The organism is Zafaria cholistanensis (genome assembly GCF_008580665.1).
In the GTDB taxonomy this organism is placed as follows: Bacteria; Actinomycetota; Actinomycetes; order Actinomycetales; family Micrococcaceae; genus Zafaria; species Zafaria cholistanensis.
Window position 1 is genome coordinate 112989 of sequence record NZ_BKDJ01000002.1, and the last position, 57671, is coordinate 170659.

Here is a 57671-nt window from a genome sequence, read left to right on the forward strand (position 1 = left end):
GCTCGCGTCCGGACCAGCGGATGCGCACCCCCCACTCCCCCAGCTGGCGGCGCTGGCGGCGCAGCACGTTGCGGGAAAAGCCCATGAGGAAGCGCACCTCCTCGGGGCTTCGCTTCCAGTTTTCGGTGGAGAATGCGTATACGGTCACGAACTCGATCCCCAGCTCGATCGCGCCCGCCACGACGTCCACCAGCGCGGCCTCTCCGGCCCGGTGCCCCTCGGTGCGCGGCAGGCCGCGTTCGTTCGCCCAACGCCCGTTGCCGTCCATGACGATCGCGACGTGCCGCGGCACCAGCGCCTTGGGGATCGGCGGGGGCACCGCCCCGCTGGGGTGGGGTTCGGGGGCTTGGGGAGCACGGCCGGACGGTCCGCGCTTACTGCTCAGGGAATTCACGCTCTCTCCACATGTTTGAGTGACTTGACCACCCGTTCCAGATGCCACTGCAGGTATCCTGCCACGATGCCGGCCGCTTCCCGGCGGGCCCCGGGGGGGCTGCCGTTGGCGCGGGACCAGTCCCCGCTCAGCAGGGCCGCGAGCAGCCCGACGGTTTCCGGGGCCGGGGACTGCGAGCCGGCCGGGCGGCAGTCGTGGCAGACCACCCCGCCCAGCGGGATATTGACCGCGGTGTGCGGGCCCGGCGCCCCGCAGCGCACGCAGTCCGTGAAACTGGGCGCCCATCCGGCGGTCGCCAGGGCCCGCAGCAGGTACGAGTCCAGCAGCAGGCCGGGGTCGGTGTCCCCGCGGGCCAGCGCGGCCACCGCCCCGTGCAGGAGCCGGAACTGCGCCGCCCCGGACTCGCCGTCGGTCTCCGTGAGCCGCTCGGCGGTTTCCGCCATCGCATGCGCGGAGGTGTAGCGGGCGTAGTCGGCGGCCAGGGCCTGCCCGTAGGGCGCCCGCAGCTGCGCCTGGGTGACGACCTCCAGGGTCCGCCCGCGCACCAGCTGCACGTCCACGAACATGAAGGGCTCCAGCGTCGCGCCCAGCTTGGAACTGGTCCGCCGCACACCTTTGGCCACGGCGCGCACCTGACCGTGCTCCGGGGTCAGCAGGACCACGATCCGGTCCGCCTCCCCCAGTTTGTGCGTGCGCAGCACCAGGGCCGGGGTCCGGTAGGACTTGGCTGCGAAAAGGGAGGGGGACACGGGTTCCATTGTCCCAGAGAACCGCCGTGCCCGCGGCACGCCCTCCGGGGCCGGTACGACGCCGGAGCGGGCGGTGGGGGCGGAACGGGTTGTGGGGACGGACCGGGTTGTGGGGGCGGACAGCGGACAGGGCCGGGGCGCCGCCCCGGCCCTGTCCGTTGCGGACTGCTCCTAGCGGGCGTCGCGGATGGCGCGGTTGACCGCGGAGATGACGGCCTTGAGGGAGGCGACGCCGGTGTTCGTGTCGATGCCCACGCCCCAGAGCACCCGTTCGCCCACGGCGCATTCGACATAGGCGGCGGCCTGGGCGTTGCCGCCTTCGCTCAGCGCGTGCTCGGTGAAGTCCAGCACGCGGACGTCGACGCCGTCCTCTTCCAGGATCTTCAGCAGCGCGTTGATGGGCCCGTTGCCGCCGGCGGTGCGCCGCTGGGGCTGGCCCCCCACCAGCAGGGTGGCGGAGAGCTTGAAGGTGCCGTCCTCGGCGGTTTCCGCCGTGACGGACCCGAGCTCATAGTGGCCCCACTTGATGCCCTCCTCCGCCTTGACCGGGAGGTACTCGTCCTGGAACACCCGCCACAGCTCGCTGCCGGTGATTTCGCCGCCGGCCGCGTCGGTGTGGCGCTGGATGACGCCGGAGAATTCGATCTGCGCGCGGCGGGGCAGGTCCAGCTGGTGTTCGTTCTTGAGCAGGTAGGCCACACCGCCCTTGCCGGACTGCGAGTTCACGCGGATCACGGCCTCGTAGGTGCGGCCGATGTCCTTCGGGTCGATGGGCAGGTAGGGCACCGCCCAGACGATCTCGTCGACACTCTTGCCGGCTGCCGCGGCGTCCTTCTCCATGGCCTCGAAGCCCTTCTTGATGGCGTCCTGGTGGGAGCCGGAGAAGGCGGTGAAGACCAGGTCGCCGCCGTAGGGCGAACGCTCCGGGACCGGCAGCTGGTTGCAGTACTCGACGGTGCGGCGGATCTCGTCCATGTCGGAGAAGTCCAGCATGGGGTCGATGCCCTGGCCGAACAGGTTCATGCCCAGGGTGACCAGGTCGACGTTGCCGGTCCGCTCCCCGTTGCCGAACAGGCAGCCCTCGATGCGGTCCGCGCCGGCCAGGTAGCCCAGCTCGGCGGCGGCCACGCCGGTGCCCCGGTCGTTGTGGGGGTGCAGCGAGAGGATGATGGAGTCGCGGTTGGCCAGGTTGCGGTGCATCCACTCGATCGAGTCGGCGTAGACGTTGGGGGTGGCCATCTCGACGGTCGCCGGCAGGTTCAGGATCATCTTCTTCTCCGGCGAGGCCTCCAGCACCTCGGCGACGGCGTCGGAGATCCGTTTGGCGAACTCCAGCTCAGTGCCGGTGAAGGACTCCGGGGAGTACTCGTAGGTGATCTTGGTGCCGACCAGCTGCTCCTCGTACTTCTTGCACAGCCGGGCGCCGGTGAGGGCGATGTCGACGATGCCGTCCTGGTCCTGGTTGAATACGACGCGCCGCTGCAGGACCGAGGTGGAGTTGTACAGGTGGACGATCGCCTGCTTGCACCCCTCGAGGGCCTCATAGGTGCGTTCGATCAGGTGTTCCCGGGACTGGGTGAGGACCTGGATGGTGACGTCGTCCGGAATGCGGTCCTGCTCGATCAGCTGGCGGACAAAGTCGAAGTCGGTCTGCGAGGCCGAGGGGAAGCCGACCTCGATCTCCTTGAAGCCCATCTTCACGAGCAGGTCGAACATCTTGTGCTTGCGTTCGGGGCTCATCGGGTCGATCAGCGCCTGGTTGCCGTCGCGCAGGTCCACCGCGCACCAGCGGGGGGCCTGGGTGATGTACTTGTCCGGCCAGGTGCGGTCCGGCAGGGACACGGTGATCTGGTCCTGGAACGGGACGTACTTATGGATGGGCATTCCGGAGGGCTTTTGCATGTTCTGCATGGTTCAGGTGGCCTTTTCAGTGGGGATGAAATGGGTGGCCGGCAACATCGGAACTCCGCCGCGAGGGGTCGGCCCAGGACCGCTGGTCCTATCTGGCCTCGCAGCGGCGGCTAAGTAGCAGCATTCCCGAACTCACGCCCTTACAGTAGCACCCGCCCACTTCGTGCCGGGCATTGTTGCGCCGGCGGCAGGCGGCAGGCAGCAGGCGGGCGGGTGCGCCCGCCCGCCCGCGCCGGTCAGAAGCCCAGGCGTCCCAGCTGCTTGGGGTCGCGCTGCCAGTCCTTGGCGATCTTCACGTGCAGGTCCAGGTAGACGCGGGTGCCCAAGAGTGCCTCGATGCCCTTGCGGGCGCGGGTGCCGACCTCGCGCAGGCGGGCGCCGCCACGGCCGATGATGATGGCCTTCTGCGAGGAGCGCTCGACGTAGAGGTTCACGCGCACGTCCAGCAGCGGATTGTCCTCGGGGCGCCCTTCGCGCGGAACGATCTCCTCCACCACCACAGCGAGCGAATGGGGAAGCTCGTCCCGCACGCCCTCGAGGGCGGCCTCGCGGATCAGCTCGGCGACCATGACGGCCTCCGGCTCGTCAGTCAGTTCCCCGTCCGGGTAGAGCGGCGGGGAGACCGGCATCTGCTGGACCAGGATGTCGGCGACGGCCTGGACCTGGAAGTCCTTGGTGGCGGAGACCGGCACGACGGCGGCCCAGCCCCCCGCCCCGAGCGTTTCGGTGCCCAGGGCCTCCACGGCGACCAGCTGCCTGGCGAGGTCGGAGCGGTCGACGAGGTCGGCCTTGGTGACGATCGCGACGATGGGCTTGCGCTGCAGCTGCGCCAGCTGGGTGGCGATGAAGCGGTCGCCGGGGCCGATCTTCTCGTTGGCGGGGATGCAGAAGCCGATCGCGTCGACCTCGGAAAGGGTTTCCGCGACGAGGTCGTTCAGGCGCTGCCCCAGCAGGGTGCGCGGCCGGTGCAGGCCGGGGGTGTCCACGAGCACCAGCTGGGCGTCGTCGCGGTGCACGATGCCGCGGATGGTGTGCCGGGTGGTTTGGGGCTTGGCCGAGGTGATGGCCACTTTCTGCCCCACCAGCGCATTGGTCAGCGTGGACTTTCCCGCGTTGGGGCGGCCCACGAAGGACGTGAAGCCGGCACGGTAGCCTTCCGGCCACTGCGTCGGGAGCAGGCCCGGCACCTGGATGGGGGTGCCCTCCTGCCTGCGGTCCCCCCGGCCTTGATCCTTGGGGCCCGTGTTCCTGGAAGCCATCGGCTACTCCTCGTTCCGGTCGCCGCGCAGCGCGGCGTCCTTTTCCTTGCGGCCCTGCGGGCCGTCGTCGTCTGTGTCTTTGGGGGCCGGCTCGTCCTCGAGCCAAGCCAGCAGGGTGCCGAGGCGGTTGCGCCGGCCCTGGAGCCGTTCGGCCTGCAGGCGGATGCCGTGCACCGAGACTTCGGAGCCGACGATCGGCACGCGGCCCAGCGTCTTGGCCAGCAGTCCTCCGGCCGTGTCGACCTCGTCCTCCTCGATCTCCCGGCCGAACAGCTCGCCCAGGTCGTCGATGCCCAGCCGGGCGCTGATCCGGTACACGCCGCCGCCGAGGTCCTCGGTCTCCGGGCGGGACCGGTCGTACTCGTCGTCGATCTCCCCCACGATCTCTTCGATGAGGTCCTCCAGGGTGACCAGGCCCGCCGTGCCGCCGTATTCGTCTATCACGATGGCCACGTGGGTGGATTCGCGCTGGAGTTCGCGCAGCAGGTCCCCGACCAGCTTCGATTCGGGGACGTACCTCACCTCCCGGCTGACCGACTCCACGGTGCGGTGCTCGTCCGGGTGCGCATGGAGCCGGGCCGCGACGTCTTTGAGGTAGACGATGCCCGTGACCTGGTCGGCACTGTCGCGGATCACCGGAATGCGCGAACAGCCCGAGCGCAGGAACAGGCTCATCGCCGACTCCAGCGGGGTGCCCTGCTCCACGGTGACCATGTCGGTGCGCGGAACCATGACCGAGCGCACCCGGGTGTCGCTGAGGGCGAACACGGAGTGGATCAGGTCCGCCTCCGCGTCCTCGAGCACGTCGGCCTCGTTGGCCCGGTCCACCAGATCGCGCAGCTGCTCCTCGGTGAAGAACGCGTCCTCGGCGTCGGGGGCATTGGGGGCGACGGCTGTGCCGATGGCGACCAGCCAGCCCGGGACAGGCCCCAGGATGAGGCGCAGCAGCCGCACCAGCGGCGCGGTGAAGGCCACGACGCCGGCGGCATGGTTGCGGCCGTAGCGTCGGGGGGACACGCCCACCAGTACGAAGCCGATCGCGGCCATGGTGGCGGTGGCCAGCAGGCCGGCCACCCAGATGCTGCCGAACAGGTCGTGGTAGAGGATCGCGATCGCGACGGCGGAGGCGGTTTCGAACCAGATCCTCCAAAACCGCACGGCGTGCGTGTGCGCCGTCGGCTCGGCCAGGATCCGGCGCAGCCGGGGCCGGGGGCGTTCGGCCAGCATCTGTTCGGCGTCGTGGCGCGGGAGGTGGAGGAAGGCCGCCTCGGCGGCGGTCAGCAGTGCGGCGCAGAGGATGAAAAGGACGGCAAGCAAAGCCAGGACGCCCGGGATCACTGCATCGTCTCCCGCGGGGCCGGGCGGCCGAGGAAGGCCTCCAACAGACTGCGCTGCAGGCCGAACATCTCTTCCTTCTCGGCCGGGTCCTCATGGTCGTAGCCGAGCAGGTGCAGCATCCCGTGGGTGGCCAGCAGCAGGATCTCGTCCGCGGTGGAGTGCCCGCCGGCGCGGGCCTGCTGGGCGGCGACCTGCGGGCAGATCACGATGTCGCCGAGCATCCCGGCCGGGGTGGGGCTGCCCGGGCTGCCCGGGCGCAGTTCATCCATCGGGAAGGACATGACGTCGGTGGGCCCGGGCAGGTCCATCCATTCCAGGTGCAGGCGCTCCATCGCGTCCTCGTCCACGAGGATTACCGAGACCTCGGCCTCGGGGTGGACGTAGAGGCTGTCCAGGATGTGGCGGCCCAGCGCGGCGACGGCCTCGAGGTCGGCCTCCATGGAGGATTCGTTGTTGACTTCCACGGACACGGGCTAGTCCTCCTGGGCTCGGGCGGCCGGGGATGCGGCCTTGCCGCGCCGGGCCGGACGCGGACGGGGGGTGCGGGCACGGGCCTGCCAGGCCTCGTAGGCGTTGACGATGTCCCCGACCAACCGGTGGCGGACCACGTCGGTGGAGTCGAGCCGGCAGAAGGCGATGTCATCCACGCCCTGCAGGATCTCGGTAACCACCTTCAGCCCCGACTTGGTGGCCCCGGGCAGGTCCACCTGGGTGACGTCGCCGGTGACGACGATCCGGGAACCGAAGCCCAGCCGGGTGAGGAACATCTTCATCTGCTCCGGGGTGGTGTTTTGGGCCTCGTCGAGGATGATGAACGCGTCGTTGAGCGTGCGCCCGCGCATGTAGGCCAGCGGGGCAACCTCGATGGTGCCGGCGGCGATCAGGCGCGGGATCGATTCGGGATCGACCATGTCGTGCAGCGCGTCGTAGAGCGGGCGCAGGTAGGGGTCGATCTTGTCGGTGAGCGTCCCGGGCAGGAAACCGAGCTTCTCGCCGGCCTCCACCGCGGGGCGGGTCAGGATGATCCGGTTGACCTCCTTGGCCTGCAGGGCCTGGACGGCCTTGGCCATGGCCAGGTAGGTCTTGCCGGTGCCGGCGGGGCCGATACCGAAGATGACCGTGTGGGCGTCGATCGCATCCACGTAGGCCTTCTGGTTCACCGTCTTGGGCCGGATGCTGCGCCCGCGCCCGGTGAGGATGTTCAGGCCGAAGACGTCCTGGGGGCGCGATTCGCGGCTCCCGTCCAACATCCGCACCAGTTGCTCGACCACCTGCGGGGAGACGCGCGTGCCGCGGGCGGCCAGGGCGCGGGCCTCCTGCACCAGGCGCTGGGCCTTGGCGACCTCGGCCGGGTCGCCGCCGAAGCTGAGTTCGTTGCCGCGGACATGGAGTTGGGCCGCGGGGTAGACGCCCTGGATGATGCGCAGGACCTCGTCATGGGCGCCGAGCGTGGCGACCATCTCCTCCGTGCTGTCGAAGTGGATGCGGGTCCGGGCCTGTTCGGCCTGTTCGGCCTGCTCGGGCGCGGGGACGCGCGCCGCGTCCCCCGGGTTGCTGACGTCCTCGGTCATGCTGCTGGCGGACCTCCCCGTTGGTTCGCGCCGGCGGATCCGGCCGCGGGCTCTCCCGGGCCTTTCCGGCGCCCTTCCATCGTACTTGACCTTGTCGGCGCGTCCCCGGGCCGGCCCCTGCATAAGGGATGGAGCACGCCGGGCGCACGCACCGTGCATCCTGTTAGGGTGCGCTGTGAAGTTCCCTGCGTGGTGCCCTGTGAGGTGTTGGGACCAAAGGACACGGGCCAGTCACGGACGGAGGCTTTGGTATCGCTTGTGCAACGTTCCGGGCGGCAGGCCCTCGGGTGCCGCGCCTCCCCGGCGGGCTGTGCCAAGCTGGGTTAAGCGCCGCTTGGCTGTCCGTGTTTTCGCAGGAAGGAATGACCCTTGACCCGCCACACCCGCCTCAGGACCCGCGCCCGTATCGCCGCGCTGGGACTGGCGGCGTGCCTGGCGATGGTTTCGGCCTGCGCGGAGGGGCCCGGCGGGGCGTCCAGCACCATGCCGGTGCCCACCGAGGCCCTGCAGAAGGTGCCCGCGGCCGCCAGCGGCACGGCCCTTGAGCCGGTTGCCTCCCGCAGCCTCTCCCCCGTCTACTGGCTGGGAGAACGCGACTCCACCGTCTACCTCTACCGCGAGTACGTGCGGGCGGAGGACCAGGGCGATCCGGTAACCACCAGCATCAAGCACATGCTGGAGCAGTCACCGGAGGACCCCGACTTCTTCAACGTGTGGAGCCCCGCCAGCCGCATTGGCACCTCGATCTCGGCCGACAACGTGATCACGGTGGACCTCTCAGCCGACGCGTTCGCGCGCCGGCTGGACGCGGGGCTCGCCCAGCGCGCCATCCAGCAGCTGGTCTTCACCGCGACGTCGGCGGCGGCCAACGCCGGCCTGCTGGGGGGAGCCGCCGCGGAGGTGGTCCTGCTGGTGGACGGGCGTGCCGGCCACGAAGCCTTCGGCCACGTTCCCCTGGATCGTCCCCTGTCCCGGGACGCGACCTTTGGCGCCCCGATCTGGATCGTGGACCCGGTGCAGGGCGGGGTCGCCACGGGCAACCCCGTGCGCATCCACGGCTACGCCGCGGACTTTCCCGCCGGAACCCGCTGGGAGGTGCGGCAAACCGACGGCGGGAAGGCCGATCCGGTGGTCGCCTCCGGCACCGTCCGGACCGGGGAGGCGGACCTGGCCGCCAACGAGTTCGAGATTTCCCTGACGCTCCCCCGGGGCAGCTACCGGCTCGCGGTCTGGGGTGCGCCCCCCACCGGCACCGGGCGACTGGCCGAGGACACCAAGGACTTCACCGTCCAGGGGAACTAGTACTACAGTCGCGTTTATTTCCGCTCTTGGCGTGTCCGGTAGTGGTGTTTTCGGGCGTTGTGCTGGTGTTTTCGGCGCCAGCGTGAGCGGTCCAGGACGTGCTCGGGGTTGGGGATGTGGGCCCAGGCGAGGCGGGTGATCAGGTGCCGGATCTCGGGCAGGGAGAGTGCTACGAGGCCTGGCCGCCCGGGTCCGGTGCCCCCTTTTTGGCCTTGACGGCGGTCAGGAAGGCGTGGGCGATCATGGACAAGGTGATGTGCCGGTACCAGCCGGTGTATTGGCGGACCTGGTAGTGGTCCAGGCCGGTCTGGCCCTTGGCGGTCTGGAAGGTCTCCTCGATGGCCCACCGGATCCCGGCGATCCGGGCCATCTCGGCCAGCGCGACGCGCTTGGGGGTGTGGCAGATGAAGTACGCGGCCTCGGAAGGGTCGGCCAGGGACCGTCGGGCCAGCAGCCAGTGCTCGGCACGCCCGTCCTCGGCCCCGTTGATGCGCACCCTCGCCCAGGCGTAGTCGCGCACGCCCTTGGACCCGGACCCGGCCGAACGGGTCCGCCACGCGGTCGGGACCAGGTCCGCCACCGCCTGATCGGCGCGCTTTTCGGTGCCGAGCCAGGACCCGTCCTTGACCACGACGCGCTGGGAGACCGGGACCGCGAGCACGTAGAAGAGCCCGCGTTCCTCCAAGGTCCGGCGCAGCCGGTGGTACTGGCCGTAGACCGCGTCCCCGGCCACCCACCAGGCGGGTACCCCGGCGTCCACGGCGCGCTCGATCATCTGAATCGCCAGGTCGCCCTTGGTCTTGAACCCGCGCCCTTCCGGGATGCCGGCCGCCGCGCAGCGGTCCGGGTCCTCCGTCCATTCCTTGGGCAGGTAGAGCTCGCGGTCCAGGAACGTGCGGCCCTGATTGGTGGCGTAGGTCAGGAACACCCCGATCTGGCAGTTCTCCACCCGGCCCGCGGTGCCCGAGTACTGGCGGGCCACCCCGGCCGAGCGCTTCCCCTTCTTCAGGAACCCGGTCTCGTCCACGATCAGCACCCCCTCCGGGTCACCGAGCCGATCCACGACGTAACCGCGCAGGTCATCCCGCAGCCCGTCCGGGTCCCAGTCCGTGCTCGAGAGCAAACGCTGCATCCGATCCGGCACCCGATGCCCGGCCCGCTCCGAAAGGGTCCAGGAATTCTTCCGCTCCGCTTCCGAGAGCAGCCCCCGCACGTACTCCACCGCGTTCGCCCGCGGCTCCGAGCGGGCGAATCTGCCCCCGATCAGCTCCCCGACCTCGACAAGGCCCTCGGCCCACTCCCGCACTTCCGCCACGCAAACATCATCGCCCACCCGTAAGGATTAACACGATGACGGCGGGTGGACCCGGCAACACGCCGGGCCCACCCTAAGCAAACGCGACTGTAGTACTAGGCCGCAGCAGCCCCTCCGGTTTTCGGCCGTTCAGTCCAGCAGGCCCGCCAGGTGGCGCACCAGCACCAGCGCGGCGGGACCGGCCGTGGAGGCCCGCAGGACGTGGGAACCCAGGCGTGCCGGTACCGCGCCGGCAGCGGCGAGCCTTTCCACCTCCGTGTCAGAAATTCCGCCCTCCGGACCAACAATCAGCAGGATCTCCCCGGGAAGCGCCTCCGCGGGGGCCGGCGCCTCGGGGGCCTCGTAGCGGGCCCGTGCGGCCATCCACTCCGCCACCACCGCGCCCAGCGGCCGCTGCGCCTGCTCGTGCAGCACAATGGCGAGCCGTTCCGCGGCGGCGCTGCCTCCGCCCGTTGCGCAGCGCGCGGCGAGCTGCGCCGTCGTCAGTACGGGTTCCACGGCGGGCAGGCGCGAGCGGCGCGACTGCTTGAGCGCGGCGCGCACCGTCGATTCCCACTTGGCCTGTCCCTTGGCGGCGCGGTCGCCCTGCCAGCGCACCACGCAGCGCTCCGCCTGCCACGGCACCACCCGGTCGATGCCCAGTTCAACGGCGGACTCGACCGCCAGCAGGTCGCGGTCGCCTTTGGCGAGGGCCTGGACAAGGACCGTGGAGACCGCGGGTGCCGGGTCGGTGTGCAGCTCGTCGACGCGGGCGTCCAGCCCCGCCTTGGCGGTTGCGGTGACGGTGCACACGGCGCGGCGGCCGCGTCCGTCCACGAGGTCGATGGCCTCCCCGGCCCTGACCCGCTTGACCGCTACGGCATGGTGCCCCTCGGGGCCGTCGAGGGTAAGCGTGTCCCCGGCCCGAACCCCGTCGAGGGCTCCGGGCCCGGCCAGGAACGACTGGTTGCTCATCAGCCGCGCAGCTTGTCGCGCAGGCGGGAGAACACCCCGCGGTGCTCAAAGCGGCCCTCGGCCACGTGGTCGCCGCGCAGCTCGGCCAGCCGCTCCAGCAGCTCGCGCTGCTCGGCGTCCAGCCGGGTCGGGGTCTCCACCTCGATGGTGACGATCAGGTCGCCGCGGCCGGTGCCGCGCAGGCGCGGGACTCCCAGCTGGGCAAGGCGGACGCTTTCGCCGGACTGGGTACCCGGCTCCACGGTGACGGTCTGGCTGCCGTCGAAGGTGTCCAGGGAGATGTCGGTACCCAGTGCGGCGGCGGTCATGGGAACTTTCAGCGTGGCATGCAGGTCGTTGCCGTCGCGCTCGAAGACCGGGTGCCGGCGCACCTCGATCTCGACGTAGAGGTCCCCGGCCGGGCCCCCGCCGGGGCCGGCCTCGCCCTGGCCGGCCAGGTGGATGCGGGTGCCGGTGCCGACGCCGGCGGGCACCTTGAGCTGCTTGCTGACGCGCTGGCGCACGCGGCCCTGGCCCATGCACTCGTTGCAGGGGCTTGGCAGGGTGGTTCCGTAGCCGCGGCAGGCGCTGCAGGTCTCCACGGACATCATCTGGCCCAGGAAGGAGCGCACCGGGCGCTGCACCTGTCCACGCCCGTGGCAGATGGTGCATTCCACGGGGTGGGTGCCGGGCCGGCAGCAGCTGCCGTTGCAGGTGGGGCAGGTGACGGCGGTTTCCATCTCCAGCGGGTACACCACGCCCCGGACGGCGTCCTGCAGGTCGATGGTCGCGGTGATGAGCGCGTCGCGGCCCCGGCTGGTCCGGGACATGGGGCCCTGCTGGCCTCCGCCGGCGCCGAAGAACTGCTCGAAGATGTCGCTGAAGCCGAAGCCGGCCCCGGCTCCGCCCGCGCCAAATCCGCCGGTGCCGTTCTCGTTGCCCGTCGCGTCGTAGTTGCGCCGTTTCTCGGTGTCGGAGAGGACCTCATAGGCCCGCGTCACCAGCTTGAACTGCTCGGCCGCCTCCTCGCCGGGGTTCACGTCCGGGTGCAGCTTGCGGGCCAGCTTGCGGTAGGCCTTCTTGATTTCCTCGGTGCTCGCGTCCTGCGCGACGCCCAGGACGTCGTAGTGGGTGCTCACAGTCTTCGCTGTGTCCTTTCGTGAGGGTGAATTCTTGGCGCGGGGCCGGGTCAGCCGGCGAGGATCCGCGACAGGTACCGGGCGACGGCACGCACGGCCGCGATGCTGTTGGGGTAGTCCATGCGGGTCGGGCCCAGCACTCCGACCTTGGCGGTGGATCCGGGGACGTAGCCGGTGGCCACCACCGAGGTCTCCGCCAGGCTGCCGTGGGCGTGCTCGCTGCCGATGCTCACCGAGATCCCGTGCGCGTCCTGCTCCATCTCGGAGAACAGGCGCAGCAGCACCACCTGCTCCTCGAGGGCCTCCAGCACCGGGGTGATGGTGTGGGAGAAGTCTCCGGTGGCGCGGGCCAGGTTCGCGGTGCCGGCCATGATGATGCGCTCGGCGCCGCTGTTGCGGGCCAGCGCGCCGACCGCGGCGGCCAGCTGGGCGCCCGCCGGCGCGAGCCGGGGCGGCAGCTGGTCCGCGGCGCCCTGGCACAGGTCGCGGACGTCCTCCATGCGCCGGCCGGACAGGGCGGCCAGGAAGGCGGACTTAAGGTCGTGCAGGTCCTCGTCGGTGGTTTCCGGGGCCAGCGGAACGACCCGCTGCTCCACCTTGCCGGTGGTGGAAATGAGCACCACGAGCACCTGTCCGGCGCCGAGTCCGACGAGTTCGATGTGGCGGACCTTGGCGTCGCTGAACCGGGGCACCTGGATGACGGCGACCTGGTGGGTCAGCTGGGCGAGCAGGCGCACCGTGCGGTCCAGGACCACGTCCATGTCGTCCGAGCCCTCCAGCAGCGACTGGATGGCGCGGCGTTCGGCCGGCGAAAGCGGCTTGACGTCCTCGATGCGGTCCACGAAGCGGCGGTAGCCCTTCTCGGTGGGAATGCGCCCGGCCGAGGTGTGCGGGGCGACGATCAGCCCCTCCTCCTCGAGCGAGGCCATGTCGTTGCGGATGGTCGCCGCCGAGACCCCGAGGCGGTGGCGCTCCACGAGCGCCTTGGAGCCCACGGGCTCGCGCGAGTGTACGTAGTCCTCGACGATGGCCCTTAAGACCTCAAGCCGCCGCGGTTCGGACATGGTCCCACCCTCCGTGCTCTCTTTCGCCGAGGCCTTAGCACTCGACACGTTCAAGTGCTAAGTCTAATACCTTCCGCGCGTTGTTAGCATGGGGGCCGCGCGCACGCCGGTGGCGGGCGGGACGGCGGGCGGAGTGCCCCCGGCCAGGGATCGGAAGGCAAGGGCGGGACATGGGCACGTACGACTGGGGGGCGCAGGAGATCGGGGCACCCAAGCGGCGCGAGCTGCGCAAGGTTCCCGCCGCCGTCGGACTGCTGCTCGAGGACGTCCAGACCGGATGGGTGGGCGAAGTGGTCCGGGTGGAGAAGGCCGGCGGGATGCGCGTGGTCGCCCTGGAGGACCGCCACGGCAGGACCAAATCGTTCCGGACCGGCTTCGGCTTCCTGCTGGAAGGCGAGCCGGTCGAACTCGTGGACCCCGCCGTCGCCCAGGCGTCAGCCCCGCCCGCGCAGGCCGCCCCGGCCCGCAGCGCCTCCGGTTCGGTGGTGGTGCGGAACCTCAAGGCGCGCACCGCCCGGGCCAGCCGCATCTGGGTGGAGGGCAAGCACGACGCGGAACTGGTGGAGAAGGTCTGGGGCCACGACCTGCGCGTGGAGGGCATCGTCGTCGAGCCCCTGCATGGCGTCGACGACCTCGCCGCCGCCGTCCGCGACTTTTCCCCCGGCCCGGGCCGCCGGCTCGGCATCCTGGTGGACCACCTGGTCGCCGGGTCGAAGGAGGAGCGCATCGCCGCCGCCGCGATGGCCGTGCCCGGGGCCCGCGGCAACGTCCTGGTGGTGGGGCACCCCTACGTGGACGTGTGGCAGGCGATCCGCCCCTCCGTGCTCGGGATCCCGGCCTGGCCGGTGGTCCCGCGCGGCACGGACTGGAAGACCGGCATCCTGCGCGGGCTGGGATGGCCGTCGCAGACCCCGGCCGACGTGGCGCTGGGGTGGAAGCGGCTGCTGGGGAACGTGCGCACCTACGCGGACCTGGAGGCGTCGCTGCTGGGCCGCGTGGAGGAAGTCATCGATTTCCTGACGGCAGAGGAGAGCCGCCGGGACGGCAGCTAGCGCCTGCCAGGCTCCCCCAGGCTCCCCCAGGCTCCCGGCTCCCGCCGGCTCGCTGCGCTCGCCGCGGGTCCCTCGCCCGGTAGCGTCTACCCGGCTCCCGCCGGCTTGCTGCGCTCGCCGCGGGTCCCTCGCCCGGTAGCGTCTACCCGGCTCCCGCCGGCTTGCTGCGCTCGCCGCGGGTCCCTCGCCCGGTAGACTTGGCGGACAAGCAGGAAAACTAGTGGAGGATGCAAGCGTGACCAACGGGCACCCAGACAAGACCCGCGACGGGGCGGAGGCTGCCGGCCGGTTCGAGGGTTCCTCGCCGGCGCCGCTGCCGCTGACCCCCTCCGAGGACCGCCAGTGGGCCATGATTTCCCACTTCGGCTGCATCCTGGGCTTCCTCCCCGCGGCCATCATCTACTACGTCTACCGCGACCGCGGCCCGTTCACCGCGCAGGAGTCCAAGGAGGCGCTGAATTTCGCCCTCCCGCTGACGGTGCTGGCAATGCTGGCCAACCTGCTGGCACTGATCCCCTTCATCGGAGGATTCTTCGCGATCCTGGCCGTGGGAATCTGGCTGTACCTGACCGTCAGCGGCGTGGTGGCCGGCATCGAGACCAACAAGGGACGCCCCTACCGGTACCTGCTGAACTTCCGCATGGTCAAGTAGGCACTTCCGCCTGGCAAGGTAGGCGCAGTCAAGTAGGCACAGTCAAGCAGGCGGCCCCTCCGGAGGCCTAGAAGTCCAGCAGCCGGCGCACCACGGCGTCGGCGAGCAGGCGGCCCTGCAGGGTCAGCACCACCCGGCCGGCGAAGGCGGCCGCCGGTTCCACCAGTCCGTCGGCGATGAGCCCGGCGATGGCCCTGCGCCCTTCCGGGCGAAGGCGCGCCGCGGGAAGGCCCTCGACGATGCGGGTGAGCAGCATCGCCTCCTCCAGGTAGCGCGCTTCGGCGTCGGGCGTTTCGCGGCCCGCCGCCGGGGAGGCTCCGGAGTCGACGCGCTGCTGGTAGGCGGCCGGGTGCTTGACGTTCCACCAGCGCACTCCGCCCACGTGTGAATGCGCGCCCGGTCCGGCGCCCCACCAGTCGCCGCCGGACCAGTAGGCCAGGTTGTGGCGGCAGCGGGTTGCCTCGTCCCGGCTCCAGTTGGAGACCTCGTACCAGCCGAAGCCGGCAGCGGTGAGCAGCTCCTCCGCGAGGAGGTACTTGTCCGCATGGTCATCATCGTCGATGTCCGGGACCTCCCCCCGGCGGATGCGCGCGGCCAGCCGGGTTCCTTCCTCGATGATCAGCGCGTAGGCGCTGATGTGGTCCGGTCCGTAGGACAGCGCCTCCTCCAGGCTGCGCCGCCAGTCCTCCAGCGACTCCCCGGGAGTGCCGTAGATCAGGTCCACGCTCACCTCCAGGCCCGCCTCGCGGGCCCAGCTGACGGCCTGCCCCACGCGCTCGGGGCGGTGCGTCCGGTCCAGGACCTTGAGCACGTGCGGGACAGCCGACTGCATGCCGAAGGAGACGCGGGTGAACCCGGCCTCGGCCAGGGTGCGCAGCGATTCGGGCGTCACGGAATCCGGGTTGGCCTCGGTGGTGACCTCGGCGCCGGGCTCCAGGCCCCACGCGTCCCGGACGGCCCCCAGCACGGCCGCAAGGTCCGCGGCCGGCAGCAGAGTGGGCGTTCCGCCCCCGAAGAACACCGTCCCCGCGCGGCGCGCCGGAAGCCCCGAGGCCTCCAGCACGGCCGCGCCGAACCCGATTTCGCGGCAGACCGCCGCGGCGTAGGTGTCCTGGCTGGATCCGTGCCCGAGCTCCTGCGCGGTGTAGGTGTTGAAGTCGCAGTACCCGCAGCGCACCGCGCAGAACGGGATGTGGACATAGACGGAGAACGGCCGCTCCCCCGCACCGTCAAGCACGGTGGGGGGGAGCGTCCCGTCCGCCGGGGCGGGATCGCCCAGGGGCAGCGCGCCGGCCATGGTTCCTACTTCTTCTTGTCCTTGGAATCGTCGGATGACAGCGCGGCGATGAACGCCTCCTGGGGGACCTCGACGCGGCCCACCATCTTCATGCGCTTCTTGCCTTCCTTCTGCTTCTCCAGGAGCTTGCGCTTGCGGGAGATGTCGCCGCCATAGCACTTGGCCAGCACGTCCTTGCGGATGGCGCGGATGCTTTCGCGGGCGATGATGCGCGAGCCGATCGCGGCCTGGATGGGCACCTCGAACTGCTGGCGCGGGATAAGTTCGCGCAGCTTTTGGGTCATCATGACGCCGTAGGAGTACGCCTTGTCCTTGTGGGTGATGGCGCTGAACGCGTCCACCTGCTCGCCCTGGAGCAGGATGTCCACCTTCACCAGGTCGGAGACCTGCTCGCCGTCGGCCTTCCAGTCCAGCGAGGCGTAGCCGCGGGTCTTGGACTTGAGGACATCGAAGAAGTCAAAGACGATTTCCGCCAGCGGAAGCCAGTAGCGCAGCTCCACCCGGTCCTCGGAGAGGTAGTCCATGCCGCGCATGTGCCCCCGCCGGGACTGGCACAGCTCCATGATGGCGCCAACGAACTCGTTCGGGGCCAGGATCGTGGCGGCCACCATGGGCTCGTGGACCTCGAGGATCTTTCCGCCCGGGAACTCGCTGGGGTTGGTGACCGTGATCATCTTCTTGTCCTCGGTCTTGACCTCGTACACCACGTTCGGCGCGGTGGAGATCAGGTCCAGGTTGAACTCGCGCTCCAGGCGCTCGCGGACGATCTCCAGGTGCAGCAGCCCCAGGAAGCCCACGCGGAAGCCGAAGCCCAGCGCCACGGAGGTTTCCGGCTCGTAGACCAGGGCCGCGTCGTTCAGCTGCAGCTTGTCCAGCGCATCGCGCAGCGCCGGGTAGTCGGAGCCGTCGATCGGGTACAGGCCGGAGAACACCATGGGCTTGGGGTCCTGGTAGCCGCCCAGCGACTCCGCCGCGGGCTTGGCCAGGTTGGTGACGGTGTCGCCGACCTTGGACTGGCGCACGTCCTTCACGCCGGTGATCAGGTAGCCCACCTCGCCCACGCCCAGGCCCTGGGTCGGGGTCGGCTCCGGGGAGCTGACCCCGATCTCCAGCAGTTCGTGGCTGGCCTTGGTGGACATCATCTGGATGCGCTCGCGCGGGGACAGCTTGCCATCGACCACGCGGACGTAGGTGACCACGCCGCGGTAGGTGTCGTAGACGGAGTCGAAGATCATCGCGCGGGCCGGCGCGTCCGCGTTGCCCACCGGAGCGGGAAGGTCGCGCACAATCTTGTCCAGCAGCGCCTCGACGCCCTCGCCGGTCTTGCCGGAGACCCGCAGCACGTCCGCCGGGTCCCCGCCGATCAGGTTGGCCAGCTCCAGGGCGTACTTCTCCGGCTGGGCGGCCGGCAGGTCGATCTTGTTCAGCACGGGAATGATGGTGAGGTCGTTCTCCATCGCCAGGTACAGGTTGGCCAGCGTCTGGGCCTCGATGCCCTGGGCCGCATCGACCAGCAGGACCGCGCCCTCGCAGGCGGCCAGCGAACGGGAGACCTCGTAGGTGAAGTCGACGTGGCCCGGGGTGTCGATCATGTTCAGGGCGTAGGCGGTGCCCTCGACCTCCCACGGCATGCGCACGGCCTGGCTCTTGATGGTGATGCCGCGCTCGCGCTCGATGTCCATGCGGTCCAGGTACTGGGCCTTCATGTCCCGGGCGGCAACGACGCCGGTCTTTTGCAGCATCCGGTCGGCCAGGGTCGACTTTCCGTGGTCGATGTGGGCGATGATGCAGAAGTTCCTGATGATCGCCGGATCGGTGGCGGCGGGCACCGGTGCGGTGCGGGCCATGGGTGACACGTGGGTGACCTCACTCTTGCTGACGGACGGGGTAGGGACGAACGGCACAGACGAACGCGGATGAACCGCAAGCACTCATTGTCCCATGCCGGGGCGGGCCCCGTCTGCCGCGACCCGCTCGCTGGGGTTTCTCCGGGGAAGTAGCGGTAGCCTGTTGCGCATGAAATCCGGAGGCCCCCTCGTCCGCACGCTCCTCGATGCGCTCGCGCGCCTGTTTGGCGCCGGTCCGGCCCGGGGACCCGGGACAACGCAGGGAAGGGGCGCAGCTGCGGGAAGCGGCACGGCGCCCGCCGGCGGACCGCGCCCGGCCTCTGCCGCCGCCCGCGGTAAGGGCCGCGGCAACTCCCCCGCCGGCGACGGCAGGCCCGGTGGCGGCAGGCCCGGCCCGGTGCCCTCCCCCCGGCGGCCCGCCCGCGCCGCCGGCGCGAAGCCCGGGCCGCAGCCCGGCTCCGGGGCCGGGCTGGGTGGGTCCGCCAGCTGGGAGCAGGGAGGGTACCCGGGTGACTTCACCGGGAAGGTCCGTGCCCGCTACGCGCCGACCCCGGACGGGCGGCCCGATCCGGGCGAGGTCGTGTGGGCGTGGGTGCCCTACGAGGAGGACCATGGGCAGGGCAAGGACCGGCCGGTGCTGCTGGTCGGGCATGACGGGGACTACCTGCTGGCGCTGATGCTCACCTCCAGGGACCGCAACAACGGGACCCGCCGCGACGGGGACTACCTGGACGTGGGCTCCGGCCCGTGGGACCGGCAGGGCCGGCCGAGCGAGGTCAAGCTGGACCGTGTGGTGCGGCTGCTGCCCGGAGCCGTGCGCCGCGAAGGGGCGGTGCTGGACCGGGAACGGTTCGAGGCGGTCGCCCGGCGCCTCTAAGCCAGCGCCTCTAAGCCAGCGCCTCCAGGCCGGTGCGGCACCGGGCAGCGGACCCGGCGCGCCGGCTGCGCAAAGTCGCCTTCCCTCGGGACGACCTGCTAGTATCTAATGCTGTGTGCCCGCGCAGGTCGAACGGGCACCTTCTTCTAGGGTCGCCATAGGTATCCCCACGCCGCTCAGTCGATGGCCCGGAAGTAACCCTCTAGACCCATTCCGCGAAAAGCAAGAGAGTTTAACTAGTGGCTAACATCAAGTCCCAGAAGAAGCGCATTCTCACCAACGAGAAGGCCCGCCAGCGCAACGCTGCCATCAAGTCCGAGCTGAAGACGGTCATCCGCTCCGTCAACTCCGCTGTCGCCGCCGCCGACAAGGATGCCGCGGCCGCCGCGCTGTCCACCGCCGGCAAGAAGCTGGACAAGGCCGTCAGCAAGGGCGTCATCCACAAGAACCAGGCCGCCAACCGCAAGTCCGCGATCTCCAAGAAGGTCAGCGCGCTCTAAGCGTTGGATGCACGGCGAGGGCCGCTCCGGGGTTTCCCCGGGGCGGCCCTCGCTTTTGTGTCCGGCCTTGGTGTGCGGAGCGGCGTCAGCGACGGGCCGCGAGGGCTATTCCCGTCACGGCGCGCTCGACTGCGTATTCGGGGTCGCGGGAGGCACCCTTGACCATGGCGTCGGCCTCGGCGACCAGGCGCAGGCACTTCACCAGCTCGTCCTGGGTCCAGTACTGGGCCTGCTCCTGCGCCTGCTGGACCTGCCAGGGGGCCATGCCCAGTTCCTTCGCCAGCTGGCCGGAAGATTTGCGCTGGCCCGCAACCTTCGCCACCTGGCGAAGCTTCATGGCCAGGGCGGCAACGATCGGCACCGGGTCGGTGCCGGTGGCCAGTGCATGGCGCAGGGTGCTCAGCGCGGTTTCGGCACGGCCGGAAAGCGCGGCGTCGGCGACCTTGAACCCGGTGGCTTCCACACGTCCGCCGTAGTAGCGGTCGACGGTGTCCTGGTCGATCTCCCCGCTGGTGTCCGTGGCCAGCTGGGAGCACGCGGCGGCGAGCTCGGCGAGGTCGGATCCGACGGCGGCGACCAGCGCCCGGGCAGCCTCGGGAAGGATTTTGCGGCGGGAGGCGCGGAACTCCTGTGCGACGAAGTCGAGCTTTTCGGAATCCTTCTTCAGGGGCTGGCAGTCCACCAGGGTGGCTCCGGCCTCGCGCAGCCGCTCCAGCAGTTTCTTGCCGCGGTTGCCGCCGGAGTGGTGCAGCAGCACCACGACGTCCCCGGCCGGGGCGGCGGCGTACGCCAGGGCGTCCTCGAGGAAGTCCTCGTTCATGGCAGCCAGGGAGCGTACCTCAATGACCTTCGCCTCCCCGAACAGCGAGGGGCTGGCCGCCATCAGCAGTTCGCCGCGCTGGTAGGTGGCGGCGTCGAAGCGGGTGACCTCCACCGCGTCCTCGCGCTCCTTGACCTTGCCGCGAACGAGTTCGAACACGCGGCCGGCGACATACTCCTCGGGGCCCTGCAGAAGCACCAGCGGGGCCGGCTCGACGCTCCGCCAGCCAGTGGGGGAACCGGGCCTGCCCGCCGACGCCTTGCCCGTGCCGGACCTGCCTGCCGCCGTCCTGCCTGCCGCCATTGTCCTCCGCCTTTCACCAACATTGCTGCTCCTGAATCCTACCGCCACGTACCGGCACCGGGCCGAAGCGCCGCCGCTACCCTCCCGCGCCCTCCAGGCGGGCGGACACGAGGGTGCTCCCTTCCCGCCTGAGCAGCACGGCCCCTGCGGTGTCCGTGCGGAAGACCGCAGTCCCCGCAGCCTGGAGTGCGGCCAGGATTTCGGGGGCCGGGTGGCCGTAGCTGTTCCCGGCGCCAACGCCGACCAGGGCGGCCCGCGGGCCCGCGGCGCCGATGACCGCGGTGCCCCCGTTGCGGGCCCCGTGGTGGCTGACCTTGAGGATGTCCGCACGCAGGTCCACGCCGGTGCGCAGCAGCACATCCATTGCCTCCTCCTCGATGTCCCCGGTGGCCAGCAGTGTCAGGGTGCGTCCCGACGCCGTCCCGCCGGCGCCGATCCGGTACTTCACCACCAGCGAGGCGTCGTTCTCCGTCGCGGCCGGGGCGCCCGCCAGCGGCCACAGCACCTCCCACTCCACCGGCCCGGCGGATCCGCGCTCTCCCGCGAAGGCCCTGCGCGCCGGGGCTGTTGCGGGCAACCGCCCCGAAAGTCCCGCTGCTCCTGCGCCAGGCCGCTGCCCCGGCTCTCTGTCCTGCGCCCGGGCCGCCGTGGAGTAGAGCACCTCACGCACCTCACGCCCGGAGAAGACCCCCTCCAGTCCGCCAATGTGGTCGGCATGCAGGTGCGTAAGCACCAGGACGTCGACCACCTCCACGCCCAGGACGTCCAGGCAGGTCCGCACGGGTGCGGGGTCCGGGCCCGTGTCGATGACGACCGCGCGTTCCGGGCCGGTGCGCAGGGCCAGGGCATCTCCCTGCCCCACGTCGCAGAGGGCGATTTCCCAGGGCGGGGGATTGCGCCCCACCAGGGCGGTGGCCGGCAGCAGGATGCCTGCGGGGACGGCCACGGCGAAAGCTGCCAGCAGCGCTCCGGCGCGCCGTGCCGGCACCCCACCTGGGAGCCGGACCATCCACGCGGCGGCGACCAGCGCCGCGGCCACCAGGAGCGCTGCCACAGTACCGGCCGGACCCGGGACCCAGGACAGGTGTGCATGCGGCAGCGTGGCGAACCAGCGGCCCACCCCGCCCACCAGCGCCGCCGGCACTCCCGCCACCCACACCAGCGCCGCAACCAGGACTGAGGCACCGGGAAGGAAGGCGAGTCCCAGCGCGGCCGTCCCGGCGATGGTGGCCGGGGGCACCAGGGGCGCGACCGCCAGGTTCGCCGGCACGGCGTAGGCGGCCACGTCCGTAGTGAAGGTCAGCAGCACCGGCAGGCAAAACGCCTGGGCGGCCACCGTGATGGCCGTGCCGTTGGCCAGCCAGCCGGGGAGAACGCGATGCAGCACCACCGCCAGCGGGCGCCCCAGCAGGGCGATTCCTGCGGTCGCGGCGACGGAGAGCCGGAAGGCCGCCTCGCCCGCATACCAGGGATCCCACGCCAGCAGTCCCACCACGCAGGCGCATAAGGCGGCGAAGGCCTGCCGGCCGCGTCCGGCGTACACGGCGACGGCTGATACCGTCCCCATCGCCGCCGCCCGCACGACGCTCGGTTCCGGGCGTACCACCGCCACAAATCCGGCCAGCGCCGCCAGGCACAGCAGCAGCGTGGCGGTCCGGCCCAGCCGGCAGGCGCGGCCGGCCCCCAGAACGGTTCCCAGCACCAGCGCGCAGTTGGCCCCGCTTACCGCCGTCAGATGGGACAACCCGGCCGTGGCCATCGCGTCCCCCAGTCCGGCGTCCTGCCCGCGGCGGTCCCCCATGACCATGCCGGGCAGCAGCGCCGGCCCGTCCCCCGGCAGCGCCCGGGCCGCCTCCACGAAGTCCTCCCGTGCCCGGTCCACGGCTCCCGCCGCGGCGGGCACCACGGTCGGGGGGCTGCGCAAACCCACCCACGCCACCTCCCGGCGCCCGGGGGCCATCGGGGAGAGTCGACCCAGCGCCTCCAGCGTGTCCCCCTCCCCCACTGCATCCGCGCCCCAGGAGGCCGGCCAGGAGACCGCGACCCTGGAGGATGTGGACATCCAGGCCCCGGAGACGGCCACGGCCTGGAGGCGTGCCTCGGCGACCCATTCCCCGCCGCGGCTTTCCGCTGCCATGGCGCCGGAGGCTGGGGGGGCGGGGCGGGCCCGGGGTGCCATGGTCAGGACCACCCTGACCCGGGCCGTTTCGCGTGCCTCCACCAAGGCGGCCAACCGCGGTTCCGCCCCTGCGGCGCCCTGGCCGCCGGCCCCCTGCACGGCAGCGGCCGCAGCCACCACCGTCGCCCCGGCCGCCGCCAGCGCAACGGGCGCCCATCCGCGGTGGAACCAGGCCGCCAGGCCCCTGCCGCTGCGCAGGTTCCAGGCCATCAGTGCCAGCAGGAAGGACCCGGCCACGGCCACCAGCGCCGCCTGTGCGGGGGCAATGCGCACCACCGCCGCTGCGGAGCACCACGCCCCGGCCGCGGCCCACACCCCGCGCAGGTCCACGATGCCCGGCTCCGCCTCCACCCGGACCGGTTCCTGTTTCCGCCCCCTGCCGGGAACCTGCCTCATAAGAAGGACACCCTGCCCTCCAGCCGGGACAAAACGGCCGGCCCGATCCCACTGACCGCGTCCAGTTCGGCGAGGGATCCGAATGGCCCGTTGTCCTGCCGGAAGGCGATGATCCGCTCCGCCAGCGCCGGTCCGATTCCCGGCAGCCGCTGGAGTTCCCCGGAGGTGGCCGTGTTGAGGTTGACGGTGCCCGCCGCCTCCTGCCCTCCTGGCGGGGCGGTTCCTGCGCCGCTGCCGCCGCCAGGGCTGCTGCCGCCAGGCGGGACGGGTTCGCCCCGCTCCGGGATGTACAACTGCTGCCCGTCCGTGAGGGGCGCGGCCAGGTTCACCGCCCCGGCGTTCGCCTTGCCGGTCAGCCCGCCGGCGGCATCGGCCGCCTCGTGGGCGCGGGTTCCGGAGGGAAGCCTGTAGACCCCAGGCCGCTTGACCGCCCCGGCCACGTGGACGACCACGTCCACCGCCGATGTGCCGCCCTGCGGGTCCGGTCCATTCGGCGCTTGGCCGCCGTCCGGCCCGGCGATTCCGCCGTGGCCCAAAGTTCCGTCCTGGCGGGGGCTCCCGTGCTGCAGGGCCTGCCCGCCCGGGACGGCCCCTTCCGTGGGTGGGACTTCCCCTCCCGGCTGTGCCGGGCCATCCTGGGCGGCACGGGCTTGTCCCTGGACGGCGCCTTCGAGCTCGATCCGTCCCAGTTCTTCCCCCGCCCGGGCCGGGGGATGGAAAAGGAGGCTGGCGCTGATCCAGGCCAGCGCGGCGAACAGGACGCACAGAGTAGCGGCCCTGCCGGCGCCCAGGCGGACCCTGCTGCGGGGGGCGTCCAGAGCGGCGGCGCGGGTGCGAAGCTCCCATCGGTGGCGGACCATCCACCCACCGTAGGGTCGGGCGCGGGCCCGGCAGGGACGGTCGCAGCGGGAGGTGGAAAGGCTCCCCGTGCCCGGATCCTGTGGAGGGCCAATGGAGGGGTCGGGCGGGCAAGGGCCCGGAAGGAGAGGCGTCCGGGAGGATGCGTCCGGCCTGGCTCCCAGTCCTGGCGCCTAGTCCTGCCGCTCGGCCGGTGCCCCGCCCTGTGTCTTGCCCTGTGCCTTGCCCTGTGCCCCACCCTGTGCCTTGCCCGGCAGTGCCTCCGGCGCCGGGGTGCGCCCCGAAGAGGCGTCCATCCGGTCGGCACCCAGCGGGTTGGGGTGCAGCGGGGCGATGGCCACCGCCAGGATACCGGCCCCGGTATGGGCGGCCAGCACGGCCGGCAGCGCCTCGCACAGCACGGGGGTCGCCGAGGCCCCGGACAACTCGTGGACCAGTTCCCGGGCCTGGTCCTCGTTGCCGAAGTACTGCACCGCGATCCTCGCCCCGCCCGGGGCCGCGGCGGCAGCCTGCCGGCCCAGGACCACCAGCCGCGCCAGGGCCCGGGGCAGGGTCCGGACCTTTTCGGCGACCGAGATCTGCCCGCCCGCCACGGTCAGCAGGGGCTTCACGGCCAGCCAGGTGCCCAAAACGCTCGCCGTGGCCCCGATCCGGCCGCCCTTGCGCAACTGCTCCAGGCTGGGAACGGCGAAGAAAATGGTGTTTCCCCGGGCCCGGCCCGCGACCGCGGCAACCTCTTCCCCGGTGGCACCGGCCGCGGCGGCCGCAACCGCGTCCATCACGGCAAAACCCTGGGCAAGACCCACCGTGGAGGTGTCCACCACGCGCACCGGGACCGGACTTTCCGCGGCGGCCAGCCGGGCCGCTTCAACCGTCCCGGACAGCGCGGCGGAAAGGTGGATGGAGACGATCTCGCGCGCACCGGCCGCCGCCAGCTCCCGGTAGGAGCGCAGGAACAGCCCCGGGGCCGGACGGGACGTCTGCACGCGCCGGCCCAGGGCCAGGGCCAGGGCCAGCTCGGTCTCGACGTCGTCCAGGCCCTCAGTGTAGATCTGCCCGTCGATCATCACCGGCATGGCCACCACCCGCAGCGCCTCCGAGTGCTCCGCGCACCACTCGTGCGGGACCGCGGCAGCGGAGTCGGTAACCACCGCCACGCGGGGGGCCGGCGTGCGCTCGCCCCGGCGCGGCACCCTGGCCCCGGACTCGCGGAGGCGTCCCGCCAGGCGCTCCAGCCAGCCCGGCGGGCGGATCGCCTTGCCGGGCTGGCTGGGACCTTCGGGAAGCTCCACGGGCTTTTCCGCCTAGGCCGGGACGATGTTCACGAGCTTGGGCGCGCGCACAATCACCGTGCGCAGCCCCCGGCCGTCCAGGGCCCGCTGAACAGGCTCGGAGGCCAGCGCCAGCTCGCGCAGCGCCTCCTCGGTGATGTCCACCGGCACGTCGAGGCGGTCACGGACCTTGCCCTGGACCTGCACGACGGCGACGACCGTGTCCTGGACCAGCAGGGCCGGATCGACCGCGGGCCACCCGGCGTTGGCGACCGCGGGCTCGTGGCCGAGCAGGGACCACATGTCCTCGGCCGTATACGGGGCAAACAGGCTCAGGATCACCGCGGTGGCCTCCACGGCCTCGCGCACCGCCGGGTCGGCCGCGCCGGGGCCCGAGTCGATCGCCTTGCGGGTGGCGTTCACCAGTTCCATCAGCCTGGCGACCACCACGTTGAACTTGCCGGAATCCAGCAGCTCGGCACAATCGGCCACGGTGCGGTGGGTGACGGCACGCAGGGCCCTGTCCCCGGAGGCCGGATCGGCACCGGCCCCGCTGGAGACGTCCCCGGCCAGGCGCCAGGCGCGGGCCAGGAACTTGCCCGAACCCGACGGGGAAACATCCGCCCAGTCGACGTCGTCCTCCGGTGGCGAGGCGAAGACCATGGTCAGGCGCACGGCGTCGACGCCAAACTTGTCCAGCTGCTCGCCCAGGTCCACACCGTTGCCCAGCGACTTGCTCATCGCCTTGCCCCCGTTGAGCACCTGGCCCTGGTTCAGCAGCGCGCTGAACGGCTCGGTGAACGGCACCAGGCCCAGGTCGTGGACCACCTTGGTGAAGAACCGGGAGTACAGCAGGTGCAGGATGGCGTGCTCGACGCCGCCGACGTACTGGCCCACCGGCATCCACCGGGCCGCGGCCTCCGGATCGAACGGCCCCTCGGTGTACTGCGGGGACACGAAGCGCAGGAAGTACCAGGAGGAGTCCACGAAGGTGTCCATGGTGTCGGTGTCGCGCCGGGCCGGGCCTCCGCACCGCGGGCAGGGCACGTTGACCCATTCCTCGGCCGCAGCCAGCGGGGAGGTGCCCTTCGGGGCCAGCTGCTCGCCGCGCAGGTTATCCGGCAGGCGCACCGGCAGGTGCTCGTCCGGGACCGGAACCTCGCCGCATTCGGCACAGTGGATGATCGGGATCGGGGTGCCCCAGAAGCGCTGGCGGGAGAGCAGCCAGTCGCGCAGGCGGAAGTTCACCGTGCGCTCGCCGGTGCCGGCGGCCTCGACCATCTCAATGGCGCGGGCGATGCCCTCGGCCTTGCTCAGCCCATCCAACTCGCCCGAATTGACCAGGATTCCCTCCCCGGTGGTGGCAAGGCCGGTGACGGCGGGATCCTCCTCCCCGGTGTCCAGCACGGCACGCACCGGCAGGCCGAACTTCGTGGCGAAGTCCAGGTCGCGCTGGTCATGGGCGGGCACGGCCATGATGGCCCCGGTCCCGTAGTCGGCCAGCACGTAGTCCGCGGCCCAGACCGGCAGCTTCTCGCCGTTGAGCGGGTTGACCGCGTAGCGGCCCGTGAAGACTCCGGTCTTCTCCCGTTCGGTGGACTGGCGCTCGATCTCCGACAGCGCCTTCACCTGCTCCTGGTAGGCCTCCAGCTCGGCGCGGTGGGCCTCCGTGACCAGGTCGGAGGCCAGGTCCGCGTCGGCGGCGACCACGAAGAACGTGGCCCCGTGCAGGGTGTCCGGGCGGGTGGTGAACACCGTGACCTTGTGTTCCGGGCGCTCCCCGGCGGCCTCGATGACGAAGTCCACGTGGGCACCCTCGGAACGGCCAATCCAGTTCCGCTGCATGGCCAGCACGCGCTCGGGCCAGTGGCCCTTCAGCTGCTCCATGTCCTGAAGCAGGCGGTCCGCGTACTCGGTGATCTTGAAGTACCACTGGTTCAGCGACTTTTTGGTCACCGGGGTGCCGCAGCGTTCGCAGGCACCGTTGACGACCTGCTCGTTGGCCAGCACGGTCTGGTCCTTGGGGCACCAGTTCACCGGGTGGTCCTTGCGGTAGGCCAGGCCCTTTTCGTAGAAGCGGGTGAACAGCCACTGGGTCCAGCGGTAGTACTCCGGGTCGGAGGTGTGCAGCCGGCGGGACCAGTCCGCGCTGATCGCATAGCGCTTGAAGGACGCGGCCTGGGTGTCGATGTTCGCGTAGGTCCACTCGGCCGGGTGCGCGTTGCGCTTGATCGCGGCGTTCTCCGCGGGCAGCCCGAAGGAGTCCCAGCCGATCGGGTGCATCACGTCATAGCCACGCTGGCGCCAGTAGCGGGCCACCACGTCGCCCATGGCGAACGCCTCCGCGTGGCCCATGTGCAGGTCTCCGGAGGGGTACGGGAACATATCCAGCACGTAGCGGCGCTCGGCCGAGCCGTCGTCCTTCGGCGTGAAGACGCCAAGTTCCTCCCAGACGGGTCCCCACTTCGCCTCCAGGTCCTGGAAGCGGTACGTCGATCCGCCGGTTTCGGTGCCGGTTGGCTGGGTGCTCACTGTGTGCTTCGCCTTCTCCTTGTGCGGCCGTCCCGATCGGGGCGGCCGTTCCGTGTCCTGCCTGCCGTGCCCCGGGGACCTGTCCTGCCCGGAACATGCAAAAGCCCCTTGGCATGCAAGGGGCGGCCACGCGTTTCGAACGCGCGGCTAGCGTAGAAGCAGGGTCGTCTCCATGCGGCCAGTCTACAACAGCGCCCGCGCTCGCCGGGGAAGGCCCGGATACCCGGGGGCGGGTGACAGGGGGCGGGTATACGGGGCGGCGCCGCTACGCGTCGTCGAGCCAGCCGAAGGTGCGCCGCACGGCCGAATCCCACCGGCGCAGCAGCGCCGCGCGGCGGCCCGCGTCCAGGTCGGGAACGAACCGGCGCTCCTCGTGCCAGGTTCGTCCCAGCTCCTCCAGGGAGGACCAGTGCCCCACGGCGAGGCCGGCGGCGAAGGCCGCACCCAGCGCGGTGGTCTCCGTGACGGCCGGGCGCACGACGTCGATGCCGAGCAGGTCGGCCTGGAACTGCATCAGCGCATCGTTCACCGCCATGCCGCCGTCCACGCGCAGCTCGGTCAGCGGGCGGGAACAGTCCGCGGCGGCCGCGGCGACGACCTCGGCGACCTGGAAGGCGGTGGCCTCCAGCGCGGCCCGGGCCAGGTGCGCCCGGGTGGCGTAGCGGGTCAGCCCGAAGACGGCGCCGCGGGCCTCCGGGCGCCAGTGCGGAGCGAACAGTCCGGAGAAGGCGGGCACGAAGTACACCCCGGCATTGTCCTCCACCGACGCGGCCAGCTGCTCCACCTCGGCGGAGGTGGAGATGATGCCCAGGTTGTCCCGCAGCCACTGCACCAGCGACCCGGCCTCCGCAATCGATCCCTCCAGGGCGTACACCGGGTCCTGCCCGGCCAGCCGGTAGGCCACGGTGGTGAGCAGCCCGTTGGCGGAGAACACCGGTTCGGTTCCGGTGACCATGTCCATGAAGCAGCCCGTGCCGTAGGTGTTCTTGGCCGCACCGGGGGCGAACACGGTCTGCCCGAAGGTGGCCGCCTGCTGGTCGCCCAGGATCCCGGCCACCGGAACCCCGGCCAGCACCTCCCCCACCAGCGGCTCCGAGGCGGCGACCGTGCCGTAGACCTCCGCGGAGGCCGCGATGCGCGGCAGCATGGCCGCGGGGATGCCGAACGCCTCCAGCAGGGCCGGGGACCATTCCAGGGTGCGCAGGTCCATCAGCAGCGTGCGCGAGGCATTGGTGGCGTCGGTGGCGTGCACGCCCCCGGCCGGCCCGCCGGTGAGGTTCCACAGCATCCAGGAATCCGTGGTGCCAAAGGCCAGGTGGCCGGCCTCCGCGTCGGCCCGGGCGCCGGGCACGTGGTCCAGGATCCAGGCGATCTTGGTGGCGGAAAAGTAGGTCGCCAGCGGCAGCCCCGTCACTGCCTGGAAGCGGCCGGTGCCGCCGTCGGCCGCCAGCGCATCCACGGCCGCCCGGGTGCGGGTGTCCTGCCATACGATCGCCCGGTGCACGGGTTCGCCGGTGCGGCGGTCCCACACCACGGTGGTTTCGCGCTGGTTGGTGAGCCCGACGGCCGCGATGTCCGCGCCGCCCAGCCCCGCCGCGGCGAGGGCCTCGGCCACGACCAGGCGCACGTTGTCGCGGATTTCGACGACGTCGTGCTCCACCCAGCCCGGGTGCGGGAAATACTGGCGGTGCTCGCGCTGGGCCGTCGCCACGATCAGCCCGGAACCGTCGACGACGACGGCCCGGGAGGAGGTGGTCCCCTGGTCGATGGCGAGTACGTAGCGGCGCATCCCCCGAAGCTATCGGCCCCCCACCGGGCCGTCAACGCGGCCCCCCAATGCCCCTGTCCCGGTTCCCGCAGCCCGCCTCGGCCGCCGCGGGAGCCCCGCCCGCTAGGGTGGATGCATGAGCTTTGACCTGCCGCTGGCCGGCACCCGCCCCGCCACCGTCTCCGACCACGCGGTCGAGGGCGCGCGGGTGCGCTGCTGGACCTACCCGGCCGCGGGACGGCCGAAGTCCACGATCCTGATGGTCCACGGCTTCCGCGGGGACCGGCACGGCCTGGCCCGGATCGTGGATGCCCTGCCCGGGCACACCCTTGTGGTCCCGGACCTGCCCGGGTTCGGGGAGTCGTCCCCCTTCCCCGCGCTGCCCCACTCGACCGCCTCCTACGGACTGGTGCTCGGTGCGCTGCGCCGGGACCTGGACCTGCCCGGGGACACGGTGCTGCTGGGGCATTCCTTTGGCTCCATCGTGGCCTCCCACTACCTGGCCGCCCACCCCGGGGACTTCGCCCGGCTGGTGCTGGTGAACCCGATCAGCGAGCCCGCGCTGGAAGGACCCAAGGCGGTCCTGTCCAAGCTCGCCGCCGGTTACTACGCACTGGCCCGGGCCCTGCCCGAACGCCCCGGGCTGGCCGTGCTGCGCAGCAGGCTGGTGGCGGACGCGATGAGCGCGGTCATGTCCAAGACCAGGGATCCCGGCGTGCGTGCCTACGTCTTCGACCAGCACCGGCGCTACTTTGGCGGCTTCAGCAACCGCCGCATGCTCGCGGAGGCCTTCAACGCTTCGATCGGCGGCCACGTGGGCCAGGTCGCCCCGGCAATCGGCGCGCCGACGCTGCTGATCGCCGGGGAGCTGGACGAGATTGGTTCGGTGGCCTCGCAGGAATCCCTGGCGGCCCTGTTCCCGGATGCGACGCTGCGGGTCATCCCCGGCGTGGGGCACCTGGTCCACTATGAAACTCCCGCCGAGGCCGCGGCCCTGGTCGAGGATTTCCTGGCCTAGCCGGCCGTCCTTCGCCGGGCCGGGGCCGGTGGTCGGGAGCCAACGGTCGGCGGTCGGGCCTACAGGACGTCGTCGGGGTCGATCCGGACGTGGACCACCGGTTCGCGGGCCGCGCTGGAGACCGCCTTGCGCCGCCGCAGCTCGGCGGTGACGGAGGCCCCGTCCGCGTAGCCGAAGAACAGCAGCCAACGGTGCCCGTCCTCCTCAAGTACCGGCCCGTTCACGCGCACCCCCTCGGGCAGGGCGAGGCCCCCGACGAACCGGTCCGCGGCTTCAGCGGGTCCGGTAACGACGGCGGTGCGCACCGCGGGGGGAAGTCCGAGCTCGCGCCGCAGGGCCAGTTCCCGCTCCGCATACGCGGCCGGGTCCCACCGCACCAGGGCGCGCAGCGGGTCCGAGTCCTGCGCGGCGGCCACCACGGTGCCGCCCTCGCGCGAGGGCCGGGCCAGCGCCGCCGCCGACATCCACCGGTGCAGCACCTCCTCCCCCGTGCGCAGGCCATCGCGGGCCAGCATGCGGTCTCCGTCCAGCAGCAGCACGGCCGCGTATCCGCCCTCGGCCACCGGTTCGGCGCCGGGAGTAGCCACCACCAGGGCCGGGCGGGCGGGAACGCTGTCCCGGGGGCTGGCCCCGGTGGCGCTGACCACCGGAACCTGGGGGAAGGCCCGGCCGAGCTCCTCGGCGGTGCGGTCCGCCCCAATGGTGCTGGCACGCAACCGGGTGCCGCCGCAGGCCGGGCACGACCAACCCGGGGCGTGCCCGCCACACCACCGGCAGTCAGGGGCGGAGTGCGCGTCGCGGTATCCCAGCGGGCCGGTGCACCGGAGGCAGCGGGCAGGTTCGCCGCAGCGCTGGCAGCGCAGTGCCGGGACGAACCCGGTGCGCGCGACCTGGACCAGCACCGGGCCCCGCTCCAGGGCGTCCCGGGCGGCCTGCCACGCCACCCGCGGCAGCCGGGCCGCGTGCAGCAGCGGGTCGCGCTCCTGCTCGAAGGAGTCGGAACTGGCCACCACCCGCGGAGCAGCCGCGCGCAGCACGGACCGCGGCGGAGCCAGTTCGGAGGCCCACCCGGCCAGGACCAGCCGCTGGGCCTCGGCGCTGCGGCCATGGGCGAGCAGCAGCAGCCCGGCACCGGCCTGGCTGGCCCGCAGCAGCAGGGCCTCGCGGGCATGGTGGTAGGGGGCACGCGGTTCGGCGTGGCTGGAATCGTGGTCCTCCCAGACCACGAACAGGCCCGGGTCGTGCACGGGCGCGAACGCCGCGTTGCGGGTGCCCACGGCCAGGCGCACGGTGCCGCGGGAGACACGCAGGAAACTGCGGTAGCGCGGGGTGGCGCCGTCGTCGGCGGACAGCCGGGCGTAGCTGCCCTCGCCGAAGGCATCGTCCAGGACCGTGCACAGGCGGCTGAGGTCCCGGGCATCGGGAACCACCACGACGGCGCCGCGCCCCGAGCGCAGGCACGCCCCTACCGCCTCTGCCACCAGGGCGGGCCAGCCGCCGGGCTGGTTGGGCAGCACGGTGGCCACCGCCCGTGGGGATGCCCCGGCGGCGAGGGCCGCGGCAAAGGCTGCGCCGCCGTCGTATTCCGGCAGCAGCAGCGGCCCGGGGCCGGGCACCACCGGCACCGGGTCTCCGGGCGGTTCCCGCTCGACCCGGGCCATGCGCGGGGGAACGGCGCTGCGCAGGACATCGGAGACGGTGCCGGCGTAGCGGGCGGCCACCGCCTCGCACAGGGACAGCACGTCCGGACGCAGGACGCGTTCGGCCGAAACGATGGTGCGCAGCGGCTGCAGGCGCACCCCGGGCTCGGACCCGCTGCGGCGCTCCACGATGAAGCCGGGCAGTTCCTGCCCGCCGAACCTGACCTTGACCCGCACCCCGGGCAGGGCGGTGGCCGCCAGTTCCCGCGGGACGAGGTAGTCGAAGGGCCGGTCCAGGTGCGGGACCGGAGTCTCCAGCACGACGCGGGCCACCGGATCCACCTCCGCGGCATCAGCCGGGAACCCGGTGGACCCGGCCCCGCCCGCACCGGGCAGCTCCAGGCCGGGCAGCTCCAGGCCGGGCAGCTTTAGGTCTGGCAAGTCCGGCTCGGGCGGTTCCAGGCCGGGCAGGACAGGGCCCGACAGGACAGGGCCGGACAGGACAGGGCCGGGCTGTCCGTCCTGCCCCGGGATCAGGGCCTGCCGGTTGGAGTCCACTGCGTCCTCTCCCCTGCACCTGCCATGAAAACCGCGCCTGTCGTGGAAACCGCCCCCTGCCTCAAGCCCTCCCTAAGCCTTGCCCCAACAGCGTTTCTCCGGGAACCGGTTCTCGGGGGAAGCCGGCCCCGGGAAGCGGGCCCGAGGGAAACGGGCCCGAGGGAAGCGGGCCTCAGAAGTTGACGAAGCTGCGCAGCGCCTCGACGCGGTTGGTCAGCTCCCAGGTGAACTCGGGCTCCTCGCGGCCAAAGTGCCCGTGCGCGGCGGTGCGCTGGTAGATGGGGCGCTTGAGGTTCAGGTCCTCGATGATGCCCAGCGGGCGCAGGTCGAAGACCTCCTCGATGGCCCGGGAGATCAGCCGCGGGTCCACCGTCTCGGTGCCGAAGGTCTCCACGTACAGGCCCACGGGACGGGCCACGCCAATCGCGTAGGCGACCTGCACCTCGGCGCGGCGGGCCAGGCCCGCGGCGACGACGTTCTTGGCGACCCAGCGCATCGCGTACGCCGCGGAGCGGTCCACCTTCGAGGGATCCTTGCCGGAGAAGGCGCCGCCTCCGTGCCGGGCGAATCCGCCGTAGGTGTCGACGATGATCTTGCGGCCGGTCAGCCCGGCGTCGCCGACGGGACCGCCGATGACGAACGGGCCGGAGGGGTTGAGGATCACCCGGGTGGCGGAGGTGTCCAGGTCCGTGGTGGCCAGCACCGGCTTGACGACCTCCTCCCAGAGGGCGTCCTTCAGGTCGGCCAGGGAGAGCCCCTCGGCGTGCTGGGAGGACACCACGACGGTGTTCACGGACACCGGCTTGTCACCGTCGTATCCCACGGTCACCTGGGTCTTGCCGTCGGGGCGCAGCAGCGGCTCGATGCCGGTCTTGCGGGCTTCGGTCAGGCGCTCGGACAGGCGGTGGGCCAGGTGGATCGGCGTGGGCATGAACACGTCGGTCTCGTCGGAGGCGTAGCCGAACATCAGGCCCTGGTCGCCGGCGCCCTGCAGGTCGCGCGCGTCGGTTTGGATGCCCTCGCGGGCCTCCAGGGAGTTGAAGACGCCGTCGGCGATGTCCTGGGACTGCTGGCCGATGGAGATCGACACGCCGCAGCGGGCGCCGTCGAAGCCGTTGGCGGAGGAGTCGTAGCCGATGCCCAGGATGGTGTCGCGGACAATTTGCGGGATTTCGACGTACGCGTCGGTGGTGACTTCGCCGGCCACGTGCACCAGGCCGGTAGTGGTGAGGGTCTCCACCGCCACGCGCGAGTCGGGGTCCTTAGCCAACAGGGCGTCGAGGATGGCGTCGCTGATCTGGTCGCAGATCTTGTCCGGGTGGCCCTCGGTCACCGATTCGGAGGTGAACAGGCGCAGGGAAGAGTTCTCAGAAGTCACCGGGACAGTTTACCGGCTCAGCGCCTCGGCGATCACCGCGACGACACCCGAGGCAACCTCGTCCTTGGTGCCGGAAAACGTGCGCGGGGCCGAGCCGTCCGCGGCCAGCACGGTCACGTCGTTGCTGTCGGCGCCGAAGACCAGGTCTTCCCCCACCTGGTTGACCACCAGCAGTTCGCAGCCCTTGGAGGCCAGCTTGCGCGCCGCGTGTTCCAGCACGCCGGCGGTGGCGTCGCCGGTCTCCGCGGCGAAGCCGACGATCAGCCGCGGCATCCGGGTTCCGGGGCCCCCGGCGGTGCGCCGGGCGACGGCCTCGGCCAGGATGTCCGGATTGCGGACCAGCGTGATGACCGGGTCCTGGCCGTCCTCGCGCTTCTTGATCTTCGCGTCCGCATAGGTGGCGGGGCGGAAGTCGGCGACGGCCGCGGCCATTACCAGTGCGTCGGCGCCCTCGGCGGCGGCCAGTACGGCATCGCGCAGCTGGAGCGCGGTGGAGGCGGTGCTCACCTCGACGCCGGCGGGGACGGGGGTTTCCAGGTGGGCGGCCACGAAGCGCACGGCGGCTCCGGCGGCCAGGGCGGCCCGGGCGATCGCCGCGCCCTGCTTGCCGGAGGACCTGTTGCCCAGGTAGCGCACCGGGTCCAGCGGCTCGCGGGTGCCGCCGGCGCTGACCACGACGGTGCGTCCGGCCAGCGGGCGGGCCGTCATGGCCGGCGGGAAGTCCTCCCGGAGGAGCGGGGCCAGCGCGGCGAACAGGTCCGCGGGTTCGGGAAGGCGGCCGGGACCGGAGTCCTTCCCGGTGAGGCGGCCTACGGCCGGGTCGATCACCAGCGCGCCGCGGGCCCGCAGCGTGGCGACGTTGGCCTGCGTGGCGGGATGCTCCCACATCTCGGTGTGCATCGCCGGGGCGAAGGCCACCGGGGCGCGGGAGGCGAGCAGGGTGTTGGTGAGCAGGTCGTTGGCCAGCCCGGCGGCGGCGCGGGCGAGCACGTCGGCGGTCGCCGGCGCCACCACCACAAGGTCCGCCTCCTGGCCCAGGCGCACGTGGTTGACGGTGTCGACGGCGTCGAAGACATCGGCGGTGACGGGGCGCCCGGACAGGGCCTCCCATGTCGCCCTGCCGACGAAGTCCAGCGCCGCGCGCGTGGGCACGACGTCGACGTGGTGGCCCGCCTCCTTAAACAGCCGCAGCAGCGACGCGACCTTGAAGGCCGCGATGCCGCCGCCGACACCAAGGACAATGCGCCGCTGCTGCGCCATCAGGGGGTGCTACTCCGCGGGTTCGGTGATCGGGGTGACCTGGAGCAGGCCAGCGTTGATCTCGCGCAGGGCAATCGAAAGGGGCTTCTCGTTCAGCTTGGTGTCAACGAGCGGTCCCACGTACTCGAACAGGCCCTCGTGCAGCTGGGCGTAGTAGGCGTTGATCTGGCGCGCGCGCTTGGCGGAGTTGATCACCAGGGCGTACTTGGAGTCGGTGGTCTTCAGCAGATCGTCGATCGGCGGGTTGATGATGCCCTCAAGGTTCGTGGACACGAAGCCTCCAAAATATTCTGTGAGTGGGTCGATGGTGCCGGCCGGTCCCGGGCTCCGGCGCGCGGTTTCAGTGCGCGTGCGGCTCCAGGCCCATCAGGGAAACCAGTTCGTCCGCGGCACGCCGGATGTCGTCGTTCACGATGGTGACGTCGAATTCCGGTTCCGCGGCGAGTTCCAGTTTAGCGGTTTCCAGGCGCCGCTGTTGCTCCTCGGCGCTTTCGGTGCCGCGGCCGACCAGCCGGCGCACCAATTCGTCCCACGAGGGGGGCGCCAGGAACACGAATTTGGCCTCGGGCATGGACTTTTTCACCTGGCGGGCGCCCTGGAGGTCGATTTCGAGCAGGACGTGCTTTCCTGCGGCGGCGGCCTCCTCCACCTTGGAGCGGATGGTGCCGTAGCTGTTGCGCCCGTGGACGACGGCCCACTCCAGCATCTGGCCCTCCTCGACCAGTTGCGCGAAGGCCTCGGGGCCGACGAAGTAGTAGTGCACCCCGTCCTTCTCGCCGGGGCGGGGGTCGCGCGTGGTGGCCGAGACCGAGAGCCACACCTCCGGGTAGTTGTCCCGGATATAGGTTGAAATCGTTCCCTTGCCGACCGCGGTGGGGCCGGCAAGGACGGTCACGGTGGGGTGGCTCTTGGCCGTCATCTTGTCCTTCGGGTGGATCTTTCAGTGTTTCGCGGGCGGTGTGGCCGTGAAATGCTCCACCAGCGCCTGCTGCTGCTTGCGGCCGAGGCCGCGCAGCCTGCGGCTCGGGGAGATCCCAAGCCGTTCCATCAGTGCCGCGGCACGGATCTGCCCGACGCCGGGAACGGCCTCGAGCAGGTCCGCGACGCGGAGGCGGCCGACGGCATCGTCGTCCGGGACCAGCTCGAGCAGTTCCGTGATGCCGAGGCGTCCGGAACCGAACGCCTCCTTCACCTCGGCCCTGCGGGTGCGGGCCTGAAGGGCCTTGGCCCGGGCCTTGGCCCGGTCCTCGTCTGACAGCGACTTCAAAACCATCCTCGCACTCCCCGTTGACTAGCGCATCGATGTTCAGGCGGGTACGCCTGCACCGAACCTAGCGAACCGGGACCAGCCGCGCAATGGTGGCCTGCCCCCTGTTCCGGCCGCGGGCGGGCGGCCGGAACAGGGGCGGGTCAGAGGAGCGAGTCGCGGGTGCGCAGCGCGGCCTGGAGCAGGGCCGCGCGGTCCGGTCCCGTCCGCAGGATCTCGCGGCTGCTGGTGCCCAGGATCTGCGGCCAGCAGTCGGCGAATGCGGCCTTCATGTCCGCTCCGGTTGCGCCCTGCGCGCCCAGGCCGGGGGCGAGGATCGGGGCCCGGGTGGAGCCCAGTTCGATCCCCAGCCGCACCAGGTCCGGGCCGACAGTCGCCCCGATGACCAGGCCGGTGCTGCCCAGGGCTTCGACGGGGGCGTTCTCGCGGGCCACGGCGGCCACGATCCGGCGGGCGACCGAGTCGGTCCCGCCGACGTGCTGCACCGAGGCGCCCTCCGGGTTGGAGGTCAGTCCGAGCACGAACACACCGCGTCCGGTGGACGCGGCCAGGTCCAGGGCCGGACGCAGCGACTCGTAGCCCAGGTACGGGCTCAGGGTCACCGCGTCGGCGGCCAGCGCCGAGCCCTCCCCCAGCCAGGCATCGGCGTAGGCGGCCATGGTGGAGCCGATGTCTCCCCGCTTGGCGTCCGCGATGCTGAGCAGGTCCGCTTGGGCGCAGGCGGCCAGCGTCTCCTCAAGCACGGCGATGCCGCGCGAGCCGTGCCGCTCGTAGAGGGCAACCTGCGGCTTGACCGCGGCGACCTGCCTGGCAACGGCCTCGACGACGGTGAGCGAGAAGGCGCGCAGCCCCTCGGCGTCGTCGGCCAGGCCCCAGCCGGCCAGCAGGCCCGGGTGCGGGTCGATCCCCACGCACAGCGGGCCGCGGGCCGCCATGGCCGCGGCCAGGCGCTGCCCGAACGGACGCCGGGCGGCGGTGGCCGCCTGCCGCCCGGCGTCGCGGGCCTCGGCCGACTCAGGCATCCGCGGAGGCCTTCAGCCGCGCCTCGTGCTCCTGCAGCGAGGTGACGGACCATTCGAAGCTGCGCATGGCCGTGATCGCCTGGATGGCGGCACCGAATTCCGCGACCGTGGTGATCACCGGGGTGCCGACCGAGGTCGCCGCCGCGCGGATCTCGTAGCCGTCGCCGCGGGCGTCGCCGCCGGAGGGCGTGTTCAGGATCATGTCGATCTTGCCGTCGGTGATCAGGTCCACGATGTTGTCCTCGCCCTCGGCGCTGCCCTCGCGGACCTTGCGGACCACGGTGGCGGAGATGCCGTTGCGGCGCAGCACCTCGGCGGTACCGCCGGTGGAGACGATCTCGAACCCGAGGTCCGCCAGGTGCTTGACCGGGATGACGATCGAGCGCTTGTCGCGGTTGGCGACCGAAACGAAGACCTTGCCGGAGGTCGGCAGCGGGTTGTTCGCGGCGGCCTGGGACTTGGCGAAGGCGGTGTCGAAGTACTTGTCGATGCCCATTACCTCGCCGGTGGAGCGCATTTCCGGGCCCAGCAGGGAGTCCACGACGCGGCCTTCGGGGGTGCGGAAGCGGGCGAAGGGCAGCACGGCCTCCTTGACCGCAACCGGCGCGTCGGCGGGCAGCACGGACCCGTCCCCGGTGGCGGGCAGGAGCCCGTGCACGGAGCGCAGCTCGGCGATGCTCACCCCGGTGCCGATCAGCGCCGCGGCCTTGGCCAGCTGCACGCCGGTGGCCTTGGAGACGAACGGGACCGTGCGGGAGGCACGCGGGTTGGCCTCGATGACGTACAGGACGTCGGAGGCCAGCGCGAACTGGATGTTGATCAGGCCGCGCACCCCAACGCCTTCGGCGATGGCGCGGGTGGCCGCGGCCACGCGGGCGGTGACGTCGGCGCCGAGGGTGATCGGGGGCAGCACGCAGGCGGAGTCGCCGGAGTGGATGCCGGCCTCCTCGATGTGCTCCATGATGCCGCCGACGAAGATGTCGGTGCCGTCGAAGAGGGCGTCCACGTCGATCTCGATCGCGTCCTCGAGGAAGCGGTCCACCAGGACCGGGTGGTCCTCGGTGATCTCGGTGGCGTTGGTGATGTAGCGCAGCAGGTTGGGCTCGTCGTAGACGATTTCCATGCCGCGGCCGCCCAGCACGTAGGAGGGGCGCACCAGCACCGGGTAGCCGATCTCGTCGGCCACGCGCTTGGCGTCCTCGAAGGAGACGGCGGTGCCGTTCTTCGGGGAGATCAGCCCGGCGTTGTCCAGCACGCGCTGGAAGGCGCCGCGGTGCTCGGCCAGGTCGATGGCCTCCGGGGAGGTGCCCAGGATCGGGATGCCGGCGTCGGCCAGGCCCTGCGCGAGCTTCAGCGGGGTCTGCCCGCCCAGCTGCACGAACACGCCCAGCACGCCGCCGGTGGCCTGTTCGGCGTGGATGACCTCCAGCACGTCCTCAAGCGTCAGCGGCTCGAAGTACAGGCGGGTGGAGACGTCGTAGTCCGTGGAGACGGTCTCCGGGTTGCAGTTGACCATCACGGTCTCGTACCCGGCCTCGCGCAGGGCCATGGTGGCGTGCACGCAGGAGTAGTCGAACTCGATGCCCTGGCCGATGCGGTTGGGACCGGAGCCGAGGATGATCACCGAGGGCTTCGCGTGCTGGGCGACCTCCGTCTCCTCGTCGTAGGAGGAGTAGTGGTACGGGGTGAAGGCCTCGAACTCGGCGGCGCAGGTGTCCACGGTCTTGAAGACCGGCCGGATGCCCAGCGCGTGGCGCACTCCGCGCACCACGGCCTCGGAGTTGTGGGTGAGCGCGGCGATCTGCGCGTCGGAGAAGCCGTGGCGCTTGGCCAGGCGCAGGATGTCCGCGTTCAGCGACCCCGCGGCGCGGATCTGCTCGGCGGTCTCGTTGATCAGGCTCAGCTGGTCCAGGTACCAGGGGTCGATCCCGGTGGCCTCGAAGACCCGCTCGATGCCGGCCCCACCCAGCAGGGCGCGCTGGACGCGGTGGATGCGGTCGGTGCTGCCCTTGCGGGACCCGTCGATGAGCGCGTCGATCTCCGCCTCCCCGGGCACGGCGAAGGACAGCTCCGAGCCCTTCTGCTCCAGCGAACGCAGCGCCTTCTGCAGGGCCTCGGTGAAGTTGCGGCCGATCGCCATGGCCTCGCCCACGGACTTCATGGTGGTGGTCAGCGTCTTGTCCGCGGCCGGGAACTTCTCGAAGGCGAAGCGCGGAACCTTCACCACCACGTAGTCCAGGGTCGGCTCGAAGGACGCCGGGGTCTTGAGGGTGATGTCGTTGGGGATCTCGTCCAGGGTGTACCCCAGCGAGAGCTTGGTCGCGATCTTGGCGATGGCGAAGCCGGTGGCCTTGGACGCCAGCGCCGAGGAGCGGGAGACACGCGGGTTCATCTCGATGACCACGACGCGGCCGGTGTCCGGCTCGATCGCGAACTGGATGTTGCAGCCGCCGGTGTCGACGCCGACCTCGCGGATGACGGCGATCGCGATGTCGCGCAGCTTCTGGTACTCGCGGTCGGTCAGGGTCATGGCCGGGGCGACGGTGATGGAGTCGCCGGTGTGCACGCCGACCGGGTCGAAGTTCTCGATGGAGCACACGACGACGACGTTGTCGTTCCTGTCGCGCATCATCTCCAGCTCGTACTCCTTCCAGCCGAGGATGGACTCCTCCAGGAGCACCTCGGTGGTCGGGGAGTACTGCAGGCCGGCACCGGCGATGCGGCGCAGGTCCTCGGCGTTGTAGGCCATCCCGGAGCCCAGCCCGCCCATGGTGAACGAGGGGCGCACCACGACCGGGTAGTTGAGCTCCTCGACGGCCGCGAAGGCCTCGTCCATGGTGTGGACGATGACGGACTTGGCGGACTCGGCGCCGCAGCGCTCCACGACGCCCTTGAACTTCTCGCGGTCCTCGCCGAGCTCGATGGCCTCGATGTTGGCGCCGATGAGCTCGACGCCGTACTTCTCCAGCACGCCGTTCTTGTCCAGGGCGATCGCGGTGTTCAGCGCCGTCTGCCCGCCCAGGGTGGGCAGGACGGCGTCCGGGCGCTCCTTGGCGATGATCTTCTCGACGACCTCCGGGGTGATCGGCTCGACGTAGGTGGCGTCGGCGAACTCGGGGTCGGTCATGATGGTGGCCGGGTTGGAGTTGACGAGGATGACGCGCAGGCCCTCCTCCTTCAGGACCCGCAGGGCCTGGGTGCCGGAGTAGTCAAACTCCGCGGCCTGGCCGATGACGATCGGGCCGGACCCGATGACCAGTACGGACTTGAGGTCTTCGCGCTTGGGCATTACTTCTCTCCCTTGGGGTCGGCGGCGGCGCCGGTCTTGGCCTGGGCCATGACGTCGATGAAGCGGTCAAAGAGGTAGGCGGAGTCGTGCGGACCCGCGGCTGCCTCCGGGTGGTACTGGACGGAGAAGGCCGGGATGTCCAGGCAGCGCAGCCCCTCGACGACCTGGTCGTTGAGGCTCACGTGGGACACCTCGACGCGTCCGAAGCGGGCCTCCGGGGCGGTGGTCGCGCCCTCCAGCGGGGCGTCGACGGCGAAGCCGTGGTTCTGGCTGGTGATCTCCACCTTGCCGGTGGTGCGGTCCATGACGGGCTGGTTGATGCCGCGATGGCCGTAGCGCAGCTTGTAGGTCCCGAAGCCGAGGGCGCGGCCGAGGATCTGGTTGCCGAAGCAGATGCCGAAGAACGGCAGCCTGCGGTCCAGGACCTCGCGCAGCAGGCCCACCTGGGTGTCGGCGGTGGCCGGGTCGCCGGGGCCGTTGGAGACGAACACGCCGTCCGGGTTCACGGCCAGGATGTCCTCGAAGGTGGAGGTGGCGGGCAGCACGTGCACGCGCACGCCGCGCCCGGCGAAGTGCTTCGGGGTCATGGACTTGATGCCCAGGTCCAGTGCGGCGACGGTGTAGAGGGGCTCGCCCGTCCATCCGAAGTCCGCCGGCTCCACGGTGTAGGCCTCATCGATGCTGACCTCCTCGGCCAGGCGGGCTCCCTTCATGGGCGCCTGTGCCTTGACGGCCTCCAGCAGCTCGGCCTCGGGGCGGGCGGCGTCGGCGCCGGAGAAGATGCCGGCCTTCATGGCCCCGCGCTCGCGCAGGTGGCGGGTGATGGCGCGGGTGTCCACGCCCTGGATCCCGACGACGCCCTGCTCGGCAAGTTCCTCGTCGAGGGAGCGCTCGGAGCGCCAGTTGGAGGGGCGGCGGGCCGCGTCGCGGACAATGTAGCCGGCGACCCAGATGCGCCGGGACTCTGCGTCCTCGCGGTTCACGCCGGTGTTGCCGATGTGCGGGGCCGTCTGGACGACGAGCTGGCGGGCGTAGGAGGGGTCGGTGATCGTCTCCTGGTAGCCGGTCATGCCGGTGGCGAACACGGCCTCGCCCAGGGCGGTGCCGGTTGCCCCGTAGCCGCGGCCGCGGAAGACGCGTCCGTCCTCGAGCACCAGGACGGCTGGCTCGGTGGTGGTCTGTACGGTCACTGGTTTTCCTTCTTTGCTGCGGTGTGGTCTGCCGGGTGGTTCGTGGTTCCGGACGGTGCCGGGAGGATGCGGTTCAGGGCCGCGACCAGCGCGGGCCGGTCGCCGTGGCGCCTGGGCCGGAAGCCGGTGTCGACCCCTTGGCCGCCCAGCCTCCAACCGATGACCAGCAGGCCGTCCTTTTCGACGAACTTGCCGGCCATGCCGGATTCGAGGCGGACGCCGGTGAGGTCGGCCGCCGGGATGAACAGGTCGGGGGCGCCGGAGCGGCGCAGCACGGCGCCTTGTTCGACGATCTCCAGGACTGCGCCGGTGCGCAGCCCCAGCGAGTGGGTGGCGATGCGGTCAAGCCAGTCTCCCGCCGTCGTGGTGCAGATGTACTGGCCGTCGGCGACGGCCAGCGGTGCGCCCAGGGTGGCGGGGACTTCGGGCGGGGAGGCGACGCCGGCCTGGCGGCGCAGGCGGTTCCGCCATCCCAGCCCCATCAGGGCCAGGAGGAGGACGGTCACCGTCACGGTGGCCAGGAGTGCGGGAAGGTACTGCACGCCTACGCCCCGCCATCCAGCGGCAGCGGGGTGTTCAGGGCGCCGCCGAGCACGGTGGGGTGGCCGCGGAAGAACGTGGCGACCACCGCGCCGGGCAGTTCCAGGCCGCGGAACGGTGAGTTCCGGCCCTTGGTGGCCATCTTGGCCGGGTCCACCGTCCAGCGCGCTGCCGGGTCCACCAGCACCAGGTTGGCCGGCTCGCCGGCGGCCAGCGGGCGTCCCTGGTCCCCGAGCCGGCCGATGGCGGCCGGGACGGTGGAGGTGATGCGGGCGAAATCGGCCCAGGTGATCATGCCGGTTTCGATCATGGCGTGCTGGACCACCGAGAGCGCCGTTTCCAGCCCGGTCATGCCCATGGCGGCCTGCGCCCACTCGCATTCCTTGGATTCGCTCGGGTGCGGGGCGTGGTCGGTGCCGATGACGTCGATCGTGCCGTCGGCCAGCGCCGCGCGCAGCGCCATGACGTCCTCCTCGCGGCGCAAGGGGGGGTTGACCTTGTAGACCGGGTCGTAGCTGCGGACCAGTTCGTCGGTCAGCAGCAGGTGGTGGGGGGTGACCTCCGCGGTGACCTGGATCCCGCGCTCCTTGGCCCAGCGGATGATCTCGACGCTGCCCTTGGTGGAGACGTGGCACACGTGCAGGCGCGATCCCACGTGCTGGGCCAGCAGCACGTCGCGGGCAATGATGGACTCCTCCGCCACGGCGGGCCAGCCGGCCAGGCCGAGCACCGCGGAGACCTCGCCCTCGTTCATCTGGGCGCCCTCGGTGAGGCGGGGCTCCTGCGCATGCTGGGCGATGACGCCGTCGAACGCCTTGACGTACTCGAGCGCGCGGCGCATCAGCACCGGGTCGGACACGCAGATGCCGTCGTCGGAGAAGACGCGCACCCGGGCCCGGGAATCGGCCATGGCGCCGAGCTCGGACAGGCGTTCCCCGCCCAGGCCCACGGTCACGGCGCCGACCGGGCGCACGTCGACCCAGCCGCTGCGCCGGCCCAGGCTCCAGACCTGCTCGACGACGCCCGCGGTGTCGGCCACGGGGTTGGAGTTGGCCATGGCGTGCACGGCCGTGAAGCCGCCCAGGGCGGCGGCGCGGGTGCCGGTCTCCACCGTCTCGGCGTCCTCGCGTCCGGGTTCGCGCAGGTGGGTGTGCAGGTCGACCATGCCGGGCAGCGCGACCAGGCCGGCGGCCTCGATCACGGTGGCGGAGGCCGCGCGCGCGTCGGTGGCGGCGGCGGGTCCGACGGCGGCAATGCGGCCGTCGCTGACCAGGAGGTCGGCGGTGGTTTCCGCGAGCAGGGAGGCGCCGCGAATCAGGTAGTCGCCGGTGGCGTGGGTGGGGTTCATGGTCAGCCTTGGGTCTCGTTCGCGGTGCGCTGCTGGTCGCCGGACAGGAGGAGGTAGAGGACGGCCATGCGCACGGCAACGCCGTTGCTGACCTGATCGAGGACGGCCGAGCGGGACGAGTCCGCGGCGCCCGAGGAGATCTCCAGCCCCCGGTTCATCGGGCCCGGGTGCAGGATGAGCGTTTCGGCCAGCCCGTGGGCGTCCAGCGCGGCCAGCCGGGCGTCGTCGAAGCCCCAGCGGCGCGAGTATTCGCGGGCGTTGGGGAAGAACGCCGCGTTCATGCGCTCGGCCTGGACGCGGAGCATCATCACCGCGTCGGGCCCGGCGGCGAGGGCGTCGTCGAGGTCGTAGTTGATGGTGCAGGGCCAGCTGCCGGCCGCGACCGGGAGCAGGGTCGGCGGGGCCACCATGGTGACCTCGGCGCCGAGGGTGCGCAGCAGCCACAGGTTGGAGCGGGCCACGCGGGAGTGCAGGATGTCCCCGACGATCGCGACCTTCAGCCCGGCCAGGTCGGTGCCCAGCGAGCCGGTGCCCCTGGCCCTGGCCCAGTGGCGGCGCAGCGTGAACGCGTCCAGCAGGGCCTGCGTGGGGTGCTCGTGGGTGCCGTCGCCGGCGTTGACCACGGGGGCGTCGATCCAGTCGGTGGCGGCCAGCCGGGCCGGGGCGCCGGAGGCCCAGTGGCGGATGACGACGGCGTCGGCGCCGATGGCCTGCAGCGTCTGCGCCGTGTCCTTGAGGGATTCGCCCTTGGAGACGGAGGAGCCTTTGGCCGCGAAGTTGATGACGTCGGCGGAAAGCCGCTTGGCCGCTGCCTCGAAGGAGATGCGCGTGCGGGTGGAGTCCTCGAAGAAGAGGTTCACCACGGTGCGCCCGCGCAGCGCGGGAAGCTTTTTGACCTCGCGCGTGCCCACCGCCGCCATCTCCTCGGCGATGTCCAGGATGCGGATCGCGTCATCGCGGGACAGGTCGAGGGTGGAAAGTAGGTGCTTCATGCCTGCCCTTCAATGGCTACTTCGTTCAGCGGCAGGCCGTTGGCGGTGTCGACCTCGCCGAGCCGCACGCGGACCTTCTCGCTGGTCGCGGTGGGCAGGTTCTTGCCGACGTGGTCGGCGCGGATGGGCAGCTCGCGGTGGCCGCGGTCGACGAGGACGGCCAGGCGGACAATGCGCGGGCGGCCGAGGTCGGCGATGGCGTCCAGGGCCGCGCGGATGGTGCGCCCGGAGTAGAGGACGTCGTCCACCAGCACCACTACCTTGCCGTCGATGCCGCCGGCTGGCAGGTTCGTCGGGGAGGGGGTGCGGGCGGTGCTGTGGCGCAGGTCGTCGCGGTACATCGTGATGTCGAGCTGGCCGACAATCGCCGCGGGGTCGGTGCCCGGCTCGGCGGACGCGATGCGTTGGGCGATGCGCTGGGCCAGGGGGAAGCCGCGGCGCGGGATGCCCAGCAGGACCAGGTCCTGGACGCCCTTATTGGCTTCGATGATTTCGTGCGCGATGCGCGTCAGCGCGCGATCGATGTCGTCCCCGGACAAAACGGTCCGGGCGCTCTTGGGCTGTGATCCACTGGTCCGCTGCATCGCGTTGCCGGTGTCCATGGCCGCCTCCTTCCCCGCCTCACAGGACGGAATTTAAAGGTTGACTGCTCCCTCAAAACTACCACAGCGCCGCATGCCACCCGGCGGGGCCCGGTGAGCGTTACCTCACAGGCGCCCCGTCCGGGCGCGCCGAAGGCCCGGCCCCCGCAGCGGGGGCCGGGCCTTCGGCGGGCTCATCAGGCCAGCAGCGTGGGCTTCAGCTGCTGCAGGCGGCCCAGGAGCCCGTTGACGTACTCGGGCGAATCGTCCGTGGAGAGGACCTTCGCCAGCGCGACGGCCTCGGACACGGCCACGCCGTCGGGGACGTCGTCGTTGAAGAGCAGTTCCCAGGCGCCGATGCGCAGCACGGTGCGGTCCACCGACGGCATCCGCTCCAGGGTCCACCCCCGGGCGTAGGTGCCAAGGATCTCGTCGATCCGGTCCAGGTGGGACATCACGCCCTCGACCACGACCACCGTGTAGTCGTTGATGGTCTGGTCGGTCGCCTCGCGGCGCAGGCGCAGGACCTCAAGCGGGGAAACATCCCGCTGCTCGGCTTCGAACAGGATGTCCAGGGCCCGGCGGCGGGCCTTGGTGCGGGCACTGCTCACTAGTTGACACGACCCAGGTAGTCGCCGGTGCGGGTGTCGACCTTGACCTTGGTGTTCTGCTCGACGAACAGCGGCACCTGGATCTCGTAGCCGGTCTCCAGCGTGGCCGGCTTGGTGCCGGCGGAGGAGCGGTCGCCCTGCAGCCCGGGCTCGGTGTAGGTGATTTCCAGCACCACCGACGGCGGCAGTTCGATGTACAGCGGGGCACCTTCGTACATCGCGATGACGGCGGTCTGGTTCTCCAGCATGAAGTTCCTGGCGTCGCCGACGACCTCGGCCGGAACGGTGATCTGGTCGTAGTCGCTGGTGTCCATGAAGACGTAGTCGGCGCCGTCCTGGTACAGGTACTGGTAGTCGCGGCGGTCGACCGTTGCGGTCTCGATCTTCAGGCCGGCGTTGAACGTCTTGTCCACGACCTTGCCGGACATCACGTTGCGCATCTTGGTGCGGACGAAGGCGCCGCCCTTACCCGGCTTGACGTGCTGGAACTCGATGATGTTCCACAGCTGGCCCTCCAGCTTGAGGATCGTTCCGTTCTTGATGTCGTTGGTCGTCGCCACGTGCACTCTCCCTTTATTCGCCGCGCTCCGCCGGTGGGCGGAACCTTGCGCCGGGTGGGGCGCAGGCGTGTTTGCCAAAAATCCAGAGTCTATTCTACCCCACGGCCGGCGCGGGCCTCCGCGGCGGCCAGCGCCCGGCGGCTTGATTCGACCAGGGCCTCGGGATCCCCCGCCGCCTGGCGCAGCGCCAGCGCGGCCCGGAAGCGGGTTGCGGCGGCCAGGTAGTCGCCGGTCGCGAAGTACATGGTGCCCAGGTGCTGCTGGATCACGGCCTCGTGCCCGGTGCCGGCGTACTCGTCCAGCATGGCGCGCAGCCAGTGCAGCGCCCGCTCCGGGTTCCCGCTCACCCGCAGCACGTGCATGTCCAGGATCTTGAGCGCGAAGTTCTTCGGCTCGGCCACCCGGGCCTCGGCCAGCAGGTCCGCGGCGCCCACGGCGTCGCCACGGGCCAGCAGGACCACGATCCGGCCCTCGATGTCTTCCCCGGCCAGGGCGACGTCCGCCGCCGCCTCGTCCACGACCACCGGCAGCAGGGTCTGCGGGTCGATCGCGACGCCGGCGGCCGCGGACTCAATCCACTCGCCGGGGTCGCTCATTCGGCGATCTCCTGGTAAGCGGCGAAGAGCAGCGAGGTGTCGGGGACCTCGAGGATGCCCGGCTTGGCCAGGCCGTCCAGGACGACGAAGCGCAGCAGGTCGCCGCGGGACTTCTTGTCCCGGCGCATCCCGTCCAGCAGGGCCGCCCAGCGGTCGCGGCGGTAGCTGGTGGGCAGCCCCAGCAGGGACAGGATCTCCTTGTGCCGGTCGGCCACCCCGTCGGACAGGCGTCCGACCGAGCGGGCCAGCTCCGCGGCGAAGACCAAACCGATCGAAACCGCAGCCCCGTGCCGCATCTGGTAGCGCTCGGCCAGTTCGATTGCATGTCCCAGGGTGTGTCCGTAGTTGAGGAACTCGCGCCGTCCTGACTCGCGCAGGTCGGCGGAGACGATTTCGGCCTTCACCCGGATGGAGCGCTCGATGACCTCGCGCAGCTCGGCGGTGCCCGCGGTCGTGGAAGCGTCGGGGGCGCCCTCGATGATGGAGAGGATCTCCGGGTCGGCGATGAACCCGCACTTGACGGATTCGGCCAGGCCGGTGACCAGCTCGTTGCGCGGGAGCGTCTGCAGCGCGTCCAGGTCCACCAGGACGCCGGCGGGCGGGTGGAACGCGCCGACCAGGTTCTTACCCTCGGCGGTGTTGATGCCGGTCTTGCCGCCCACGGAGGCGTCGACCATGCCCAGGAGGCTGGTGGGGATGTGGACGACCTTCACCCCCCGCAGCCAGGTGGCGGCGACGAAGCCGGCAAGGTCGGTGACGGCGCCGCCGCCGACCGCGACGACGGCGTCGGAGCGGGTGAAGTCGTTCTGCCCCAGGACCTGCCAGCAGAACGCGGCCACCTGGATGTGCTTGCCTTCCTCGGCGTCGGGAATTTCGGCGGTGAAGGCCTGGATCCCGGCGGCATCGAGGTCGGCCTTGACGGCGTCCCCGGTGGTGCGCAGCGCGCGCGGGTGGATCACCAGGACCTTGCGCACGCGTTCGCCGAGCATGCCCGGGAGCAGCCCGAGCAGCCCGTGGCCCACGACGACGTCGTAGTTCTCCGTGGGCGCGGAGCCCGTGACGGAAATCGTGGTGGCCTGGGTGTTCATCTGGGGTCCCTCCGTGCGGGGTCGGTGCGGCGCCGGTACGCGTCGGCGATGGTCTCGGCTAGTTCCGCGGGGGTTGCCCCGCGGGTGTCGATGGTCAGCTGCGCGCAGTCGCGGTAGAGCGGCTCGCGCACGGCGAAGATTTCCGACCAGCGCTGGAGCGCGTCGTCGCCGGCGTCCAGCAGCGGCCGCCCGGTGGCGGTGCGCACGCGCGGGGCGACGGTTTCGGGGTCGGTGAGCAGGTAGACGGTGAAATGTCCGGACAGCAGCGCCCGGTTGGCGGGATCAAGCACCGCTCCCCCGCCGGTGGCCACCACGGTGGGGGTGGGGGCGGCTCCGGCCTGCTCGGCCGCGGCCGCCAGGGCCGCGGACTCGAGGCGCCGGAAGCCGGCCTCCCCGTGCTGGGCGAAGATTCCGGAGATTGGCCCCGCGCCCTGGATGACCAGCTCGTCGGTGTCCACGAACCGGGCCTCCAGCAGCCCCGCCACGGCGCGGCCGACCACGGTCTTGCCCGAGGCCATCGGACCGACCAGGAAAATTCCCGGCGGCATCAGGAGCGGACCGAGCCCAGCGCCGCAGGGATGCTCTCGAGGTAGGAGTTCAGGTTGCGCCGGACCTCGGCGACGGAGTCCCCGCCGAACTTCTCCAGCACGGCCTGGGCCAGCACGAGCGCCACCATGGCCTCGGCGACCACCCCGGCCGCCGGAACCGCGCAGACGTCCGAACGCTGGTGGTGGGCCTTGGCGTCCTCCCCGCTGGCCACGTCGATGGTGCGCAGGGCGCGCGGAACGGTGGCGATCGGCTTCATGGCCGCGCGGATGCGCAGCACGTCGCCGATGCTCATGCCGCCCTCGATGCCGCCGGCGCGGTTGGAGACGCGTTCGATCACGCCGTCCCCGGCGCGGACGATCTCGTCGTGGGCGGCCGAGCCGCGCCGGGTGGCGGTCAGGAAGCCGTCCCCGACCTCGACGCCCTTGATCGCCTGGATGCCCATCAGGGCGGCGGCCAGGCGCGCGTCGAGGCGGCGGTCCCAGTGCACGTAGGAGCCCAGCCCCGGCGGAAGGTTGTAGGCGAGGACCTCGACGACGCCGCCAAGGGTCTCGCCTTCCTTGTGGGCGGCGTCGACCTCGGCGACCATCGCCTGCGTGGTTTCGGCGTCGAAGCAGCGCAGCGGGTCGCTGTCGAGGGCAACGACGTCGGCCGGCCCGGGCAGCGCCGAGCCTTCCGGGGCGGCGACGGTCCCGACGGCAACGGTGTGGCTGACCAGGCGGATGCCCAAGGCTCCCAGGAACTTGGCGGCAACGGTGCCCAGGGCCACGCGGGCTGCCGTTTCGCGGGCGCTGGCGCGCTCCAGGACCGGGCGGGCGTCGTCGAAACCGTACTTCTGCATTCCGGTGAAGTCGGCGTGGCCGGGGCGCGGCCGGGTGAGCGGGGCGTTGCGGGCCAGGTCCGCAAGCAGCTCCGGGTCCACCGGGTCCGCGCTCATGACCTGCTCCCACTTGGGCCATTCCGTATTTCCGACCTCAATGGCGACGGGGCCGCCCTGGGTCAGGCCATGGCGGACGCCGCCGAGGAACCGCACCTCGTCCTGCTCGAACTTCATGCGGGCCCCGCGCCCGTAGCCCAGCCTGCGGCGGGCCAGCGCATCGCGCACGTCCTGCGAGCTCAGTTCGACGCCCGCGGGCATTCCCTCGACGATTCCAACCAGTGCGGGCCCATGTGATTCGCCCGCAGTCAACCAACGCAACATGCCCTCCATACTGCCACGGACCGGCGCTAGGAGGCGGGACGGGACAGGTCCACTGCGTCACACATCACGTTTGTGACACGCTCCCAGTCAGCGTCCCCGGCGCCGCTGAACAGGCGCACCTGCTCCACGGCCTGGTGCACCAGCATGGACAGGCCGCTGACAACCCGCCCGCCGGCGGCCTCCCACGCGGCGGCCAGGACGCTGGGCCAGGGGTCGTAGGCGACGTCCAGCAGCGGGGTGCGCGCGGGTACGGTGTCCACGCGCAGGGCCCCGACCATGCCGTCCGCGGCGTGCGGGGGCAGCGTGGACACCACGGCCCCGTACTCCCCCAGCCGGGCCCCGGCCTCCTCCGCGGACACGGCCCGGGCCTCGAGGCCCAGGTCCGCCGCCAGGGCCAGGACCCCGGCCGCGCGGGCCGGGGTCCGCACCACATAGTCCAGCGACGCGGCGCCGAGTTGCGCCAGGGCCTCCGTGGCGGCCGCCGCCGTGCCGCCGGCACCGAGGACCGCGGCCCGGGAGAGGCGGGTGGTTCCGGCGTCACGCAGCGCGCGCACGATCCCGGCCACATCGGTGTTCTCCCCGTGCAGGCGCACCTGCCCGGTCCCGTCCCGCGAAACCACGACGGTGTTCAGCACGCCCAACCGGGCCACCCGGTCGGAGACGGTGTCCATGAGCGGGACCATCACGTGCTTGAGCGGCATGGTGAAGGAGCCCCCGCGCCAGCCCGGTTCGCTGCGCAGCATCGCCGCAATCCGCGGCGCCTCCTCCTCGCCGCCCTCGACGGCCGTGTAGCCAATGTCGAGGCCCAGCAGGGCGTAGGCGGCGCGGTGCAGGACGGGCGAGCGGCTGTGGCCGATCGGACGCCCGAAAACCGCCGCCCGTCCCTGCGCCGGTGCGGTCACTTGCAGACGTCCGTGTTGGCCGCGCACCACCGGCGGAACTGCTCCTGGTTGACCAGGTGTTCGGCGTAGGTGCGGGCGAACTTGGTTTCGCCGGTCGTCGAATCCACGGTGACCCAGTAGTAGTAGTCGTTCTCCTGCGGGGAGATGGCCGCCTCAATGGCGGTGTTTGCCGGAGAGCCGATGGGTGTCGGCGGCAGGCCCTTGTGCACGTAGGTGTTGTACGGGTTGCCGGCGTCGGCCTTCTCCTCGGCGGTCATCTGCAGCGAGTACCGGTCCAGCCCGTAGATCACCGTCGAGTCCACCTGGAGCAGGCCGTTGGTCTCCGTGTTGTCCGGGGACAGGCGGTTCTCCAGTGCGCCGGCGACGGTGGCGTAGTCGGCGGGCAGGGCCTCGGCCTGCAGGATGCTGGCAATCTTCAGGATGCGGTACTGCTCCTGCGGGTCGGTGACGCCCTGCCCGGTCAGCTCCTTCAGCGTGGCGTCGACCATCAGTTGCAGAATCCCCTGCGCGTCGGTCTCCAGCGGGAACCTGTATTCGCCCGGGTGCAGGTAGCCCTCAAGGGTGGGGATCGAGTCGTCCAGGCCGAACAGCTCGGGCTGGGTGTTGAGCTTCTCCAGTTCGGCGGCGGGGATGCCGGTGGCGGCACTGATCTCCGTGAACACGGCGCCGGTGCGCACGTTCTGCTTGATCGCCACGTAGTGGACCTTGGCGTTGTCGCCGCCGACCAGCACGGTGGCGGCGTCGATCGCGCGCATCTGGTGCTTGAGCTGGTACTCCCCGGGGTGGATTTCCCTGCTCTCGGCCTCCACCTGGCCCAAAGCCTCGAGGAAGAGGTCCTCGCTGGCGACGATGTCCTGTTCGGCCAGGCGCCGCCCGATCTGGATCGGCCCCCAGCCGCCCTCGACGGTGAAGGTGACCTCTCCGGTGCCCGGGCCCGGGTAGTCCACGGCCGGGGCGGGGATGATCTGCTTGATGAAGGTGGCCATGCCGACGACCCCGAGCACGAAGATGCCCAGGACCACCAGCATGACGATGTTGCGCCGGCGGCGCCGCTGGCGGCGCACGCTGGGGGCGCTGCGGTGGCCGGGGAGGAACACGTGCTCGCGGCCGTGGCCGTCGTCGTAGCCCTCGTCCAGGACGTGTCCGGGGGCGGGGCCGTCCCCGGCAGGCTGGCTGCGGCCCGCGTGGCCGAGCCGGACGGCGTGGTTCCGGTGCTCGTGGTTCCGGTGCTCGTGGTGGCCCGCGTCGTGAGGGCCGTCGAAGGACGGCCCGGCCGCGGGGTCGGGGGGGCCCTCCGGTTCGGAAGAGACGGCCACGGGCCCGGGGTGCCGTTCCAGCGTCTGCAGGGGGCCGGTCGCCGTCTCCTGCTCGCGGGCCTGCCGTGCCCGGCGGCGCGGCGAGGCCGCGGCGGCAGGCATGGCCGCGGTGGGGGCGGCCGGCACCGGGGCCAGGGAGACCCCGGCCGACGGCGGTGCGGGCGTCAGGCCCTGTCCGGAGACGTCAAGGTCCCTCCCCGCAGCCCCGTCCGGGGCGGCGCCATAGGGTGCGGCCTCATCGGGCGCGGCATCGTAAGGGGCGGTCGGCTCAAGCCGGCGCCGTCCGGTGGACAGCCTGCGGAAGGGCGGGCCCGACTGCTCGGATGCCGCACCGGCGCTGCTCAGGGGGTACCTCTCGGTCACGGGAGCCGTCCTTCAGTCATCGTCCGTCATGCGGGCGCAAGCCATCATCCACGGGAATTCCCACGTCCCGTTGAAGTGATTTTTGCATATCAAGGGCCTGCTGCAGGATATCGGCGGCCGCCACCTGGTCCACGACCTGGCGGTGCCTGCGCCCGTCCAGTCCCGCCTCGCGCAGCGCCCGGTGGGCGCTGACCGTGGTCAGCCGCTCGTCGATCAGGCGCACCGCGGCGCCGGATCCTGCCGTCCGCAGCTCCACGGCCAGCGCCTCGGCGTAGGCGCGGGCCATCCGGGTGGACTCGGTGTCCCCCCCGCCCAGGGACCGGGGAAGTCCCACGAACACCTGTACCGCGTCCCGCTCCGCGGCGAGGAAGGCCAGCGCCCGCAGGTCGCTGCCCTTCTTCTCGTCCCTGCGCAGGGTCTTCAGGGGGGTCGCCAGCATCCCGTCGGGGTCGCAGGCCGCGACCCCGACGCGGGCCAGGCCCACGTCGACGCCGAGCTTGACCCCCCGCGGGAAGCCCGCCTCCGCCGTCAGGACCGCTCCGCGATCTGGCGGACGACGGCGGCCAGCGCGTCGGCGATCTTCGCCGCGTCCTGCCCGCCGCCCTGGGCAACGTCGTCCTTGCCGCCGCCGCCGCCGCCGAGGATCCCGGCGGCAGTGCGCACCAGGGCACCCGCCTTGACGCCGGCGCCGCGGGCCGCCTCGTTGGTGGCGACCAGCACGAGCGGGCGTCCGTTGGCCACACCGGCGAGGGCCACCGTGGCGGCCTCCGACCCGAGGCGGCCGCGCAGGTCCAGCGCCAGGCCGCGCAGGTCGTCCGCGGAGGCAACCGCGCCGGCGTCGTGCGCCAGGACGCGCACCCCGGCGACGTCGAGGGACTGGGTCAGCAGGCGCCCTGCCTCGGCGGCCAGCTGCTCCTTGCGCAGCCTTTCGAGTTCCTTTTCGGCGGCCCTGAGCTTGGCCACGGTCGCGGAGACGCGCTCGGCCAGCTGGTTGGAGGGCACCCGGAACATCTCGGACAGCTCGGAGACCAGGGCGCGCTCGGCGGCCCCGTGGCGGAACGCCTCCATGCCGACCAGGGCCTCGACGCGGCGGTTGCCCGATCCGACCGACTGCTCGCCCAGGAGGGTCAGCTGGCCGATCTGGGCGGTGGAGGCCACGTGCGTGCCGCCGCAGAACTCGCGGGACCAGGCGCCGTCCATCTCGACCACCCGCACGGTGTTGCCGTACTTCTCGCCGAACAGGCTCGTTGCGCCCAGGGCCTTGGCCTCGGCCAGCGGCATGACGCGGGTGAGGACCTCGTGGTTGTTGCGGATCGCGAGGTTCGCGACCTCTTCGACCTCGCTGCGGGCTGCGGCGCTCATGCCTTCGCTCCAGGTGAAGTCGAAGCGCAGGTAGCCGGCCTTGTTGAAGGAACCGGACTGCAGCGCCTCCGGACCCAGGATCTGGTGCAGGGCGGCGTGGATGATGTGCGTGGCGGAGTGGGCCTGCTCCCCGGAGTGGCGCCGCTGCCGGTCCACCTCGGCCAGGACGCGAGCGTCGGAGGGCAGTTCGCCTTCACGCACGATCGCGCGGTGCACGTTCAGGCCCCTGATCGGCGCCTGCACGTCGAGGACCTCGACGACGAAGCCGTCGCCGGTGATCAGGCCGACGTCGCCGGCCTGGCCGCCCGCCTCCGCGTAGAAGGGGGTCTCGTTCAGGACCAGCTCGATCTCCTCGCCCTGGGTGGCGAAGGGAACCAGCTCGCCGCTGCGGACGATGCCGCGGACGGCGGACTCGGTGGAAAGTTCGTCGTACCCGGTGAAGACGACGTCGCCGGCCGAATGCAGCTGGGTGAAGACCGTCAGGTCGGCGTGGCCGGCCTTCTTCTGGCGGGCGTCCTTCTGGGCGCGTTCGCGCTGTTCGGTCATCAGCTTGCGGAAGGTCGGCTCGTCGACGGCCAGGCCGGCCTCGGCGGCCATCTCCAGGGTCAGGTCGATCGGGAAGCCGTAGGTGTCGTGCAGCGTGAACGCCTCCTCGCCCGAGAGCTGGGTGCCGGCCGCCTTGGAGGCCACGACGGCCTCCTCCAGGCGCGCGGTGCCGCTGGCGATGGTGCGCAGGAACGCCTTCTCCTCGGCGTAGGCGATGCGGGAAATGCGCGCGAAATCGGTCTCCACCTCCGGGTAGACACCCTTCATCGCGTCGCGGGAGGCCGGAAGCAGCTCGGGCAGCACGGCGGTCTCGACGCCCAGCAGGCGCATGGCGCGCACCGCGCGGCGGATCAGGCGGCGCAGCACGTAGCCGCGGCCCTCGTTGGAGGGCACCACGCCGTCGGAGATCAGCATCAGGGCGGAACGGACGTGGTCGGCGACCACGCGCATGCGCACGTCGTCGGCGTGGTGGGGATCGGCGGGGTCCTCGGTGGAGGTGTACTCCTTGCCGGAGAGCTCGGCGGCCTTGTCCAGCACCGGACGGACCTGGTCCGTCTCGTACATGTTCTCGACGCCCTGCAGGATCATCGCCAGGCGCTCGAGGCCCAGGCCGGTGTCGATGTTTTTCTTCGGCAGCTCGCCGAGGATCTCGAAGTCTTCCTTGCCGATCCCCTCGCCGCGCTGGTACTGCATGAAGACCAGGTTCCAGATCTCCACGTAGCGGGTGTCGTCGGCCTCGGGCCCGCCCTCGATGCCGTAGGCGGGGCCCCGGTCGTAGAAGATCTCGGAGCAGGGGCCGGCGGGACCGGGCTGGCCGGTGGACCAGTAGTTGTCCTTCTTGCCGAATTTCTGGATGCGCTCGGCGGGAACGCCGATCTTGTCGCGCCAGATCGCCAGGGCCTCGTCGTCCTCGTGGTAGACGGTGACCCACAGCCGCTCCTGCGGCAGGCCGAAGCCGCCCTGCTCCACGGGGGTGGTCAGCAGCTCCCACGCGTAGGAGATGGCCCCTTCCTTGAAGTAGTCACCGAAGGAGAAGTTGCCGCACATCTGGAAGAAGGTGCCGTGGCGGACGGTCTTGCCGACCTCGTCGATGTCGCCGGTGCGGATGCACTTCTGCACGCTGGTGGCACGGGTGTAGGGCGGCTCTTCGCGGGCGGTGAGGTACGGGATGAATGGAACCATGCCGGCCACCGTGAACAGCAGGGAGGGGTCGCTGGAGACCAGCGAGGCGCTCGGCACGGCGGTGTGTCCCTTGGCGACGAAGAAGTCGATCCACCGGCGGGCGATGTCCTGCGATTTCATTGTGTCCTTTGGTCCCTTCGTGGTTCGGGGTAGGTCGTGGGTCCGGGCCTAGCGGCGGCGGGTGCCCGGGGTGGCGTCGGCGTCGGCGATCCCGAGGGCGGAGCGCAGTTCGGTTTCCCGGCTGGCCATGCCCTCCCGGAACGCGCCGGCGACATCATGGAATCCGTCGGCCAGGCGGGCGACGGTGCGGTTGAGGCCCTCGGCCGAAGCGGCGTCCCGGACCCGGATGATTTTGCGTGCGGCCAGGGCACCGATGCCAACACCGATGCCCACCCAGAGGATGCGATTGAACATGTGGTTCTCCCTAGCGGCTGCGTCGGCCCTTGCCGGACGGCCGGACCGCCAGGGCGGAGCGGACGCCGTGCGAGAACGCGGCAACCTTGATCAGCGGCGAGCCCAGCGTGGCAGCGGCCAGCGAGGAGAGGGCAGTGACGTTGGCGGAGGCGTCGGAAACGTTGCTGGTGATCCCGTCGACCTTGCGCAGCTGCTCGTTGGTGGTGGACACGGTGGTGGTGACCTCCTCCAGGAGCGGGCTGGTGCCTTCCGAGATCTGGCGCACGGCAAGGCGGAGTTCGTCAAAGACCTTGCCCAGCTTCCAGACGGGAACGGCCAGCAATGCCACCAGCACCGCAAAGACGCCCGCGGCGATCAGCCCGGCGATATCGGACCCTGTCATATCAACTGCTCCTCCGGTTCGGCACTACCAACGGTAGACAACACTACCGTCCGGTGGCGGATGCCACTGAGCCCGCGGCGCGGGCCGCGGGCTCAGTGGTGTGCATGGCGCACTTCCGCTTACGCGAAGGTGGTGCGCTTAGCGTGCGTAGTACTCGACGACGAGGTTCTCTTCGCAGGTCACCGGAACCTCGGCGCGCTTCGGGCGGCGCACCAGGGTGGCCTGCAGCGAGTCCAGCTTGACGTCCAGGTAGCCCGGGACGGCCGGCAGGACGTCGCGGTGGGCGCCGGCTGCGGCGATCTGGAACGGACCCATCTTCTCGGAACGCTCGTGCACGTGGATCAGCTGGCCCGGGGTGACGCGGAAGGACGGGCGGTCCACGCGGGCACCGTTGACCAGGATGTGGCGGTGCACAACCAGCTGGCGGGCCTGGGCGATGGTGCGGGCAAAGCCGGCACGCAGGACCAGGGCGTCCAGGCGCATCTCCAGCAGCTCGACCAGGTTCTCACCGGTCAGGCCGGCGGTGCGGCGGGCTTCCTCGAAGACGCGGGTCATCTGCGCCTCGCGGATGCCGTACTGGGCGCGCAGGCGCTGCTTTTCGCGCAGACGCACCGCGTAGTCGGAGTCCTGCTTCTTACGGGCACGGCCGTGCTGGCCGGGGCCGTACGGGCGGCGCTCCATGTACTTCTCAGCCTTGGGAGTCAGGGCGATGCCGAGGGCACGCGAGATGCGGACCTTGCGGCGGGCACGGGTGTTGTTAGCCACGGGTGTCCTTTTCTGTACGGCGGCTTGAATTGCTCTGGCCTCCAGGAGGGAGAGTGAGGGGAAGCCGCTCCCCTGCTACTACAGCGCGTCCCCGGGCACCCGCGAGGGCGTTGCGCTTGCGCAGCAAAGGAGGACGGCTTGCCAGCCAAAGATCCATCCTAGCACCCGGGCAGGCCGCTAGCCGCCGCGAACGATCCGGCGCACCCGCTCCAGCCGTTCCGCGATGGCACGTTCGGCCCCGTTGGCCGTGGGCTCGTAGTAGTTCCGGCCCACCAGGTCGTCCGGGGGGTACTGCTGGCGGGCGATGCCGTGGGGCTGGTCGTGGGCGTAGACGTAGCCCTTGCCATGTCCCAACTGTCCGGCCCCCGGATAGTGGGCATCGCGCAGGTGGGCCGGGATGCCCTGTCCGCGGCCGGCGCGCACGTCG

At 71.4% G+C, this 57671-nt stretch carries 52 protein-coding genes (2 of these 52 cut by a window edge); 6 read left to right on the forward strand and 46 right to left on the reverse strand.

Annotated elements, in window-relative coordinates; genetic code table 11:
- The 7 genes from NCCP_RS03170 to NCCP_RS03200 form a co-directional block, all read right to left on the reverse strand.
- On the reverse strand, positions 1-394 hold the start of the coding sequence (locus tag NCCP_RS03170; protein ID WP_149955726.1) for an isoprenyl transferase. 419 nt of this gene lie to the left of the window's left edge; 394 of the gene's 813 nt are visible here — the first part of the coding sequence; its start codon is at positions 392-394; its stop codon lies off the left edge, out of view.
- A complete protein-coding gene (gene recO / locus NCCP_RS03175; RefSeq protein ID WP_149955729.1) occupies positions 391-1143 on the reverse strand; it encodes a DNA repair protein RecO in 753 nt (250 codons plus the stop codon). The genes NCCP_RS03170 and recO overlap by 4 nt, the downstream gene beginning before the upstream one ends.
- 171 nt (positions 1144-1314) lie before the next feature.
- A complete protein-coding gene (gene leuA, locus NCCP_RS03180; RefSeq protein ID WP_149955732.1) occupies positions 1315-3054 on the reverse strand; it encodes a 2-isopropylmalate synthase in 1740 nt (579 codons plus the stop codon).
- A 236-nt stretch (positions 3055-3290) separates the two neighbouring features.
- Positions 3291-4313, reverse strand: a complete 1023-nt coding sequence (gene era / locus NCCP_RS03185; protein WP_149955734.1) for a GTPase Era — start codon at positions 4311-4313, stop codon at positions 3291-3293.
- Between the two features lie 3 nt (positions 4314-4316).
- Complete coding sequence (locus NCCP_RS03190; protein WP_149955736.1) at positions 4317-5651, reverse strand: hemolysin family protein; 1335 nt, start codon at positions 5649-5651, stop codon at positions 4317-4319.
- On the reverse strand, positions 5648-6121 hold the full coding sequence (gene ybeY, locus NCCP_RS03195) for an rRNA maturation RNase YbeY (protein WP_149955739.1): 474 nt from the start codon (positions 6119-6121) through the stop codon (positions 5648-5650). The genes NCCP_RS03190 and ybeY overlap by 4 nt, the downstream gene beginning before the upstream one ends.
- Before the next feature lie 3 nt (positions 6122-6124).
- Positions 6125-7222, reverse strand: a complete 1098-nt coding sequence (locus NCCP_RS03200) for a PhoH family protein (RefSeq protein ID WP_149955741.1) — start codon at positions 7220-7222, stop codon at positions 6125-6127.
- Positions 7223-7591: 369 nt separating this feature from the next.
- On the opposite strand from NCCP_RS03200, the gene NCCP_RS03205 reads away from it, so the two are divergent.
- Complete coding sequence (locus NCCP_RS03205) at positions 7592-8524, forward strand: GerMN domain-containing protein (RefSeq protein ID WP_149955743.1); 933 nt, start codon at positions 7592-7594, stop codon at positions 8522-8524.
- A gap of 169 nt (positions 8525-8693) precedes the next feature.
- Here the strand turns inward: NCCP_RS03205 and NCCP_RS03210 are convergent, their stop codons facing one another.
- From NCCP_RS03210 to hrcA, 4 genes are all read right to left on the reverse strand, one after another.
- Positions 8694-9857: an IS701 family transposase gene (locus NCCP_RS03210; RefSeq protein WP_414727694.1), complete on the reverse strand. Its 1164-nt coding sequence runs from the start codon at positions 9855-9857 to the stop codon at positions 8694-8696.
- 111 nt (positions 9858-9968) lie between these two features.
- Complete coding sequence (locus tag NCCP_RS03215; RefSeq protein ID WP_149955745.1) at positions 9969-10793, reverse strand: 16S rRNA (uracil(1498)-N(3))-methyltransferase; 825 nt, start codon at positions 10791-10793, stop codon at positions 9969-9971.
- Entirely contained in the window at positions 10793-11911 is a 1119-nt protein-coding gene (gene dnaJ, locus NCCP_RS03220) for a molecular chaperone DnaJ (protein ID WP_149955747.1), read from the reverse strand. The genes NCCP_RS03215 and dnaJ overlap by 1 nt, the downstream gene beginning before the upstream one ends.
- 50 nt (positions 11912-11961) lie before the next feature.
- On the reverse strand, positions 11962-12975 hold the full coding sequence (gene hrcA, locus NCCP_RS03225) for a heat-inducible transcriptional repressor HrcA (RefSeq protein ID WP_149955749.1): 1014 nt from the start codon (positions 12973-12975) through the stop codon (positions 11962-11964).
- A 170-nt stretch (positions 12976-13145) separates the two neighbouring features.
- Between hrcA and NCCP_RS03230 the strand changes: the two genes are divergently transcribed.
- Positions 13146-14027, forward strand: a complete 882-nt coding sequence (locus tag NCCP_RS03230; protein WP_149955751.1) for a DUF3097 family protein — start codon at positions 13146-13148, stop codon at positions 14025-14027.
- 220 nt (positions 14028-14247) lie between these two features.
- On the forward strand, positions 14248-14679 hold the full coding sequence (locus tag NCCP_RS03235) for a DUF4870 domain-containing protein (RefSeq protein WP_225873649.1): 432 nt from the start codon (positions 14248-14250) through the stop codon (positions 14677-14679).
- A gap of 67 nt (positions 14680-14746) precedes the next feature.
- Here NCCP_RS03235 and hemW read toward each other — a convergent pair whose 3' ends face one another.
- Positions 14747-15976 (reverse strand): radical SAM family heme chaperone HemW, encoded by a 1230-nt coding sequence (gene hemW, locus NCCP_RS03240; protein WP_149955753.1) that lies wholly within the window; start codon positions 15974-15976, stop codon positions 14747-14749.
- Between the two features lie 5 nt (positions 15977-15981).
- On the reverse strand, positions 15982-17832 hold the full coding sequence (gene lepA, locus NCCP_RS03245) for a translation elongation factor 4 (RefSeq protein WP_172627274.1): 1851 nt from the start codon (positions 17830-17832) through the stop codon (positions 15982-15984).
- A gap of 160 nt (positions 17833-17992) precedes the next feature.
- On the opposite strand from lepA, the gene NCCP_RS03250 reads away from it, so the two are divergent.
- Both NCCP_RS03250 and rpsT read left to right on the forward strand, forming a co-directional pair.
- Positions 17993-18700: a type II toxin-antitoxin system PemK/MazF family toxin gene (locus NCCP_RS03250; RefSeq protein WP_149955757.1), complete on the forward strand. Its 708-nt coding sequence runs from the start codon at positions 17993-17995 to the stop codon at positions 18698-18700.
- A 239-nt stretch (positions 18701-18939) separates the two neighbouring features.
- The gene (gene rpsT / locus NCCP_RS03255; protein WP_149955760.1) at positions 18940-19200 is read left to right on the forward strand and encodes a 30S ribosomal protein S20; all 261 of its coding nucleotides are present in this window, start codon (positions 18940-18942) and stop codon (positions 19198-19200) included.
- A gap of 85 nt (positions 19201-19285) precedes the next feature.
- Here rpsT and holA read toward each other — a convergent pair whose 3' ends face one another.
- From holA to glpK, 6 genes are all read right to left on the reverse strand, one after another.
- Positions 19286-20323 carry a DNA polymerase III subunit delta gene (gene holA / locus NCCP_RS03260; RefSeq protein ID WP_149955762.1) on the reverse strand — a complete coding sequence of 346 codons (1038 nt, stop codon included), beginning with the start codon at positions 20321-20323 and terminating at the stop codon, positions 19286-19288.
- Positions 20324-20399: 76 nt separating this feature from the next.
- Positions 20400-22853 carry a ComEC/Rec2 family competence protein gene (locus tag NCCP_RS03265; RefSeq protein ID WP_172627275.1) on the reverse strand — a complete coding sequence of 818 codons (2454 nt, stop codon included), beginning with the start codon at positions 22851-22853 and terminating at the stop codon, positions 20400-20402.
- Between the two features lie 41 nt (positions 22854-22894).
- Positions 22895-23758 (reverse strand): ComEA family DNA-binding protein, encoded by an 864-nt coding sequence (locus NCCP_RS03270; protein ID WP_149955766.1) that lies wholly within the window; start codon positions 23756-23758, stop codon positions 22895-22897.
- A gap of 171 nt (positions 23759-23929) precedes the next feature.
- Positions 23930-25048 (reverse strand): DegV family protein, encoded by a 1119-nt coding sequence (locus NCCP_RS03275; RefSeq protein ID WP_225873650.1) that lies wholly within the window; start codon positions 25046-25048, stop codon positions 23930-23932.
- A 12-nt stretch (positions 25049-25060) separates the two neighbouring features.
- Positions 25061-27559, reverse strand: coding sequence for a leucine--tRNA ligase (leuS, locus tag NCCP_RS03280; RefSeq protein WP_149955768.1), 2499 nt, complete (start codon positions 27557-27559; stop codon positions 25061-25063).
- A gap of 265 nt (positions 27560-27824) precedes the next feature.
- Positions 27825-29348 carry a glycerol kinase GlpK gene (gene glpK, locus NCCP_RS03285; protein ID WP_149955770.1) on the reverse strand — a complete coding sequence of 508 codons (1524 nt, stop codon included), beginning with the start codon at positions 29346-29348 and terminating at the stop codon, positions 27825-27827.
- A gap of 115 nt (positions 29349-29463) precedes the next feature.
- Between glpK and NCCP_RS03290 the strand changes: the two genes are divergently transcribed.
- Positions 29464-30345, forward strand: a complete 882-nt coding sequence (locus NCCP_RS03290; RefSeq protein WP_149955772.1) for an alpha/beta fold hydrolase — start codon at positions 29464-29466, stop codon at positions 30343-30345.
- Positions 30346-30404: 59 nt separating this feature from the next.
- Here the strand turns inward: NCCP_RS03290 and NCCP_RS03295 are convergent, their stop codons facing one another.
- From NCCP_RS03295 to NCCP_RS03425, 27 genes are all read right to left on the reverse strand, one after another.
- On the reverse strand, positions 30405-32543 hold the full coding sequence (locus NCCP_RS03295; RefSeq protein ID WP_225873651.1) for a primosomal protein N': 2139 nt from the start codon (positions 32541-32543) through the stop codon (positions 30405-30407).
- A gap of 172 nt (positions 32544-32715) precedes the next feature.
- Complete coding sequence (metK, locus tag NCCP_RS03300; RefSeq protein ID WP_149955774.1) at positions 32716-33921, reverse strand: methionine adenosyltransferase; 1206 nt, start codon at positions 33919-33921, stop codon at positions 32716-32718.
- Positions 33922-33930: 9 nt separating this feature from the next.
- Positions 33931-35181 (reverse strand): bifunctional phosphopantothenoylcysteine decarboxylase/phosphopantothenate--cysteine ligase CoaBC, encoded by a 1251-nt coding sequence (gene coaBC / locus NCCP_RS03305; protein WP_149955776.1) that lies wholly within the window; start codon positions 35179-35181, stop codon positions 33931-33933.
- Positions 35182-35190: 9 nt separating this feature from the next.
- Entirely contained in the window at positions 35191-35454 is a 264-nt protein-coding gene (rpoZ, locus tag NCCP_RS03310) for a DNA-directed RNA polymerase subunit omega (RefSeq protein ID WP_149955778.1), read from the reverse strand.
- Between the two features lie 67 nt (positions 35455-35521).
- Positions 35522-36100 (reverse strand): guanylate kinase, encoded by a 579-nt coding sequence (gmk, locus tag NCCP_RS03315; protein WP_149955780.1) that lies wholly within the window; start codon positions 36098-36100, stop codon positions 35522-35524.
- A 21-nt stretch (positions 36101-36121) separates the two neighbouring features.
- Positions 36122-36454, reverse strand: coding sequence for an integration host factor, actinobacterial type (mihF, locus tag NCCP_RS03320; protein WP_149955782.1), 333 nt, complete (start codon positions 36452-36454; stop codon positions 36122-36124).
- A 137-nt stretch (positions 36455-36591) separates the two neighbouring features.
- Positions 36592-37470: an orotidine-5'-phosphate decarboxylase gene (gene pyrF, locus NCCP_RS03325; RefSeq protein WP_149955784.1), complete on the reverse strand. Its 879-nt coding sequence runs from the start codon at positions 37468-37470 to the stop codon at positions 36592-36594.
- Positions 37463-40759, reverse strand: a complete 3297-nt coding sequence (gene carB, locus NCCP_RS03330; RefSeq protein WP_149955787.1) for a carbamoyl-phosphate synthase large subunit — start codon at positions 40757-40759, stop codon at positions 37463-37465. The genes pyrF and carB overlap by 8 nt, the downstream gene beginning before the upstream one ends.
- Positions 40759-41949, reverse strand: coding sequence for a glutamine-hydrolyzing carbamoyl-phosphate synthase small subunit (carA, locus tag NCCP_RS03335; RefSeq protein ID WP_149955789.1), 1191 nt, complete (start codon positions 41947-41949; stop codon positions 40759-40761). Before carA ends, carB begins: the two co-directional genes overlap by 1 nt.
- Positions 41946-42431 carry a PH-like domain-containing protein gene (locus NCCP_RS03340; RefSeq protein ID WP_225873662.1) on the reverse strand — a complete coding sequence of 162 codons (486 nt, stop codon included), beginning with the start codon at positions 42429-42431 and terminating at the stop codon, positions 41946-41948. The genes carA and NCCP_RS03340 overlap by 4 nt, the downstream gene beginning before the upstream one ends.
- A gap of 62 nt (positions 42432-42493) precedes the next feature.
- Positions 42494-43837: a dihydroorotase gene (locus NCCP_RS03345; protein ID WP_149955793.1), complete on the reverse strand. Its 1344-nt coding sequence runs from the start codon at positions 43835-43837 to the stop codon at positions 42494-42496.
- 2 nt (positions 43838-43839) lie between these two features.
- Positions 43840-44829: an aspartate carbamoyltransferase catalytic subunit gene (locus NCCP_RS03350; protein ID WP_149955795.1), complete on the reverse strand. Its 990-nt coding sequence runs from the start codon at positions 44827-44829 to the stop codon at positions 43840-43842.
- Entirely contained in the window at positions 44826-45431 is a 606-nt protein-coding gene (gene pyrR / locus NCCP_RS03355; RefSeq protein WP_308655494.1) for a bifunctional pyr operon transcriptional regulator/uracil phosphoribosyltransferase PyrR, read from the reverse strand. Before pyrR ends, NCCP_RS03350 begins: the two co-directional genes overlap by 4 nt.
- Positions 45432-45607: 176 nt before the next feature.
- On the reverse strand, positions 45608-46021 hold the full coding sequence (gene nusB, locus NCCP_RS03360) for a transcription antitermination factor NusB (RefSeq protein ID WP_149955797.1): 414 nt from the start codon (positions 46019-46021) through the stop codon (positions 45608-45610).
- A complete protein-coding gene (gene efp / locus NCCP_RS03365) occupies positions 46021-46581 on the reverse strand; it encodes an elongation factor P (protein ID WP_149955799.1) in 561 nt (186 codons plus the stop codon). The genes nusB and efp overlap by 1 nt, the downstream gene beginning before the upstream one ends.
- Positions 46582-46670: 89 nt before the next feature.
- Complete coding sequence (locus tag NCCP_RS03370; protein ID WP_149955801.1) at positions 46671-47177, reverse strand: tetratricopeptide repeat protein; 507 nt, start codon at positions 47175-47177, stop codon at positions 46671-46673.
- A complete protein-coding gene (gene aroB / locus NCCP_RS03375) occupies positions 47174-48265 on the reverse strand; it encodes a 3-dehydroquinate synthase (protein WP_149955803.1) in 1092 nt (363 codons plus the stop codon). The genes NCCP_RS03370 and aroB overlap by 4 nt, the downstream gene beginning before the upstream one ends.
- Positions 48262-48813, reverse strand: coding sequence for a shikimate kinase (locus NCCP_RS03380; RefSeq protein ID WP_149955805.1), 552 nt, complete (start codon positions 48811-48813; stop codon positions 48262-48264). The genes aroB and NCCP_RS03380 overlap by 4 nt, the downstream gene beginning before the upstream one ends.
- Positions 48813-50012 (reverse strand): chorismate synthase, encoded by a 1200-nt coding sequence (gene aroC, locus NCCP_RS03385; protein WP_149955807.1) that lies wholly within the window; start codon positions 50010-50012, stop codon positions 48813-48815. The genes NCCP_RS03380 and aroC overlap by 1 nt, the downstream gene beginning before the upstream one ends.
- Positions 50013-50038: 26 nt before the next feature.
- A complete protein-coding gene (locus tag NCCP_RS03390) occupies positions 50039-50914 on the reverse strand; it encodes a shikimate dehydrogenase family protein (RefSeq protein ID WP_149955809.1) in 876 nt (291 codons plus the stop codon).
- Positions 50911-52593, reverse strand: a complete 1683-nt coding sequence (mltG, locus tag NCCP_RS03395) for an endolytic transglycosylase MltG (protein WP_149955811.1) — start codon at positions 52591-52593, stop codon at positions 50911-50913. Before mltG ends, NCCP_RS03390 begins: the two co-directional genes overlap by 4 nt.
- A 16-nt stretch (positions 52594-52609) precedes the next feature.
- Positions 52610-53125, reverse strand: coding sequence for a Holliday junction resolvase RuvX (ruvX, locus tag NCCP_RS03400; protein WP_149955812.1), 516 nt, complete (start codon positions 53123-53125; stop codon positions 52610-52612).
- On the reverse strand, positions 53122-55803 hold the full coding sequence (gene alaS / locus NCCP_RS03405; RefSeq protein WP_149955815.1) for an alanine--tRNA ligase: 2682 nt from the start codon (positions 55801-55803) through the stop codon (positions 53122-53124). Before alaS ends, ruvX begins: the two co-directional genes overlap by 4 nt.
- Before the next feature lie 48 nt (positions 55804-55851).
- A complete protein-coding gene (locus tag NCCP_RS03410; protein WP_172627276.1) occupies positions 55852-56097 on the reverse strand; it encodes a hypothetical protein in 246 nt (81 codons plus the stop codon).
- Positions 56098-56107: 10 nt separating this feature from the next.
- On the reverse strand, positions 56108-56479 hold the full coding sequence (locus tag NCCP_RS03415) for a DUF948 domain-containing protein (protein ID WP_149955817.1): 372 nt from the start codon (positions 56477-56479) through the stop codon (positions 56108-56110).
- A gap of 138 nt (positions 56480-56617) precedes the next feature.
- A complete protein-coding gene (rpsD, locus tag NCCP_RS03420) occupies positions 56618-57244 on the reverse strand; it encodes a 30S ribosomal protein S4 (RefSeq protein ID WP_149955819.1) in 627 nt (208 codons plus the stop codon).
- Positions 57245-57421: 177 nt separating this feature from the next.
- A protein-coding gene (locus NCCP_RS03425; protein WP_172627277.1) for a replication-associated recombination protein A crosses the window boundary here: on the reverse strand, positions 57422-57671 show its final stretch. 1136 nt of this gene lie beyond the right edge of the window; the window shows 250 of its 1386 coding nt (coding positions 1137-1386); its start codon lies beyond the right edge, outside the window; it ends in the stop codon at positions 57422-57424.

Excerpts from the sequence above, each read along its gene's own strand:
- mihF (WP_149955782.1), bottom strand. The coding sequence starts at position 36,454 with ATGGTTTTGAAGTCGCTGTCAGACGAGGACCGGGCCAAGGCCCGGGCC.
- NCCP_RS03410 (WP_172627276.1), bottom strand. The coding sequence starts at position 56,097 with ATGTTCAATCGCATCCTCTGGGTGGGCATCGGTGTTGGCATCGGTGCC.
- pyrR (WP_308655494.1), bottom strand. The coding sequence starts at position 45,431 with ATGGACACCGGCAACGCGATGCAGCGGACCAGTGGATCACAGCCCAAG.
- carB (WP_149955787.1), bottom strand. The coding sequence starts at position 40,759 with ATGCCCAAGCGCGAAGACCTCAAGTCCGTACTGGTCATCGGGTCCGGC.
- gmk (WP_149955780.1), bottom strand. The coding sequence starts at position 36,100 with ATGACGGCCAAGAGCCACCCCACCGTGACCGTCCTTGCCGGCCCCACC.
- NCCP_RS03290 (WP_149955772.1), top strand. The coding sequence starts at position 29,464 with ATGAGCTTTGACCTGCCGCTGGCCGGCACCCGCCCCGCCACCGTCTCC.
- alaS (WP_149955815.1), bottom strand. The coding sequence starts at position 55,803 with ATGAAATCGCAGGACATCGCCCGCCGGTGGATCGACTTCTTCGTCGCC.
- NCCP_RS03270 (WP_149955766.1), bottom strand. The coding sequence starts at position 23,758 with ATGGTCCGCCACCGATGGGAGCTTCGCACCCGCGCCGCCGCTCTGGAC.
- NCCP_RS03370 (WP_149955801.1), bottom strand. The coding sequence starts at position 47,177 with ATGAGCGACCCCGGCGAGTGGATTGAGTCCGCGGCCGCCGGCGTCGCG.
- coaBC (WP_149955776.1), bottom strand. The coding sequence starts at position 35,181 with ATGGCGCAGCAGCGGCGCATTGTCCTTGGTGTCGGCGGCGGCATCGCG.
- leuA (WP_149955732.1), bottom strand. The coding sequence starts at position 3,054 with ATGCAGAACATGCAAAAGCCCTCCGGAATGCCCATCCATAAGTACGTC.
- NCCP_RS03215 (WP_149955745.1), bottom strand. The coding sequence starts at position 10,793 with ATGAGCAACCAGTCGTTCCTGGCCGGGCCCGGAGCCCTCGACGGGGTT.
- NCCP_RS03345 (WP_149955793.1), bottom strand. The coding sequence starts at position 43,837 with ATGAACCCCACCCACGCCACCGGCGACTACCTGATTCGCGGCGCCTCC.
- hemW (WP_149955753.1), bottom strand. The coding sequence starts at position 15,976 with ATGGCCGGCGCGCTGCCCCTGGGCGATCCCGCCCCGGCGGACGGGACG.
- NCCP_RS03340 (WP_225873662.1), bottom strand. The coding sequence starts at position 42,431 with ATGGGGCTGGGATGGCGGAACCGCCTGCGCCGCCAGGCCGGCGTCGCC.
- NCCP_RS03250 (WP_149955757.1), top strand. The coding sequence starts at position 17,993 with ATGAAATCCGGAGGCCCCCTCGTCCGCACGCTCCTCGATGCGCTCGCG.
- NCCP_RS03380 (WP_149955805.1), bottom strand. The coding sequence starts at position 48,813 with ATGCCGCCGGGAATTTTCCTGGTCGGTCCGATGGCCTCGGGCAAGACC.
- NCCP_RS03230 (WP_149955751.1), top strand. The coding sequence starts at position 13,146 with ATGGGCACGTACGACTGGGGGGCGCAGGAGATCGGGGCACCCAAGCGG.
- aroC (WP_149955807.1), bottom strand. The coding sequence starts at position 50,012 with ATGTTGCGTTGGTTGACTGCGGGCGAATCACATGGGCCCGCACTGGTT.
- NCCP_RS03415 (WP_149955817.1), bottom strand. The coding sequence starts at position 56,479 with ATGACAGGGTCCGATATCGCCGGGCTGATCGCCGCGGGCGTCTTTGCG.
- holA (WP_149955762.1), bottom strand. The coding sequence starts at position 20,323 with ATGGCGGCAGGCAGGACGGCGGCAGGCAGGTCCGGCACGGGCAAGGCG.
- aroB (WP_149955803.1), bottom strand. The coding sequence starts at position 48,265 with ATGAACACCCAGGCCACCACGATTTCCGTCACGGGCTCCGCGCCCACG.
- NCCP_RS03200 (WP_149955741.1), bottom strand. The coding sequence starts at position 7,222 with ATGACCGAGGACGTCAGCAACCCGGGGGACGCGGCGCGCGTCCCCGCG.
- hrcA (WP_149955749.1), bottom strand. The coding sequence starts at position 12,975 with ATGTCCGAACCGCGGCGGCTTGAGGTCTTAAGGGCCATCGTCGAGGAC.
- era (WP_149955734.1), bottom strand. The coding sequence starts at position 4,313 with ATGGCTTCCAGGAACACGGGCCCCAAGGATCAAGGCCGGGGGGACCGC.
- pyrF (WP_149955784.1), bottom strand. The coding sequence starts at position 37,470 with ATGCCTGAGTCGGCCGAGGCCCGCGACGCCGGGCGGCAGGCGGCCACC.
- glpK (WP_149955770.1), bottom strand. The coding sequence starts at position 29,348 with ATGCGCCGCTACGTACTCGCCATCGACCAGGGGACCACCTCCTCCCGG.
- NCCP_RS03350 (WP_149955795.1), bottom strand. The coding sequence starts at position 44,829 with ATGAAGCACCTACTTTCCACCCTCGACCTGTCCCGCGATGACGCGATC.